This window comes from Solirubrobacter phytolaccae (assembly GCF_027587195.1).
Taxonomy (GTDB): Bacteria; Actinomycetota; Thermoleophilia; order Solirubrobacterales; family Solirubrobacteraceae; genus Solirubrobacter; species Solirubrobacter phytolaccae.
The window spans coordinates 1-43,233 of record NZ_JAPDDP010000070.1; the positions used below are offsets into that span (position 1 = coordinate 1).

The 43,233-nt window shown below is 72.2% G+C and carries 44 protein-coding genes; 28 read left to right on the forward strand and 16 right to left on the reverse strand.

Going from position 1 to position 43,233, the window contains the following annotated elements; all coding sequences use genetic code 11:
* Nucleotides 1-301 (forward strand): RNA polymerase sigma factor (locus OJ997_RS27925; protein ID WP_270028596.1); only part of this gene is annotated, 301 nt, incomplete at its 5' end.
* On the forward strand, nucleotides 294-1,199 hold the full coding sequence (locus tag OJ997_RS27930; RefSeq protein WP_270028597.1) for a hypothetical protein: 906 nt from the start codon (nucleotides 294-296) through the stop codon (nucleotides 1,197-1,199). The genes OJ997_RS27925 and OJ997_RS27930, both read left to right, overlap by 8 nt.
* On the opposite strand, the gene OJ997_RS27935 is transcribed toward OJ997_RS27930, so the two are convergent.
* The gene (locus OJ997_RS27935) at nucleotides 1,196-1,504 is read right to left on the reverse strand and encodes a hypothetical protein (protein ID WP_270028598.1); all 309 of its coding nucleotides are present in this window, start codon (nucleotides 1,502-1,504) and stop codon (nucleotides 1,196-1,198) included. The genes OJ997_RS27930 and OJ997_RS27935 overlap by 4 nt on opposite strands.
* Nucleotides 1,505-1,603: 99 nt before the next feature.
* On the opposite strand from OJ997_RS27935, the gene OJ997_RS27940 reads away from it, so the two are divergent.
* From OJ997_RS27940 to OJ997_RS27960, 5 genes are all read left to right on the forward strand, one after another.
* The gene (locus tag OJ997_RS27940; protein WP_270028599.1) at nucleotides 1,604-2,506 is read left to right on the forward strand and encodes a tyrosine recombinase XerC; all 903 of its coding nucleotides are present in this window, start codon (nucleotides 1,604-1,606) and stop codon (nucleotides 2,504-2,506) included.
* Nucleotides 2,507-2,544: 38 nt separating this feature from the next.
* Nucleotides 2,545-3,309: an RNA polymerase sigma factor WhiG gene (gene whiG, locus OJ997_RS27945; protein WP_270028644.1), complete on the forward strand. Its 765-nt coding sequence runs from the start codon at nucleotides 2,545-2,547 to the stop codon at nucleotides 3,307-3,309.
* Between the two features lie 67 nt (nucleotides 3,310-3,376).
* Nucleotides 3,377-5,440 (forward strand): elongation factor G, encoded by a 2,064-nt coding sequence (gene fusA, locus OJ997_RS27950; protein ID WP_270028600.1) that lies wholly within the window; start codon nucleotides 3,377-3,379, stop codon nucleotides 5,438-5,440.
* Between the two features lie 47 nt (nucleotides 5,441-5,487).
* Nucleotides 5,488-6,225 (forward strand): hypothetical protein, encoded by a 738-nt coding sequence (locus tag OJ997_RS27955; protein WP_270028601.1) that lies wholly within the window; start codon nucleotides 5,488-5,490, stop codon nucleotides 6,223-6,225.
* A gap of 40 nt (nucleotides 6,226-6,265) precedes the next feature.
* The gene (locus OJ997_RS27960; RefSeq protein ID WP_202952450.1) at nucleotides 6,266-6,481 is read left to right on the forward strand and encodes a hypothetical protein; all 216 of its coding nucleotides are present in this window, start codon (nucleotides 6,266-6,268) and stop codon (nucleotides 6,479-6,481) included.
* A 3-nt stretch (nucleotides 6,482-6,484) separates the two neighbouring features.
* Here OJ997_RS27960 and OJ997_RS37880 read toward each other — a convergent pair whose 3' ends face one another.
* Nucleotides 6,485-7,687: a response regulator gene (locus tag OJ997_RS37880; protein WP_270028602.1), complete on the reverse strand. Its 1,203-nt coding sequence runs from the start codon at nucleotides 7,685-7,687 to the stop codon at nucleotides 6,485-6,487.
* Between the two features lie 122 nt (nucleotides 7,688-7,809).
* Between OJ997_RS37880 and OJ997_RS27970 the strand changes: the two genes are divergently transcribed.
* Nucleotides 7,810-10,854, forward strand: coding sequence for a response regulator (locus tag OJ997_RS27970; RefSeq protein ID WP_270028603.1), 3,045 nt, complete (start codon nucleotides 7,810-7,812; stop codon nucleotides 10,852-10,854).
* On the forward strand, nucleotides 10,851-13,514 hold the full coding sequence (locus OJ997_RS27975) for a diguanylate cyclase domain-containing protein (RefSeq protein ID WP_270028604.1): 2,664 nt from the start codon (nucleotides 10,851-10,853) through the stop codon (nucleotides 13,512-13,514). The genes OJ997_RS27970 and OJ997_RS27975 overlap by 4 nt, the downstream gene beginning before the upstream one ends.
* Here the strand turns inward: OJ997_RS27975 and OJ997_RS27980 are convergent.
* Complete coding sequence (locus OJ997_RS27980) at nucleotides 13,500-13,856, reverse strand: response regulator (protein ID WP_270028605.1); 357 nt, start codon at nucleotides 13,854-13,856, stop codon at nucleotides 13,500-13,502. The genes OJ997_RS27975 and OJ997_RS27980 overlap by 15 nt on opposite strands.
* A 21-nt stretch (nucleotides 13,857-13,877) precedes the next feature.
* Between OJ997_RS27980 and OJ997_RS27985 the strand changes: the two genes are divergently transcribed.
* Entirely contained in the window at nucleotides 13,878-14,318 is a 441-nt protein-coding gene (locus OJ997_RS27985; RefSeq protein ID WP_270028606.1) for a nuclear transport factor 2 family protein, read from the forward strand.
* Here OJ997_RS27985 and OJ997_RS27990 read toward each other — a convergent pair.
* Genes OJ997_RS27990 through yczE form a run of 3 tightly spaced genes read right to left on the reverse strand, consistent with a single transcriptional unit; the run spans nucleotide 14,305 to nucleotide 16,414 of the window.
* The gene (locus OJ997_RS27990; RefSeq protein ID WP_270028607.1) at nucleotides 14,305-14,742 is read right to left on the reverse strand and encodes a ParB N-terminal domain-containing protein; all 438 of its coding nucleotides are present in this window, start codon (nucleotides 14,740-14,742) and stop codon (nucleotides 14,305-14,307) included. The two genes, OJ997_RS27985 and OJ997_RS27990, sit on opposite strands and share 14 nt — an antisense overlap.
* A gap of 5 nt (nucleotides 14,743-14,747) precedes the next feature.
* Nucleotides 14,748-15,782, reverse strand: coding sequence for a LacI family DNA-binding transcriptional regulator (locus OJ997_RS27995; RefSeq protein ID WP_270028608.1), 1,035 nt, complete (start codon nucleotides 15,780-15,782; stop codon nucleotides 14,748-14,750).
* A 38-nt stretch (nucleotides 15,783-15,820) separates the two neighbouring features.
* On the reverse strand, nucleotides 15,821-16,414 hold the full coding sequence (yczE, locus tag OJ997_RS28000; protein ID WP_270028609.1) for a membrane protein YczE: 594 nt from the start codon (nucleotides 16,412-16,414) through the stop codon (nucleotides 15,821-15,823).
* A 142-nt stretch (nucleotides 16,415-16,556) separates the two neighbouring features.
* Here yczE and yczR point away from each other — a divergent pair, with 142 nt between their 5' ends.
* The 3 genes from yczR to greA are packed head-to-tail and all read left to right on the forward strand — an operon-like array spanning nucleotide 16,557 to nucleotide 18,768.
* Nucleotides 16,557-17,999: a MocR-like transcription factor YczR gene (gene yczR / locus OJ997_RS28005; protein WP_270028610.1), complete on the forward strand. Its 1,443-nt coding sequence runs from the start codon at nucleotides 16,557-16,559 to the stop codon at nucleotides 17,997-17,999.
* Nucleotides 18,000-18,050: 51 nt separating this feature from the next.
* Nucleotides 18,051-18,290, forward strand: coding sequence for a hypothetical protein (locus OJ997_RS28010; protein ID WP_270028611.1), 240 nt, complete (start codon nucleotides 18,051-18,053; stop codon nucleotides 18,288-18,290).
* Between the two features lie 28 nt (nucleotides 18,291-18,318).
* Complete coding sequence (greA, locus tag OJ997_RS28015) at nucleotides 18,319-18,768, forward strand: transcription elongation factor GreA (protein ID WP_270028612.1); 450 nt, start codon at nucleotides 18,319-18,321, stop codon at nucleotides 18,766-18,768.
* Here greA and OJ997_RS28020 read toward each other — a convergent pair.
* The gene (locus tag OJ997_RS28020; RefSeq protein ID WP_270028613.1) at nucleotides 18,758-19,798 is read right to left on the reverse strand and encodes an epoxide hydrolase family protein; all 1,041 of its coding nucleotides are present in this window, start codon (nucleotides 19,796-19,798) and stop codon (nucleotides 18,758-18,760) included. The genes greA and OJ997_RS28020 overlap by 11 nt on opposite strands.
* Before the next feature lie 10 nt (nucleotides 19,799-19,808).
* Complete coding sequence (locus OJ997_RS28025; RefSeq protein WP_270028614.1) at nucleotides 19,809-20,921, reverse strand: amidohydrolase; 1,113 nt, start codon at nucleotides 20,919-20,921, stop codon at nucleotides 19,809-19,811.
* 67 nt (nucleotides 20,922-20,988) lie between these two features.
* Between OJ997_RS28025 and OJ997_RS28030 the strand changes: the two genes are divergently transcribed.
* Complete coding sequence (locus OJ997_RS28030; RefSeq protein WP_270028615.1) at nucleotides 20,989-21,768, forward strand: hypothetical protein; 780 nt, start codon at nucleotides 20,989-20,991, stop codon at nucleotides 21,766-21,768.
* 15 nt (nucleotides 21,769-21,783) lie between these two features.
* On the forward strand, nucleotides 21,784-22,152 hold the full coding sequence (locus tag OJ997_RS28035) for an FKBP-type peptidyl-prolyl cis-trans isomerase (RefSeq protein ID WP_270028616.1): 369 nt from the start codon (nucleotides 21,784-21,786) through the stop codon (nucleotides 22,150-22,152).
* Between the two features lie 3 nt (nucleotides 22,153-22,155).
* Here the strand turns inward: OJ997_RS28035 and OJ997_RS28040 are convergent, their stop codons facing one another.
* A complete protein-coding gene (locus tag OJ997_RS28040) occupies nucleotides 22,156-22,905 on the reverse strand; it encodes an HAD-IIA family hydrolase (protein WP_272600359.1) in 750 nt (249 codons plus the stop codon).
* Between the two features lie 134 nt (nucleotides 22,906-23,039).
* On the opposite strand from OJ997_RS28040, the gene OJ997_RS28045 reads away from it, so the two are divergent.
* Nucleotides 23,040-23,816 (forward strand): hypothetical protein, encoded by a 777-nt coding sequence (locus OJ997_RS28045; protein ID WP_270028619.1) that lies wholly within the window; start codon nucleotides 23,040-23,042, stop codon nucleotides 23,814-23,816.
* Nucleotides 23,817-23,819: 3 nt separating this feature from the next.
* Here the strand turns inward: OJ997_RS28045 and OJ997_RS28050 are convergent, their stop codons facing one another.
* Nucleotides 23,820-24,455 (reverse strand): type III secretion system effector protein, encoded by a 636-nt coding sequence (locus OJ997_RS28050; protein WP_270028620.1) that lies wholly within the window; start codon nucleotides 24,453-24,455, stop codon nucleotides 23,820-23,822.
* Nucleotides 24,456-24,513: 58 nt separating this feature from the next.
* On the opposite strand from OJ997_RS28050, the gene OJ997_RS28055 reads away from it, so the two are divergent.
* From OJ997_RS28055 to OJ997_RS28065, 3 genes are all read left to right on the forward strand, one after another.
* Nucleotides 24,514-25,776, forward strand: coding sequence for an MFS transporter (locus OJ997_RS28055; RefSeq protein ID WP_270028622.1), 1,263 nt, complete (start codon nucleotides 24,514-24,516; stop codon nucleotides 25,774-25,776).
* Nucleotides 25,773-26,522, forward strand: a complete 750-nt coding sequence (locus OJ997_RS28060; protein WP_270028623.1) for a cyclase family protein — start codon at nucleotides 25,773-25,775, stop codon at nucleotides 26,520-26,522. The genes OJ997_RS28055 and OJ997_RS28060 overlap by 4 nt, the downstream gene beginning before the upstream one ends.
* 96 nt (nucleotides 26,523-26,618) lie before the next feature.
* A complete protein-coding gene (locus OJ997_RS28065) occupies nucleotides 26,619-27,332 on the forward strand; it encodes a DUF559 domain-containing protein (protein ID WP_270028625.1) in 714 nt (237 codons plus the stop codon).
* Here OJ997_RS28065 and OJ997_RS28070 read toward each other — a convergent pair.
* The gene (locus OJ997_RS28070) at nucleotides 27,313-28,065 is read right to left on the reverse strand and encodes a putative hydro-lyase (RefSeq protein WP_270028626.1); all 753 of its coding nucleotides are present in this window, start codon (nucleotides 28,063-28,065) and stop codon (nucleotides 27,313-27,315) included. The genes OJ997_RS28065 and OJ997_RS28070 overlap by 20 nt on opposite strands.
* A 24-nt stretch (nucleotides 28,066-28,089) precedes the next feature.
* Between OJ997_RS28070 and OJ997_RS28075 the strand changes: the two genes are divergently transcribed.
* Together OJ997_RS28075 and OJ997_RS28080 are read left to right on the forward strand one after the other, a co-directional pair.
* Nucleotides 28,090-29,115 (forward strand): MFS transporter, encoded by a 1,026-nt coding sequence (locus OJ997_RS28075; protein WP_270028627.1) that lies wholly within the window; start codon nucleotides 28,090-28,092, stop codon nucleotides 29,113-29,115.
* Between the two features lie 34 nt (nucleotides 29,116-29,149).
* Nucleotides 29,150-29,569: a coiled-coil domain-containing protein gene (locus tag OJ997_RS28080; RefSeq protein ID WP_270028629.1), complete on the forward strand. Its 420-nt coding sequence runs from the start codon at nucleotides 29,150-29,152 to the stop codon at nucleotides 29,567-29,569.
* Here the strand turns inward: OJ997_RS28080 and OJ997_RS28085 are convergent, their stop codons facing one another.
* Nucleotides 29,570-30,280 carry an SDR family NAD(P)-dependent oxidoreductase gene (locus OJ997_RS28085; RefSeq protein WP_270028630.1) on the reverse strand — a complete coding sequence of 237 codons (711 nt, stop codon included), beginning with the start codon at nucleotides 30,278-30,280 and terminating at the stop codon, nucleotides 29,570-29,572.
* Complete coding sequence (locus OJ997_RS28090; protein ID WP_270028631.1) at nucleotides 30,277-31,809, reverse strand: acetolactate synthase large subunit; 1,533 nt, start codon at nucleotides 31,807-31,809, stop codon at nucleotides 30,277-30,279. The genes OJ997_RS28085 and OJ997_RS28090 overlap by 4 nt, the downstream gene beginning before the upstream one ends.
* A gap of 49 nt (nucleotides 31,810-31,858) precedes the next feature.
* Between OJ997_RS28090 and OJ997_RS37885 the strand changes: the two genes are divergently transcribed.
* Entirely contained in the window at nucleotides 31,859-32,488 is a 630-nt protein-coding gene (locus tag OJ997_RS37885) for a DUF1707 SHOCT-like domain-containing protein (protein WP_270028632.1), read from the forward strand.
* Here OJ997_RS37885 and OJ997_RS28100 read toward each other — a convergent pair.
* Entirely contained in the window at nucleotides 32,468-32,797 is a 330-nt protein-coding gene (locus OJ997_RS28100; protein WP_270028633.1) for a hypothetical protein, read from the reverse strand. The two genes, OJ997_RS37885 and OJ997_RS28100, sit on opposite strands and share 21 nt — an antisense overlap.
* A gap of 183 nt (nucleotides 32,798-32,980) precedes the next feature.
* Here OJ997_RS28100 and OJ997_RS28105 point away from each other — a divergent pair, with 183 nt between their 5' ends.
* A complete protein-coding gene (locus tag OJ997_RS28105; RefSeq protein WP_270028634.1) occupies nucleotides 32,981-33,811 on the forward strand; it encodes a DsbA family oxidoreductase in 831 nt (276 codons plus the stop codon).
* Here the strand turns inward: OJ997_RS28105 and OJ997_RS28110 are convergent.
* Entirely contained in the window at nucleotides 33,801-34,559 is a 759-nt protein-coding gene (locus tag OJ997_RS28110; protein WP_270028636.1) for an IclR family transcriptional regulator, read from the reverse strand. The two genes, OJ997_RS28105 and OJ997_RS28110, sit on opposite strands and share 11 nt — an antisense overlap.
* A 230-nt stretch (nucleotides 34,560-34,789) precedes the next feature.
* Here OJ997_RS28110 and hutH point away from each other — a divergent pair, with 230 nt between their 5' ends.
* Genes hutH through hutI form a run of 4 tightly spaced genes read left to right on the forward strand, consistent with a single transcriptional unit; the run spans nucleotide 34,790 to nucleotide 40,225 of the window.
* Nucleotides 34,790-36,304 (forward strand): histidine ammonia-lyase, encoded by a 1,515-nt coding sequence (hutH, locus tag OJ997_RS28115; protein ID WP_270028638.1) that lies wholly within the window; start codon nucleotides 34,790-34,792, stop codon nucleotides 36,302-36,304.
* Nucleotides 36,301-37,917: a urocanate hydratase gene (hutU, locus tag OJ997_RS28120; RefSeq protein ID WP_270028639.1), complete on the forward strand. Its 1,617-nt coding sequence runs from the start codon at nucleotides 36,301-36,303 to the stop codon at nucleotides 37,915-37,917. Before hutH ends, hutU begins: the two co-directional genes overlap by 4 nt.
* Nucleotides 37,914-39,068 (forward strand): formimidoylglutamate deiminase, encoded by a 1,155-nt coding sequence (locus OJ997_RS28125; RefSeq protein ID WP_270028640.1) that lies wholly within the window; start codon nucleotides 37,914-37,916, stop codon nucleotides 39,066-39,068. Before hutU ends, OJ997_RS28125 begins: the two co-directional genes overlap by 4 nt.
* On the forward strand, nucleotides 39,062-40,225 hold the full coding sequence (hutI, locus tag OJ997_RS28130) for an imidazolonepropionase (RefSeq protein WP_270028641.1): 1,164 nt from the start codon (nucleotides 39,062-39,064) through the stop codon (nucleotides 40,223-40,225). Before OJ997_RS28125 ends, hutI begins: the two co-directional genes overlap by 7 nt.
* On the opposite strand, the gene OJ997_RS28135 is transcribed toward hutI, so the two are convergent.
* Complete coding sequence (locus OJ997_RS28135; protein WP_270028642.1) at nucleotides 40,182-40,712, reverse strand: hypothetical protein; 531 nt, start codon at nucleotides 40,710-40,712, stop codon at nucleotides 40,182-40,184. The two genes, hutI and OJ997_RS28135, sit on opposite strands and share 44 nt — an antisense overlap.
* An 86-nt stretch (nucleotides 40,713-40,798) precedes the next feature.
* On the opposite strand from OJ997_RS28135, the gene OJ997_RS37890 reads away from it, so the two are divergent.
* Nucleotides 40,799-43,144 carry a LuxR C-terminal-related transcriptional regulator gene (locus tag OJ997_RS37890; RefSeq protein ID WP_505011403.1) on the forward strand — a complete coding sequence of 782 codons (2,346 nt, stop codon included), beginning with the start codon at nucleotides 40,799-40,801 and terminating at the stop codon, nucleotides 43,142-43,144.
* Nucleotides 43,145-43,233: the final 89 nt, after the last annotated feature.

Sequence of the window (43,233 nt, forward strand, 5' to 3'; positions counted from 1 at the left end):
CGCCGACCGCCGCCGCTCCGGCGCCGCCCTCACGGACGCGGCCCGCGACCCCGCGGACCGCCTCGCCGAGCGCGACGCCACGTTGCGGGCGTTCGCCGCCCTCAGCGAGCCCGACCGCGAAGCCCTGCGTCTCGTCGCGTGGGAGCGCCTGAGCCTCGCCGACGCCGCCCGCGCCGCGGGCGTGAGCCGCCCGGCCTTCGCGATGCGCGTCCACCGCGCCCGCCGCCGTCTCGCCGTGCATCTGCGCGAGCAGGGCGCCGCGCTCGACCTCGACTTCCCCTTGGAGCCTCTCGATGCCTGATCCCGTTCTCGAGCTGCGCGAGTCCGATCCCGCCGCCCACGCGCGCGTCTCCCCGCCGCCGGACGACGTCCTGCGCGCGATCCTCGCCACGCCGCCCGAGCAGCATCGACGCCGTACCCGGCGCGCGCCCCGCGTCGCGCTTGCCGTGACGGCCCTGGCCGCGGCCGCCGTGGTCGCGCTCGCCGCGCTGCCCGGCGCCGACCACGCTCCAGGGCCGATCCGGGCGAGCCTCGCCGAGCGCGCGTTCGCCGCCACCGCGCCCCGGGACCTCATCACGTACACCGAGACGACCAGCGTCCAGACCGGCCTGCCGACCCTGGAGAGCTACGACAAGCTGCGCCAGTGGCAGTACCGGGACCGCATGCACAACGTCATGGAGACCCGGCAGCCGCGCGGCGAGTGGCGCTATGAGCACGACCAGGACGGCGGCACGTTCCGCACGCTGATGCACAACGACAAGGGCGGCCACGAGGTCCAGGTGACCAAGAAGACCGACCCGGGCTGGGACCCCGAGGAGCTCGAGCAGGGCTTCAAGGTCGGCGTCACGACGCTGGTCGACCGGTTCCGCGAGGAGATCCGCGGCGCGGAGGACCTGGGGGAGACGACGTTCAACGGCAAGCCCGCCCACGCGTACCGCGCGGGGCCCAGCGAGCGGCGGATGCCGCCCGGCACGACGGTCTACTACGTCGACCCGGAGACCGCGAAGCCGCTCGGCAGCAGGACGACGATCACCGGCTACGAGCCGAAGATCGTCGACGGCAAGCCCGAGCAGGGCAAGCCGCTCGGCACCACGACGATCACGACCACCGTCGACCGCTACGAGCAGCTGGAGCCGACGCCCGAGAACCTGAAGCTCCTGGACGCGCCGAACATCGACGCGGCGCAGCAGCAGCGTTAGACCGAGAAGGGCCCCGGAGCCACGCCGGCCTCGCCGCCGTCGACCGCTTCCGGGGCAACTTCTTCCCATCCGCCTTCGAGCAGGGAGGCATGATGGTCCGAGTGGCGAATGGCAAGGGTGCCGATGAACACGCCTTTGGTCTGCTTGCGCAACACCGCGTACCACAGCGTGCTGGCGTCCCGGTCTCCGCGGACGGGATGCCAGGGACGCGGCGGCGGATCGCTGCCGTTGGCCACGCCGGTCTGCACGAGCCGGTTCAGGGTGGCGATCTGACCGGATGACGTGTCGATGAAGAACGCGCTCACTCCCACCCAGACTACGAAGGCACGGCCATGACGCAACCCGTGCCCGCGGGATCGCCCTCTGGGCGATCCCGACAGCCAAACGAGCCCGTAGGGCGAGGCTTGGCCGCGATCTCCGAGCCGTGGCGCGCCGCGCTGCGGACCTTCGACGCCGACCTGCAGCTCCGCGGCTCGGCCGAGCGCACCCGCAAGGCGTACGGGACCGACGCCGCCGAGCTGGCCTCCTGGGCGACCGCGAACGGCCTCGGCCCCGCCCAGGTCGACTACAAGGCCCTGCGCCGCTGGGCGGCCCGACTGTCCCAGAAGGGCGCCGCCCCGCGCACGATGGCGCGCAAGCTCGCATCCACCCGCAGCCTCTTCCGCTCCCTGGTCGAGCACGGCGAGATCGCGTCCAATCCGGCGGACCTGCTGCCCGCGCCCAAGCTCCCCCAGAGCCTGCCGAAGACCCTCAAGCCCGAGGACATCGAGCGGCTGCTGGAGAAGATCCCGGCCTCGACGCCACTAGAGATGCGCGACCGCGCGCTGTTCGAGCTCGCCTACAGCTCCGGCCTGCGCGCCGAGGAGCTCGTGGACCTCGACACGGGCTCTGTCAACTTCGACGAGGAGCAGGTGAGAGTCGAGGGCAAGGGCTCCAAGACCCGCTTCGTGCCCGTGGGGGAGCCCGCGCTGCGCACGATCGCCGCCTACCTCGAGCGCGCCCGTCCCGCCTTGCAATCCGCCGACCAGGATCCGGCGCTTTTCCTCTCCAAGAGCGGAAAGCGGCTGTCCACGAGCGATGTCCGGCGCCGCCTGCGGGTGTGGGCGAAGCACGCTGCGACGCAGACGGGCGTGCATCCGCACGCCCTTCGCCACTCGTTCGCGACGCATCTGCTGGACGGCGGCGCGGACCTGCGCGCGATCCAGACGATGCTCGGACACGCGAGTATCTCGACGACCCAGGTCTACACTCGGGTAGAGTCCGCTCGGCTGCGGGCGGCGTATGCGAAGAGTCACCCGCGGGCGTAAGGAACTAAGGGGCCGTCCTGGAGACCAACGTAAAAGCGATCGAGCTGAAGGAGCTGTGGACCGTCTACAAGACGGACGGCTCCGATCGTGCACGTGAACAGCTCGTCGTCGCTTATTCACCACTTGTGAAGTACGTCGCCGGCCGCATGTCCTCGGGACTGCCGGCGCACGTCGAAGAGGCCGACCTGATCTCGTACGGCCTGCTCGGGCTGATCAACGCGATCGAGCGGTTCGACCTCTCACGCGACATCAAGTTCGAGACCTACGCGATCACGCGCATCAAGGGCGCGATCATCGACGAGCTGCGCGCCCTGGACTGGGTGCCGCGGTCCGTCCGTGCCCGCGCCCGTGAGATCGAGAAGGTCCACGCCAAGCTCGAGCACCAGCTGCACCGCACGCCGACCGACGAGGAGATGGCGAAGGCGCTGGACCTCACGGTCGAGGAGTTCCAGGAGTCGCTGGTCAAGATCTCCACGTCGACGGTCGTCGCGCTGGACGAGCTGTGGGCCGTTTCTGATTCGTCGGGTGACAGCGTGTCGCTGCTGGACACGCTGCAGGACCCGGACGCGCCCGACCCGGAGGCGCTGCTCGCGCAGTCCGAGCTCAAGGACCGCCTGGCGGACGCGATCGCCGCGCTGCCGGAGCGCGAGAAGCTCGTGATCGCCCTCTACTACTACGAGAACCTGACGCTCCGAGAGATCGGCGAGGTCCTCGGCGTCACCGAGTCACGCATCTCCCAGCTGCACACGAAGGCCGTGCTGCGGCTGAAGTCTCGGCTCCAGGCCGAGAACCTTCGCGACTAACGTCACAAGCGTCAAAAGCCCTGTAGCGTTCCTCTCGGCCATTTCTTGGGAGAGAGGAGCGCCAGGCATGTCGTACGCCGCAGATAGGATTCGCAACGTGGCCCTAGTGGGCCACCGAGGGAGCGGGAAGACGTCGTTGCACGAGGCCTTGATGTTCGAGGCCGGCGCGACGACGAGGCTCGGCTCGGTGGCTGACGGCACCACGGTCTCAGACGCCGACGAGGACGAGAAGTCCCGCGGCATGTCGATCTCCGCGTCACTCGCCTCGTTCGAGTGGCGCGACGTGAAGGTCAACCTGATCGATACCCCCGGCGAGCCCAGCTTCATCGCCGACGCGCTGGGAGCCCTGCGCGTCTGCGAGTCGGCCGTGTTCGTCGTCAACGGCGTGATGGGCGTCGAGGTCTCCACGCGCCGCCTGTGGGAACGGGCGCAGGAGCTGCACGTGGCCCGTCTCGTCTTCGTCAACATGCTCGATCGCGAGCGAGCGGACTTCTTCCGTGCGCTGGACTCGCTGAAGGAGGCCTTCGGGCCGCACGTCGTCGCGACCGAGATCCCGATCGGCGTCGAGCATGACCTCAACGGCCTCGTCGACCTGGTCGACATGAAGGCCTACCAGTACGACGCCGAGGGCAACTGCACCGAGATCCCGATCCCGGAGGAGCTGCAGGCCCAGGCGGAGGAGTACCGCGAGAAGTTGATGGACGAGGTCGCGGAGAACCATGAGTCGCTGATGGAGCGCTACCTCGAGGGCGAGGAGATCTCCCACGACGAGATCGTCCAGGCGCTCGAGGAGGGCACGGACACGGGGCACATCTTCCCGGTCACGTGCGGCATCGCCACTACGCGGCTGGGCGCGAACCGGCTGCTCGACGCGATCATCGACGACCTCCCGTCGCCCGCCCAGCACGAGCGGATCACGGTCGAGGAGGGCTTCGAGCTCGAGCCCGACCCCGAGGGCGAGATGTTCGCGTACGTGTTCAAGACGCGCGCCGACCCGTTCGCGGGTCGCATCAACCTGTTCCGCGTCTACCAGGGCACGATGAACCACGACACGCAGGTCATGAACACCCGCACCCATCACAAGGAGCGGGTCGGCCAGCTGCTCGTGCCACGCGGCAAGGACGTCAGCCACGCCGACGAGTTCGGGCCCGGCGACATCGGCGCGGTGGCCAAGCTCAAAGAGACCCACGCGGGCGACTGGCTCGCGGCGCGCGACCAGCCGATCCACATGCCGCGGATCAAACTGCCGGCGCCGGTCATGGCCTTCGCGATGGAGCCCAAGAACAAGGGCGACGAGGACAAGGTCCACACCGCGCTGCGCCGCCTGCAGGAGGAAGATCCGACGATCGACCTGCACCGCGACGAGCAGACGGGCGAGCAGATCGTCGCCGGCCTCTCGCAGATCCACGTCGAGGTGATCATCGACCGGATGCGCTCGCGCTTCGGGGCCGAGGTCACGCTCAAGCCGCCGCGCGTGCCCTACCGGGAGACGATCCGCGGGACCGCGAAGGCCCACGGGCGCCACAAGAAGCAGACGGGCGGCCGCGGCCAGTTCGGCGACTGCCACATCGAGGTCGAGCCGCTGCCCGAGGGCGACTTCGAGTTCGTCAGCGCGATCAAGGGCGGCGCGATCCCGAACGGCTTCATCCCGGCCGTCGAGAAGGGCGTCCGCGAGGCGATGATGAGCGGCGCCGTCGCGGGCTTCCCGGTCAAGGGCGTCAGGGTGACCCTGTTCGACGGCTCCTACCACACGGTGGACTCGTCGGAGATGGCGTTCAAGATGGCCGGCAGCATCGCGATGCGTGACGCGATGTCCCAGTGCACGCCGGTGCTGCTGGAGCCGATCATGCTCATCAGCTGCTCCGTGCCGGACGACTCGGTCGGCGACGTGATGGGCGATCTCAGCTCCCGCCGCGGGCGTCCGCTGGGCACCGAGCCCGCCGGCGGCATGACCGAGGTCAAGGCCGAGGTGCCGATGAGCGAAGTCCTCAGCTACGCGCCGGATCTGCGCGCCGTGACGGGCGGCCAGGGCGAGTACACGCTCGAGTTCCTGCGCTACGAGGAGATCCCCGCGCACCTCGCCCAGAAGGTCGCCGAGAAGGCGAAGGAAGAGGCCGAAGCGGTCGCATAAACGGTTGCGGAGGGGGTGGGGGAGCGTTGCTAGCCTCACCCTCTCCGATGGCCCGTACCCGCGACATCCGCACGAACCAGCTCGACGTCGCGTGCGACATCTGCGGGCGGACGCTGCTGCGCGGTGAGCATCCCGAGCACTACCTCGCGGGCGGCGAGCGCCGGACGGTGTGCGACCTGTGCATCACGCGCGCCCAGCACGAGGGCTGGATCCGCGAGTCGGGCGCCGACGACCTCGAGCTGCGCCACCCGCGCAGCGAGGGCCGCGGGCTGATCGACCGCTTCCGCGCCGGCCGGCGAGACCGCGCGGCGTCGCGCCAGGAACCGGGCGAGCCCGAGTACGACGAGCTGCCCGCGGCGCCGCCGTCGCGGCTGGAGCCCCCGCCGCCGGTTCGCGCCCCGCGTCCGGAGCCGGCACCGGCACCGCCGCCGCGGTCCGCCTCGCGCAACATCCGCGCCGTGCCCACCAACGCGGACCTGAAGATGCAGCGCGCGCTGGACGTCTTCAACACGTCCGACCACACTCGCACGGTCGGCGGCGTCGCCCGCTCGCTCGGGCCGCCCGCGGTCTGCGTGCGCCCCCGTCCGGACCGTCCGGCGGTCGTCGCGATCACCGTCATGTGGGAGCTGTCCTGGTACCGCTTCGAGGTCGACCTGTCCGACGAGGCGGGCGGCGTGCGGCGCGACGCGCAGGGTGACGAGCTGTCCGAGTTGATCCCGGAAGAGCAAGTGCCGAACGCCGCTGCGGATGAACGCGGCGCTCTGCACCTCCAAATCAACACATGACCGATCTCTTTCCGCGGGCCGAGTCACTAGGATCGGCGCCGTGATCTACTGCGTCGTACCCGAGCCCCTTGCCGACGAGCTCTATCCGAAGCTCGCGGGCTACTACGAAGACGATCCCAACGTGACGGTCATCGTCGACCGCCGCAAGAAGGAACGCCGCCTCCCCGGTTCAACCGGCGGCGGCCAGCGCGAAGTTCGTGATCGGCGCCGCGCGCGCATCACGGGCGACTTCGCGCCCCTCACTGCCGGCGACTGACGACTACCAACGCGCTGAGGACCGAATAACGCGAAGGATCTCGTCGTCCGACGAGCCCTTCGTGAGGAAGCCGACGGCTCCGGCTCGCATCATGTCGTACTGAGAGTTCGGTGAGTCGTCGGCGCTGATCGCGACGATCTTCACGTCCGGCAGCCCTTCGCGGATCTCCACGGCGGCCCGCGCGCCGCCGCCCCCGGGCATGTTGACGTCCAGCAGGACCACGTCCGGCCGTCGGCGCAGCGCGAGCTCGACCGCCTGGTTGGCGTCCTCGGCCTCGCCGACGACCTCGAAGCCGGGTTCCCGCTTGAGGATCGCGCCGAGCATCAGGCGCGAGACGGGATCGTCGTCGGCCAGCAGCAGCCGGATCGCCTGCCCCTCGGCGGCGCCCTGCCCCGCGACACCGCCCGCGGACTGCGCGGCCTCGACCAGCGCCGCCTCCGCCGACGCCAGCAGCGGCCCCGGCTCGGGCTCCGAGCCCGTCATGACGATCCCGACGCTCACGCTCGTGCCCTCCGGCACGGCGAGCTCCGTCGCGTCGCGCAGCCGGTTCGCGGCCAGGCTCGCGGTCTCCAGCCCCTGTTCGGGCAGCAGCACGACGAACTGCGCCGGCCCGTAGCGGTAGAGCACGTCACCTGAGCGGATCTGGTGCGCGAGCGCCGCGCCCGCGCGCCGGACCGCGTCTTCGCCGCCCGGCTGCACGCCGATCATCGCGACGCAGTACGCGTGCCCGTAGCGCACGACCCGCGCGCACAGCGCCACGAGGTCCTCGTCGAGCCGCAGGCGCGAGCCCGCGCCGGTCAGCGGGTCGCGACGCGCGTCGCTCGTCATCCGGCGGTGCATCGTCACCAGCCGGTCGGCGGTGATCAGCCCGCGCTCGAGCTCGGCGGGGTCGGGCGGCTTGGCGAGTACGTCGTCGGCGCCGGCGCGCACCGCCTCGCGCGAGGCCTGCTCGTCCACGCGCGCGCTCAGGATCATGATGTACGTGTAGCCGCCGCCCTGGGCCGCGCGCACGCGCGCGGTCAGCTCGGTCCCGTCGAGGCCGGGCATCGCCCAGTCGGTGATGACCACGTCGGGACGCTCAGCCTCGAAGCGCCGCCAGCCGTCGGTGCCGTCCTCGGCTTCGAGCACCTCGTGACCGAGGCGCCGGACCGTGGACGCGACCATGAGCCGTGTTCCAGGCTCGTCATCGACGATGAGAATCTTCACGCGGCAGGCGGACCGGGGCTTGCAAGTCTGGTCGCTGACCGGGCGACCCTCACACCGGCTACGTCTTTCGTCCGTTCCGGCCGATGGATGGTACTGAGATGTCCGTCCGGTCCCTCCACCGTATGCGTCCGCGCAGTCTGCGCGGTCCGATCCTCGCCGCGCTCGGCCTGATCGCGATCGTGGTCGCGGGCATGTTCGCCCTCATGTTCATGTCCGTGCGCGCGCTCGACACCGTGTCGAAGGCGCAGCGCCGCACGACCGCGATGACGCAGGCGACGTTCCAGCTCGAGCGCACGGCCGTGGACCTCGAGACCGGTGTGCGCGGCTACATGCTCACCGACGACGTCAAGTTCTTGGAGCCCTACCAGCACGGGCGCCAGCTGCTCGCGGTCCGGCTCGACGAGCTCGCCCGCCAGAGCGACCCGACCACGGACAAGCGGGTGCGCTCGATCACCGAGCACGTCAACGAGTACGTCAGCGACTACACGGAACCGCTGATCAGCGGCACCCGCGAGACGAGCGCGAGCGAGGCCACCGCCGAGGGCAAGGAGCGCCTGGACGCGCTGCGCGCCGAGTTCGCGGCGCTCAGCAACGCGCAGCAGTCGCTCACGCTCGATCGCCGCGCCCGCTCGCAGGAGCTGCGCGAGCGCATGCTGCTCCTCGGCGCCGCTGGCGCCGGGCTGTCCGTGCTGCTGCTCGTCGGCCTCGCCTACGTCCTCAACCGCCGCGTGCTGGTCCCCGTCCGCCGCGTCCGCCGCGCCGCCGAGCGGCTCGAGCACGGCCAGCTCGACACGCGCGTCGAGGCCAGCGGCGCCGGCGAGATCGGGCAGCTCGCCCAGTCCTTCAACGCGATGGCGCAGGCGCTCTCCGCGCGGGACGAGGCCCTGCGCGTGCAGTCCGACCGCCTGCACGGCATCCTCAACCACACCACGACGACGATCTCGGTCAAGGACCGTGACGGTCGCTACCTGCTCGTCAACGAGCGTTGGCGCGAGACGATGGGGCAGGTCGGGGTGGACGTGATCGGCCGCACCGACGACGAGCTTTTCCCGCCCGACGTCGCCGCCCGGATCCGCGTCACCGACCTCGACGTGCTGCGGACCGGCGAGGCCCACGAGCACGAGCGCGACCTCGACTCCGCGCGGGCCGTCCACCTCGTCAAGTTCCCGCTCATCGCCGAGGACGGCTCGGTCTACGCGACCGGCACGATGGGCACCGACGTCAGCGAGCGCCGCCGCGCCCTGGCCGAGGCCGTCGACGCCTCGCGCTCGAAGTCCGAGTTCCTGGCCAACATGAGCCACGAGATCCGCACGCCGCTCAACGGCGTGATCGGGATGACCGAGCTGCTCCTGGGCACCGAGCTCGCGCCCCAGCAGCGCGAGTACGCGCAGACCGCCGCCAGCTCCGGCGAGGCGCTCCTCGACGTCATCAACGACATCCTCGACTTCTCCAAGATCGAGGCCGGCAAGCTCGAGCTCGACCACCACGACTTCGATCTTCGCGAAGCCGTCGAAGACACCTGCGAGATGCTCGCGCCGCAGGCGCATGGCAAGGGCCTCGAGCTGCTGACCTGGATCGACGACGACGTCTCCGCGATGGTCAACGGCGACCGCGGCCGCCTGCGCCAGGTGCTCACCAACCTGCTCTCGAACGCGATCAAGTTCACGGAGACCGGCGAGGTCACCGTGCGGGTCACGCGCCAACGCGGCCGGGTGCGCTTCGACGTCACCGACACCGGCATCGGCATCTCGCGCAAGGCGATCGGCAAGCTCTTCGACTCGTTCGCGCAGGCGGACACGTCGACCACGCGCCGCTACGGCGGCACCGGCCTCGGCCTGGCCATCTCACGCCAGCTGGCGGAGCTGATGGGCGGCGCGATCGACGTCACCTCGGTCCCCGGCTCCGGCTCGACGTTCACCTTCACGGCCGTCCTGGCCGAGCCGACCATGCCGCGCCCGGCGATCCGGGTGCGCAACCTGCCCGACACCTTCAAGGTCCTCGTCGTCGACGACAACGCCACCAACCGCCAGATCCTCGAGGCGTACCTCGCCCGCCCGGGCGTCGAGTGCCACAGCGTGGACGCCGGCACCGCGGCGCTGCAGGCGATGCACGAGGCGGCGCGCGCCGGCGAGCCGTTCGAGGTCGTCGTGCTCGACGGCCAGATGCCCGGGATGGACGGGATCGAGCTCGCCAAGGCGATCCAGCTCGCGCCGTCGCTGCGTGACAGCGGCCTGGTCATGCTCACCTCCACGACCGATCGTCGCCGCGACGCGCGCGAGGCCGGGATCGCCGCCTACCTGCAGAAGCCGGTCCGCCGCGAGCGCCTGCTGGAAGCCGTCGCCGAGGCGCTCGGCGCCGTGCCCGAGCACATCGCCGCCCCGGCCACCGCGCTCTCGCCGAGCGCGGGCGGCGAGGCGATCCTCGTGGTCGAGGACAACGCCGTCAACCAGCGCGTCATCCAGGCGATGCTCGCCAAGCGCGGCTACGAGGTCGAGTGCGCGGGCAACGGCCGCGAGGCGCTGACGATGCTCTCCGTGCGTCCGTACGCGCTCGTGTTCATGGACTGCCAGATGCCGGAGATGGACGGCTACGCCGCCACGGCCGCGATCCGCAGCCGTGAGGCCGGCACGCGCCGCCTGCCGATCGTCGCCATGACCGCGCACGCCATGAAGGGCGACCGCGAGCGCTGCCTCGCCGCCGGCATGGACGACTACCTCTCCAAGCCGCTGCGCCCGGAGGAGCTCGACGCCGCGCTCGAGCGGGTGTTCGGCACGGGGCCGGGCACGGTCGCCGAGGCCGACGCCGCGGGGGTGCCCGTCGCCGCCGATCCGTTCGACGCGCTCGTCGACGACGCCCGGATGCGCGTCTTCCGTGACGACTACCCCGAGATCGTCGACCAGCTGATCGAGCTGTTCGTGGACAGCACGCCGCCGCTGCTCGCCGAGCTGCGCGCGGGCGCGACCGCCGGTGACGGCGAGGCCGTGCGCCAGAGCGCGCACAAGCTCAAGGGCTCCTGCCAGAACATCGGTGCCGCCTTCATGGCCCAGCTCGCCCACGACGTCGAGCGGGCGGGCGTCGCGGCGCCGGCCGAGCTCGACGCGCTCGACCGCGTGTTCGCCGACACGCGCGACGCGCTGCGTGCGGCCCTCCTGGAAGAGGCGTCATGATCGGCGTCGCGCTCGCGACGCTCGTCGCCCTGGCCGCGCTGGCGTTCGCGTGGCGCGCGACCCGGGCCCGCGACACCGCGCTCGCGGCCGAGCGCCGCATGCGCCGGCTCGCCGTGCACGACCAGAACATCGCGCTCACGCTGATCGACCGCGACCTGCGGGTCGTCGAGCTCGAGGGCGAAGCGCTCGAGCGCTCGGGCTGGTCGCGCGACGAGTTCCTCGGCAACCGGCTGCCCGACGTGCTCGACGCGGAGCGCTCGGCGACCCTGTTCGCGCTGATCGACGAGGCGCTGAAAGGCCACCCCGGCACGTTCGAGACCGCGAGCTCGCGCAACGGGCGCGACTATCGGATGGACGTGCTGCCGTTCGCCGAGGGGCGCGAGATCACGCACGCCGCGATCGTCCTACGGGACATCACCGACGAGGTCGCCCTGCGCCGCTCCCTCGAGGAGCGCGAGATCTTCCTGCGCGCCGTGCTCAACGAGCTCGGCGACCGGGTCCGCGTCGTCGACGCCGGCGGGCGCCTGCACGCCTTCGACGGCTCCGCGGTCGACGACGACCTGCACCCGCTCGAATGGGCGGAGCACTTCGGCCTGCGCCACCTCGACGGCCGCCCGCTCGGCCCGCACGAGTCGCCGCTGCTGCGCGCGCTGCGCGGCGAGCGCCTGACCAACGTGGAGGTCACGCTGGACTCCGACGAGGGCCGGCGCACCGTGCTCGCCAGCGGCGGTCCGGTGCTCGGACCGACGGGCGACAAGCTCGGCGCGGTCATGGTCAGCCTCGACCTGACCGACTACCGCGACGCGGAGATGCGCCTGCGCCGCAGCGAGGAGCGTCACCGCCGCGTCATCGACAGCGTCAGCGACTGCGTGTTCGAGACCGACGCGCAGGGCCGCTGGACGCACCTCACCGGCACCTGGACGATCGCCACCGGCTTCAGCGTCGAGGAGTCGCTCGGCAAGCCCGTGTGGGCGTTCGTGCACCCCGACGACCGGCCGGACCACGCGCGCGCCTTCGCTCCGCTGATGAGCGGCGAGTGCGCCGCGCTGCGCCACTCGCACCGCTACCTGACCGCCGCCGGCGCCGAGCGCTGGGGCGAGGTGCAGGTGCGGGCGATCAGCGGCTGGGACGGGCTCCCGACCGGCTTCGTGGGCGTCATGCGCGACACGACCGACGAGCGCCGCGCGCAGCAGCACGTCGCCGCCGAGCAGGCCGTGATGCGCCGCCTGACGTCGATGGAGAGCCTCGAGGACGCCGGCCCGGCGCTGCTGGAGATCCTCGGCCACGAGCTGGGCTGGGACGGCGCCGAACTGTGGCGGATGGGCGACGACGAGCGCCTGAGCCGCTTCTCCTCCTGGACCGCCCCCGGGACGAGCCTCGACCGCTTCATCCGCGCCGGCGACTGGCTCTCCCACGAGGTCGGCGACGGCTTCCCGGGCATGGCCTGGATGTCGCGCGTGCCGCTGTGGATCGGCGACATCACCAGCGATCCGATGTCGACCCGCCGTGAGGAGGCGGTCGCCGAGGGCATCTACTCCCTGGTGGCCCTGCCGCTGCGCGCGCACGGTGCGCCGGTCGGCGTGATCACGCTCATCTCGCGTACGCCGCGGGAGCCCGAGAGCGGCCTCACGCGCCTGCTCGAGGCGATCGGCGGCCAGGTCACCTCGTTCCTGCAGCGCCGGGACGCCGAGGCCCGCGTGGCCGCGCAGGCCGAGGACCTGAAGACCCTGTCGAACGTCGCGCACCAGCTCGCGGCCGAGAACGACCTGTTCGCGGCGCGCAACACGCTCTGCCGCGCGACCCGCGACGTCACGAGCGCCGCGTCCGTCGTGCTGCTCGAGCCGTCGGGCGCCAACGCGCTCGCGGTCTCCGCGGCCGCCGGCGCCGCCGTGCTCGGCATGTCGGTCGAGCTCGACGCGCTCGCGATCACGGCCGAGGCGTACCTCACGGGCGAGCTCGTCCACGTCGCCGACGTGCTCGACGACGTGCGCGCCGCGAGCTGCCAGGCCGTCGCGGGCTCCACCTCCGCCGCCTGGGTGCCGGTGCTGCGCGACGGGCGCTCCGTGGGCGTGCTGGCCGTCGGCTGGCTCGAGCGCCGCGCGGAGCTGTCGGCGCGGGACGCCGAGCTGCTGCGCCTGCTCGCCGCCGAGGCCGCGATCACCATCCACCGCACCGACCTGCTGGCCCGCCTGCAGTCGACGGCGCGGACGGACCCCTTGACCGAGCTCCCGAACCGCCGCGTGTGGGACGAGGACGTCGCGCGCGAGCTCGAGCGCGCGCGCCGCCACGGCGGGTCGCTGTGCCTCGCGATGCTCGACCTGGACCGCTTCAAGGCCTACAACGACCAGTACGGGCACCAGGCCGGCGATGAGCTGCTCGCCGCGGCCGCCGACGCGTGGCGCCCGGAGCTGCGCGCGACGGACACACTCGCCCGCTACGGCGGCGAGGAGTTCGCGGTCCTGCTCCCGCACTCGGACGAGGAGGGCGCGCGGATCGTGGTCGAGCGCCTGCTCGCGGTCGTCCCGTTCGGGCAGACCGCTTCGGCCGGCATCGCCATCTGGAACGGCTCCGAGAGCGAGGACGAGCTGCTCGCCCGCGCCGACGCCGCGCTGTACGACGCCAAGCACGCCGGGCGTGCCCGGGCGCTAGTCGCCGCGTAGAGCGCGTGCGATCTCAGCCGGCGGCGTGCCTTTGATCACGTAGCCGTCGGCGCCCGCGGCTTCCATCGCGTCACGCTGCTCGCCGCCTTCGTGGGCGCTCAGGGCGAGGACTCGCGTTGTGGGCGCGGCCGCCTTGATCTCCCGCGCGGCGTGCGGTCCGCCGCCGCCCGGCATCTCCACGTCGAGCAGGACGACGTCGGGCGCGTGCTCCCGCGAGAGCGCGATCGCCTCCGTCGCGTCCTCGGCGGCGGCCACCAGCTCGAGCTCCGGGTCGCTCTTGACGACGGCGCTCAGCAGCATCCGCATGACGGGGTCGTCGTCGGCGATCAGCACGCGCGGCATCCGTCCGTCACGATAACCGCCATGGACGTCATCGCTCGCCTGTACGACGCGTTCGCCCGCCGCGACGGGGACGAGATGGCGTCGCTGTACGCGCCGGACGCGCACTTCCGCGACCCGGCGTTCGGCGACCTGACCGGCGTCGAGGCGGGGGAGATGTGGCGCATGCTCACGGCGCGGGCGGAGGACCTGTCGCTCGAGCTGGTCTCGCACGACGAGTCCTCCGCGCACTGGATCGCGACGTACACGTTCACGCAGACCGGGCGCAAGGTCGTCAACGACGTGCACGCGACGTTCGTGGTGCGCGACGGGCTCATCGTCGATCACGTGGACGCGTTCAGCTTCTGGCGCTGGTCGCGTCAGGCGCTCGGGCCGGCCGGGCTCGTGCTGGGCTGGACACCGCTGCTGCGGGGCAAGGTGCGCAAGCAGGCCCGGGCCGGCCTGGATCAGTTCATGCGGCGCTGACGACCGCGTCGATCGTGATCGCGCCGCGCGACTTGGCGACCGACACGCGGTGGTGGCCGTCGACGACGGCGTAGCCCGCGTGGGTGCGGACGACGTTGATCGGCGGGATCATCTCGCCGCGCTGCTCGGCCATCCACAGCCGCTCCCAGCGGGCGCGGGTGCGCTTGGCCGCCGGGCGGAAGTCGCTGTCGAACTGGCGCGCGCGGGCGGGCTCGACGGTCGCCGAGATCTGCTCGAGCGGGATCTCCTTGACGCCGCTGGTGTGGCGCGGGGCGGTGCGGTAGCTCGTGCTGTGGACCTGCAGGCGCACGCAGTCCTGGCACTGACGGCGCAGCCGGTTGACGATCGCGGCGCGGCGCTGTGCGCGGGCCGCCTTGTCGAAGGCGCGCTGAGCGTCCATGTGGGTGTTGCCGGTGGGGAGCATGTGTGTCAGGGGGAGGGGGCTGTGGATGAGCGGGGAACGAGCTCGGTGGGGAGGAGGACCGAGGCTCGGGGCGTTGCGGTGTCGAGCAGGAGCCGGAGCGCCGCGGCGCCCTTCTCCTGATGAGGCTGGCGGACGGTGGTGAGGCCCGCGCGGGCCGCTTCGGGCGCGTCGTCGAAGCCGGCGACCGAGAGCTGCTGGGGGACGGCGACGCCGCGTTCCTGGGCGGCCTGCAGCACGCCGAGGGCCATCTGGTCGGACTCGCAGACGATCGCGGTGGGGCGGTTCGCGCGGTCCAGGAGCTTGCCGCCGGCGACCCGGCCCGTCGCCTGGTCGAAGCCCGGGGCGGAGGCGAGCGCCACGGTGTCGAAGGGCACGCCGGCGCCCTCGATCGCGTCGCGCCAGCCGCGCAGGCGCTCGCGGTCGACGTGATACTGCATCGCGGCGAGCGCCTCGTCGGCGGTGTTGAAGGTGTTCTCCCAGCCGAGCACGACCCCGAACCGGCGGTGGCCGAGGTCGATCAGGTGCTGCGCCGTGCGGCGCGCGCCCACGCGGTCGTCGATGTTCACGGCCAGGTCGGCGCGGCCGGGCTCGTAGTCGATCATCGCGAACGGCAGCCGGCGCTCGAGGATCGCGTCCATCCGCGCGTCGTCGTCGGCCATGCAGTAGACGACGAAGCCGTCCACGAGCGCCGTGCGGACGAGGTGTGCGTCCCGGTCCTTGATCCGCGGGACGAGCGTGATGCCGAGCTCTTCCTGCTCGCACACCGAAGCGACGCCGTGAAGCATCTGCACCGCCGCCGGGTCCGTGAAGGCGAGCGTGAGCGGCGCGTCGATGATCACGCCGATCGAGCCCGTCTTGCCCTTCGAGAGCGCACGTGCACCCGGGTCCGGGCCGCCGTAGCCCAGCTCCCGCGCCTTCGCGAGCACGCGCTCACGCAGCTCCGGAGAGAGCTGGTCCGGACGGTTGAACGCGTTCGAAACCGTCATGCGGGAGACGCCGACGGCTTCGGCGATCGTGGCGAGTGTGGGTCGAGCTGACATCTGTACCGGTAAATACTTTACCGGTACAGACGAGAAAGTCAAGCGGGTGCGGGTGCGGGCGTCGGCACTTTGAACGTCGGGATCATCAGCTGCAGCAGCGGGCCGATGGACAGCGCGTAGACGATGGTGCCAAGCCCGACCGTGCCGCCCAGCACGAAGCCGATGGCCATGATCGTCAGCTCGAGCCCGGTTCGAACCTTGCCGACCGAGATGCCCGTCTTGCGCACGAGGCCGGTCATCAGGCCGTCGCGCGCGCCAGGCCCGAAGTTCGCGCCGAGGTACGCCGCGCCCGCGACGGCGTTCAGGCCGACGCCGGCGGCGAGCATCAGCAGCTGGACGGGGAGCGTCCCGCCCTCGGGGATGAAGGAGAGCCCGAAGTCCGCGGCGATGCCGACCACGAACACGTTGCTGATCGTGCCTAGGCCTGGCTTCTGCTTGAGCGGGATCCACAGCAGCAGCACGCCGACGCTGGCCACGACCACGACCGTGCCGAAGCTCAGCCCGGTGTGCTCGGCGACGCCCTCGTGGAAGACGTCCCACGGCCCGAGGCCGAGCATCGCGTGCACCTGCAGCGCCATGCTGAGCCCGTAGAGGACGAGGCCGGCGTAGAGCTGCAGGAGTCGACGGGTCATGGCCTGCATCATCGACGCGAGTGGCATTGAATTCCATAGCCAATCGTGAGAAAGTGGACCGCATGACGTCCGACCACAAGCCATCCGGCCTCCACTCGGCGACCGGCTGGCGGCGTACCGCGGCTGTGCGAGGCGCGGCCTCATGACGTCCGATCGCGGCCTCTCCGGTCCCCATCTCGCGCGGCTGCTCGGTGAATGGCGTTCCGGCGGCGCGGCCTATGCGGCGCTCGCGCGGGCCATCCGGCTGCTCGTCCTGGACGGGCGACTGCCGCTGCGCACGCGGCTCCCGGGTGAGCGCGAGCTGGCGGAGGCGCTCGGCGTGAGCCGCACCACCGCGACCGCCGCGTACTCCGCGCTGCGCGAGGAGGGCTTCCTCGCCAGCCGGCGTGGCGCGGGCTCGTGGACGCGGCTGCCCGCCGACCCCGGACTCGCCTCGCTGCCCGCGCCCGCGGGTGAGGACGTGATCGACCTCAGCTGCGCCGCGACCGCCGCGCCGGACGGCGACCTGCACCACGCGCTGGCGGCGGCGACCGCCGAGCTGCCGCGCTACCTGCCCGGCCCGGGCTACGACTCGGCGGGCCTGCCGGTGGCGCGCGAGGCGATCGCGGCCTACCTCACGCGGCTCGGCGCGCCGACGACACCGGACCAGATCCTCGTCACGGCGGGCGCGCTGCACGCGCTCACGCTGCTCCTGCGCGTGCTGTCCGGCCCCGGCGACCGCGTGCTCGTCGAGCACCCGACCTACGCGGCGGCGCTCGACGCCGTGCGCGCCTCGGGCGCCCGGCCCGTACCGGTCCCGATGCTCGACGGCGGTTGGGACCTCGAGATGTTCGCCGCGACGTTCCGCCAGGCCGCGCCCGGCCTCGCGTACGTGATCGCCGACCACCAGAACCCGACCGGCCACTCGATGCCGCAGGCCGACCGTGAGCGGCTCGTCTCCCTCGCGCGCGCGACGCGCACGCCGCTCGTCGTCGACGAGGCGATCGTCGGCCTGCACCTCGACGGCGAGCCCGAGCGCTCGGTCGCCGCGCTCGACGAGTCCGGCGAGACCGTGATCACGATCGGCTCGATGAGCAAGACCTTCTGGGCCGGCCTGCGGATCGGCTGGGTCCGCGCGAACCCGTCCCTGATCCAGCGCCTCGCCGCGGCCCGCGCCGCGCTGGACATCGGCAGCCCGGTGCTCGAGCAGCTCATGGCCGTCGAGCTGCTCGGTCGCGCCGACGCGATCCTCGCCCGTCAGCGCGAGGCGGCGCTCGTCCGCCGTGCGGCGCTCGTCGAGGCCTTGCGGGAGGAGCTCCCGTCGTGGCGGTTCACGGTCCCGGCCGGCGGGCTGTGCCTGTGGATCGAGCTCGACGCGCCGCGCTCGACGGCGCTCGCTGCGCTGGCCGACCGCCACGGCGTCCGGCTCGCCGCCGGTCCGCGCTTCGGCGTCGACGGCGCGTTCGAGCGGTTCATCCGGCTCCCGTACTCCTTGCCCGAGGACGTGCTGCGCGACGTCGTCTCACGCTTGGGGCCGGCGTGGCGCGGCGTGATGGCGGGCGGCACGGCGGTCGGCTCGGGGAGCGCGCCGGCACTTGTCGCGTAGCCGCTAGCGAACGGGTGTTCTGCGAACAGATGTTCGTGTAAGCTGCGGCGCATGGAGCCCGCCGTACACCGCATCTCGGTCATTGCCGAGCAACCGCCCGCGATCTGGGATCGCCTGGAGACCGTCCTCGAAGCGGGCGGAAGTCCGCCGATCGCCATGACCCGCACGCCGTCGACGATCACGTTCACGTGCGACACGGGGGACTTCATGTTGCGGGCGCGGGTGGCGGATGCGTTGATGACCGTCTGCGACCACGGTGAGTGGCGCCGCAGTTTTCAGCCCGAGGACTAGAATGGCGGGCTTGACCGACCGTGTTGTCATGACCGCTGAGGCCCAGAAGGCGCTTCAGGACGAGCTCGAGCAGCTCGAGACGGTGTCGCGGAAGGAGATCGCCGAGCGCATCAAGACCGCGCGCGAGTGGGGCGATCTCAAGGAGAACTCCGAGTACCACGACGCCAAGAACGACCAGGCGCACCTGGAGACGAAGATCCTTCGCATCCGGGAAGCCCTGCTCAACGCGGACGTCCGCGAGGTGCAGACCTCGACGGAGCGGGTCGGGTTCGGCAGCAAGGTCGAGGTCGAGGACTCCAAGTCCGGCAAGACGCTGACCTACACGCTCGTGTCGCCGTCAGAGGCCGTCCCGGGCGAGGGCAAGCTCTCGATGGACTCGCCCGTCGGCAAGGCGCTCGAGGGCGCGAAGGTCGGGCAGACGGTCAAGCTCACGACGCCGCGCGGCACCAAAGAGCTGAAGATCCTGTCTATCGGCTGAAGCGCCGGAGGCTGTCGACGAGCACGTCGGGCACTTCCAACGCCGGGAAGTGCCCGCCGTAGTCCGGCGTCTCCCAGCGCTCGATGTTCGCGAACGCGAGCTCGGCCACCTCGCGCGGCACGTGGATCATCTCGCGCGGGAAGTCCAAGTACGTCATCGGCACCGTGATCTTCTCGCCGGCCGCGACCACCTGGTCGAGCGCGAACCCGCCGTGCAGGCGCGCGTGGTACGGCCAGAACGACGTGCCGATCGACCCGGTGATCCAGTAGATCATCGTGGTGGTCAGCACGTCGTCGCGCGGCACGCCTAGCTCGTCGGTCCACGAGTCGAACTTCTCCGCGATCCAGGTCATCAGGCCCACGGGTGAGTCGAACAGCCCGTAGGTCAGCGTCTGCGGCTTGGTGCCCATGATCTGGATGTAGCCGCCCTCTTCCTGCGACCAGTGGGCGAGCTCCTCGCGCGCCTTGGCGGCGTGCTCCGGGTAGGACTCCGTCTTGCGCAGCGGCATCATGTTCAGGTGCAGCGCGCGCACCGCGTCGGGGAACGCGTACGCCATCCGGCAGCCGATGTGCGCGCCCCAGTCGCCGCCGGCGACCAGGTACTCGCGGTGCCCGAGCGCGCCCATCAGCGCGTGCATCGCGTCGGCCATCTCGGCGGTGCCCGCGCGGCCCAGCCCGACCGACCAGCCGTAGCCCGGCAGTGAAGGCACGACCACGCGGAAGTGCTCGCGCAGGTCGGCGATCACGCGGTTGAACTCCCACACCGTCGACGGCCAGCCGTGCAGCAACAGCAGCGGCGGCCCGTCGCCCTCGACGATGCAGTGCATCCCGTCCACGACGTACTGCTCGAAGCCGTTGAGCACGTCCTCGGCGACGCGCCAGTCGTACTCCTCGCGCCAGTAGGCGGCGAGCTCCATCGCGTCCGTGAGGCCGTATCCGGCCGGCCCGTCGTCGGGCCAGCGGGTCGCGTCCAGCCGGCGCGACAGGTCCAAAAGCACGTCTTCGGCGACGTTGATCGAGAAGCGCTCCACGAGCCGGACCCTACCCGAGCACCTTGTTCGCCACGTCAACGTGCAGCCGCGTCCCGATCGCGAGCGCCCGCTCGTCGATCACGAACCGCGGGTGATGGTGCGGGAACGGGCCGCCCGCGCCGACGAACGCGTAGCACCCGGGCGCCTCGGCCAGGTACGCCGAGAAGTCGTCGCCGCCCATGATCGGGTCCGGCTCGACCAGCTCGTCGCGTACCACGGAGCGCACCAGCTCGGTGGCGACGGGGTCGTTCACGACCGGCTTGTAGCCGTACACGAACCGCAGCTCGAAGGAAGCGCCGTGCGCCGCGCTCACGCCGTGCCCGATCTCCTCGATCAGCTTCGGGATGAGCGACCGCACGTCGGGATCGAACGACCGCGCCGTGCCGGTCAGCCGCGCCTCGCCCGGGATGACGTTCGGCGCGTCGCCGGCGTGGATGGAGCCGATCGTGACCACGGCGGGCTGCAGCGGGTCGATCCGGCGCGCGACGATGTGCTGGAGCGAGCCCACGAGCTCCGCCGCGCACGCGACCGTGTCGACCGCGGTGTGGGGGAGCCCGGCGTGACCACCGCGCCCGGTGATCGTGATCTCGAAGAAGTCCGCCGCGGCCATCCAGTCGCCCGGCACGGCCGCGACCTTCCCGTACTCGAGCGGCGTCCACAGGTGGCAGCCGTAGACGAAGTCCACGCCCTCCATCACGCCCGCCGCGATCATGTCGCGCGCGCCGCCCGGGGCGAGCTCCTCGCCGTGCTGGAAGATGAAGCGCACCTCGCCGCGCGGCACGCCGTCGGCGGCGAGGGTCTTGGCGGCCCCGAGGAGCATCGCGGTGTGCCCGTCATGCCCGCACGCGTGCATCGCGCCCGGCCGCTCGGACGCGAAGTCGACGCCGCTCTCCTCCTGGATCGGCAGCGCGTCGATGTCCGCGCGGAGCGCCACGACCGGGCCGTCGCCGTCCCCGCGCAGGCGCCCGAGCACGCTCGTCTCGGTCGGTCGCGAGACCTCCACGCCGAGCTCCGCCAACGTCTGCGCGACGAACGCCGACGTCTCGTGCTCCTCGAAGCTCACCTCGGGGTGGCGGTGCAGATGCCGCCGCCACGCCACCACGTCTTCCTCGACCCCGGCCATCCGCGCATGCTTGCACGGTCGGCGGGGTACTCGCACCGCCGTGAAACTCAAGTTTGCGGTAGTGATGATGGCCGCCTTCGCTGTGAGCGCTTCCGACGCGCTCGCGCAGACGCAGTACGCCGGCTCCGCGACGGTCTCCAAGGGCCGGATCGCGGTTCCGCTGATCTCGCTGACGGTGCAGCCGGACGGCAACGTCGTCGGGCGCCTCGCCTACAACGTCCGCTGTCGCAAGACCAACTTCCCGACGATGACCACGCGCCTGACCGGCCGCGTGAACGGCGCGACCTTCACCGTGACCGGCCGCAGCCGCCTGGGCAGCGGGCTCGGGACGCTGCGCTTCACGCTCACCGGCACGCTCGCACCCGACTCCGCGACCGGCCAGGTCCGCCTACGCGGCTGCCACAAGTACACGCGCACGTTCGCGCTGCGGACGCCCAGCGCGCCCGCCGGTGCCCCCGCGTTGCCGGCGCCCAGCGTGCCCGTGTTCGGCTTCACGAGCCAGTCGGCGGGCGGCGTGTCGCTGCCGCTCGCGCTGCGCGTGGCCGCCAACGGTCGCTTCTACGGCTCGTGGGCGTCGACGATGCGCTGCGGCAACCGCACGCTGGCCTGGAACAACGCCACGCCCGTCACCTCCGTGCGCGCGGACGGCTCGTTCGTCCGCAACGAGCGGTTCACGGTCCGCTACGACGACGGCTCCAGCGAGCGCTACCGCGTGAACTTCAGCGGCCGCTTCCTCGCGGACGGCGTCTCGGGGACGCTTCGGGTGCGGATGCGCTACCGCGAAGGACGGAACACCAACTTCGAGCCCTGCGACAGCGGCGTCGTGACGTGGGCGGCGCGCCCCTGACGGTACGGTGCGGTCATGAGCAAGCCCGAAGTGACGATTCCGGAGGGAGCGCCCTCCTACCAGCTCGAGCTCGAGGACCTGACGGTCGGCGAGGGCGATGAGGCCACCGCCGGCAGCATCGTCGAGGTCCACTACGTCGGCGTGTCGTGGAAGACCGGCAAGCAGTTCGACGCGTCCTGGGACCGCGGCGACACGTTCAAGTTCGGCCTCGGCAAGGGCCAGGTCATCCGCGGCTGGGACGAGGGCGTGGCGGGCATGAAGGTCGGCGGCCGCCGCAAGATCACGATCCCGCCGGACCTCGCCTACGGCAAGCGCGGCGCGGGCGGCGCGATCGGGCCGGACGAGACGCTCGTGTTCGTCGTCGACCTGATCGGCGTGCGGTAGCGCCTACTCGAGCAGGGCGGCGAGGTCGGCCACGGAGTCGACGATCCGGGACGGTCGGTACGGGTAGCGCTCGGCCGACTCGACCGTGCTGATCCCGGTCAGCACGAGGATCGTCTCCAGGCCGGCCTCGAGCCCCGACACGATGTCGGTGTCCATCCGGTCGCCGATCATCGCGGTCGTCTCGGAGTGGGCGTCGATCGCGTTCAGCGCGCTGCGCATCATCAGCGGGTTCGGCTTGCCGACGTAGTAGGGCTCGACGCCGGTCGCGCGGGTGATGAGCGCGGCGACGGACCCCGTGGCCGGCAGCGGGCCGTCCGGCGACGGGCCGGTCGGGTCGGGGTTGGTGGCGATGAAGCGCGCGCCGTTGACGATCAGCCGGATCGCGAGCGCGATCCGCTCGAACGAGTACGTGCGCGTCTCACCCAGGACCACGTAGTCGGGGTCGCGCTCGGTGAGCGTGTAGCCCGCGTCGTGCAGCGCGGTCGTGAGGCCGGCCTCGCCGATCACGAACGCCGAGCCGTTCGGGCGCTGGCTCTCCAGGAAGCTGGACGTCGCCAGCGCCGAGGTCCAGATCGCGGACTCCGGGACTTCGAGCCCGCTCGCCTTCAGCCGCGCCGCGAGGTCCCGGGGCGTGTAGATGGAGTTGTTGGTCAGGACGAGGAACGGCGCGTCGCGCTTGCGCAGGTTGGCGAGGAAGCGGTCGGCACCAGGAATGGCGTGCTCTTCGTGCACGAGCACGCCATCCATGTCCATCAGCCACGAGTGGATCTCTCGACGGGTCACGGTCTCGCAGGTTACGCACTACCCTGCCGCTCCGATTGCGTCATCGGCGGGTTCTTGCGTGGTAGGTCTGGTGGCGTGACGCGAGTGAAGCGAGGGTCTGAGGAGTGCAGTTGAAGCGCACAGCAGTGGTGTCGGCGGGCGTCTTGGTGGTCGGAGCGGCCGTGCTCGCGCAGTCGGGAACCGCGCAGAACTCGCGGATCGCCGCCGATGAGGGTGGCCTCGCGGTCTCCCCGTTCGGGGTCGATCACGCGGCGACGATCGGGTCCACCGACTCGATGACCGTCACCAACCGCAGCAAGCAGGCGCTGGACATCGCGGTCGCGCCGCGGCCGTGGACGCAGTCGTCCTCCGGCGCCGTGAGCCCGAACCGGCGCTCGACGCTCGGCGCGGTCAAGGTCAGCGCGACCGACTTCACGCTCGCCCCGGGCGAGAGCCGCAAGGTCGACGTGACGCTCGGCGCCACGGCCTCGGGCGGGTCGCTGTTCGGTGCGCTCGAGGTGGTCGGGCTGCCGACGGACATCGCTTCGCGCAAGGGCGTCGTGACGGGCTACCGGCTCGTCGGCGCGCTGCGCTACCACGCGGCGGCGAAGACCTACAAGCTGGTCGCCGGCACGCCGAAGGTCGCGTCCGACAAGACGATCGTCCTCCCGCTCCGCAGCCAGGGCAACACGAACGAGGCCGTGAGCGGCACGGTGCGCGTCAAGGGCGCTCTGGGCACCAAGAACGGCTCCGTGAAGGCGACCCGGATCCTCCCGGGCAAGCAGGTCAACATCGCGCTCGCGTCCGGCAAGACCCTGAAGGCCGGGTCCTACACCGCCACCGTCACGCTCAAGCAGGGCACCCTGCGCACGACGGTGACGAAGAAGCTGCGCGTCAAGTAGGGCTCAGTGCGCGGCCTTGCGGGCCGCGACCTCGAGCTCGATCGCCAGTCCGGCGAGTGGCGTTCCCCAGCTCTCCAGGGAGGTCGGGGACGCCACCGAGTAGCCGGACCCGACCGCGGAGACGGCGCCGCGGAGCGCCCACTTCGCGAACGTGTCGGCGAAGCGCTCGATCGGTGACGTGCAGTCGCCGGTGTCGGTCGTGAGGCAGGCGCCGCTGTGGGGGAGCTCGGCGGCCAGCTGGTCACGCAGGTCGGTCGGGACGACCGCCTGGTCGACCACGTGCCCGAGCTCGTGCAGGACGACGGTGGGACGGTCGATCTTGCGCTCCCCGTTGAGGTAGGCGAGGTTGAAGACGACCTGGTAGTCGCCGTCGGGGCGCGGCCGCATCATCCCGACGTGCGGGGCGCCCGGCTCCGCGTAGGTGCCGATGATGACCTTGCCGTCGACCTCGTCGATCAGCTGACGCGCCTCGGGCCGGGCCTGGTCGATCGCCTCGATGATCCACTGCTTGTCCTGCTCGCGGACGGTCGTGTCCCAGCGGAACGTGGCGGCGCGGACGGCCGGGTCGACCGCCGGCCCGTCGCTCCCGCAACCGGCGGCGAGGGCGAGCACGGAGAGTCCAAGCGCAAGACGCTTCATCGTGCTCGATACATCGGCTTTGGCGTGCATGCCTTGAGCGCCGGGTACGTAGGCGCACATGAGCTCCATGCCGGCGGGCAGGGCCGCGGTACGAGTGCAGGAAGGCTGGTTCGCCGCGCTCGGCGTGAAGGGGCGCCGTGCCTTCCGGGCCGCGTACGCGGGGTACATGCTGGACGCGTTCGACCTGATCGTGTTGACGCTGTCCTTGACCGCGATCGGGGCGACGTTCAGCGTCGGCACGGGCGCGACGGGCGCGTTGTCGACGGTCACGCTGTCGGCGTCGGCGATCGGTGGCGTGCTCGGCGGGGTGCTCGCCGATCGGATCGGGCGGGCGCGGACGCTGATGCTCTCGGTCGCCGTCTATTCGTTGTTCACGTTCTTGAGCGGGTTGGCGACCTCGTACGAGATGCTGCTGGTGTTCCGGGTCTTCCAGGGCATCGGGTTCGGCGCCGAGTGGGGCGTGGGGGCGGTGCTGGTGGCGGAGCTCGTGCGGCCCGAGTCGCGCGGGCGGGCGCTGGGCGTGGTCCAGAGCGCGTGGGCGGCGGGCTGGGCGCTGGCCGTGGTCGCGTACCTGATCGCGTTCGAGGTGTTCGCCGAGGGCACGGCCTGGCGCGTGCTGATGTGCCTGGGCATCCTGCCGGCGCTGCTGATCCTCTACGTGCGGTCGCGGGTGGAGGACCCGGAGGTGTTCCGCTCGGCGGAGAAGCAGGAGACCGGCGCGCCGCTGCGTGAGATTCTGAGCGGGCCGCTGCTTCGGACCACGCTGGCGGCCTCGGTGCTGGCGACCGGCATCCAGGGCGGCTACTACGCGATGTTCACGTGGATTCCGACGTACCTGAAGGACGAGCGCGACCTCACCGTGGTCGGCACGTCGGGCTATCTGTTCGTGGTCATCGCGGGCGCGTTCCTCGGCTACCTGACCGCCGGCTTCGTGCACGACCGGCTCGGCCGGCGGCGGACCTTCGCGTTGTTCGCGGCGTTGGCGGGCTGCGCGCTGGTCCTGTACTTCCTGGTGCCCGAGGGGGCGAACACGGCGCTGTTGATCGTCGGCTTCCCGCTGGGCTTCTTCGCCTCGGGGTGCTTCAGCGGCTTCGGCTCCTATCTGGCCGAGCTGTTCCCGACCCACGCCCGCGCGACCGGTGGTGGCTTTTGTTACAACGTCGGCCGCGGCGTGGGCGCGCTGTTCCCGGGCATCATCGGGTTCCTCGCGGCCGCGATCGGGCTGGGCGGCGCGATCGCCTTCGGCGTGTTCGGCTACGTGCTCGCCATCTGCGCCCTGGCCGTGCTGCCGGAGACCGCGGGAAGGGACATCGCGTCGTGAACCTGTCGGAGCTGCTTTCGGCTCGGGTGTACGACCTCGAGCAACCCCGCCACGCCGGCCTGCCGATCCACCCGGCCCACGAGCCCGGCGTGTCCCTCACCTTGCACCGTCGCCACGAGCACGGCGGGGCGGAGCGCCGCACCGGCGCCTCGGCGCTGCTGGTCATGGCCGAGCACACCGGCACGCACATCGACGCCCTGTGCCACCAGGCGTATGACGGCGAGCTCCATGGCGGCGTGCCGGTCACGCCGCAGATCCAGACGCCGACGGGCTTCACCGAGCTGGGCATCGACACGGTCGCGCCGATCGTGCGCCGTGGCGTCCTGTTCGATTGCGCGCCGTGTGAAGCCGTGGGGCCGGCGGAGCTGGAAGCCTGCGGGGTGGAGGTGCGGGAGGGCGACGTGGCCCTGGTCCGCCTGGGCTCGGGCGCGCTGTTCGGCGACCCGGAGGCCTACCTGTCGGCCGGCGGCGTGACCGCCGCGGGCTCGCGCTGGCTGGCCGAGCGCCGCCCCTTCGCGGTCGGCGCGGACAACTGCGCGTGGGACACGATCGACGGCCACGACCCCGACCTCGGCTCGATCCCGGGCCACACGATCCTGATCGTCCAGTCGGGCATCCACATCATCGAGTCGCTGTACCTCGAGGAGCTGGCGGCCGACGGCGTGACGGAGTTCGGTTTCGTGTGCCTGCCTTTGAAGCTCCGGGGCGGCACGGGGTGCCCCGTGCGTCCGATTGCGCTGGTTTGACGCAAACGCGTCTAGATCCGTAACACCATCATCGAGAAAGTGAGGGGGGTGCGGTCGGAAAGCTTCCTCTCAGGCAGTTTTCCGACCGCACCCTCGGTGGACCTGGCGATCGCGAGGCTCGCCGAGAGCCAACACGGCCTCGTCACGACCGCGCAGCTCGCGCGGCCGCTCTTGAGCCACTGGGCCGCGGCTGAGCTCCACGGGCTCATCAGCTGGCGCGCCTCCCTTATCGATGTCGTTGTCCCACGTAAACGTCAGGCACCGCCAGGCGCGAGGTTCCGCGAGGCGAACCGCATCCACTGGCGCGACCGCACCGACCGGGACGACATCCCCGTCACCTCCGTCGCCCGCCTCCTCGTCGACCTCACGGACGTCGTCCGCGTCCCGCACGAGATCACCGCCGTGATCCGCCAAGCGGCCTACAACGGCGCCTACTCGCTTCTCGCCACCCAGGACGCCCGAGCAAGAGCCAACGGCAGACGCAACATCAAGCTCCTGGACGAGGCGATCGAGCTCTACGAGGCCGGAAGTGCCGGCACCCGTTCCCGCGGCGAGATCCGCGCGCTCATCCTTCTCGACGCCCAAGGCCTGCCGCGCCCGATCGTCAACACCACGTTCCTCGGCGAGGAGGTCGACTTCCACTGGCCGGAGCGGAAGCTCATCGTCGAGCTCGACGGCCCGGCACACACGCGCCCGCCGAGCCGCCGCAGCGACGCCGAGCGCGACGAGTTGTTCCGCAACGCCGGCTACGAGCTCATCCGCGTCCGTGAGCCCTGGGACGTCGTGGAGGTCATTCGGCGAGGTCGGTGACGAACATGTGCCCGGGGGCGTGGGTGATCATCAACTCCGGCCGACTGGCGGCCGCGACCGCCTGCGGGGTCACGCCGCACGCCCAGAACACGGGGACCTCGCCGTCGCGGAGCTCGACGGCGTCGCCGTACTCGGGCGCGTCGAGGGCGGCGATCCCCAGCGCTGACGGGTCGCCGACGTGCAAGGGCGCGCCGTGTGCGGACGAGAATCGCGACGTGATCTCCGCGGCGCGCTTGGCCTGGTCGGGCGTCATCGGCCGCATCGAGACCACCAACGGCCCGGAGAAGCGCCCCGCCGGGCGGCACGGCACCGACGTGCGGTACATCGGCACGTTCACGCCCTGCTCGATGTGGCGGACGGGCAGGCCGGCGGCCAGCAGCGCGCGTTCGAAGGTGAACGAGCACCCGATCAGGAACGCGACGAGGTCCTCGCGCCACTCGACGCGATCCGGCTCGTCGACGAGCTCGCCGCGCCGGAACACGCGGTAACGGGGGAGGTCGACGCGCAGGTCGGCGCCCGGCGCGGTCGCGACCGGCTCCACCGACCCGGGCTCGAGCACCTCGAGCACCGGGCAGGGCCGGGGGTTGGCGACGCAGAAGCGCAGGAAGTCGAACGCGTCCGCCTCTGGGAGCACGACGAGGTTCGCCTGCGAGAAGCCGGGGGCGAGCGCCGCGGTGGGCCCGTCGAGCTCGCCGCGGCGGATGGCGGCGCGGACCTCGGCGGGGGTGCTCATCAGGGCTTTGTATCGTCCCGCCGCGTGCTCACGCGCTGGGGCCTCGTCGCCGCTTACGCCGCGGCGGCTGGTGCGAACCAGCTGCTGTGGCTGACGTACGCCCCGATCACGACGCGCACGGCGGAGCACTACGGCGTCTCGGAGTCGGCGGTCGGGTGGCTCAGCCAGGTCTTCCCGCTGCTGTACGTCGTCCTGGCGATCCCGGCGGCGATCGCCCTCCGGCGCGCGTTCCGCCCCGCCTTGCTCGCGGGCGCCTGGCTGACGGCGCTCGGCGGCGCGGTCCGGCTGGGGGACACGTTCACGGCGGCGCTCATCGGCCAGATCCTGGTCGCGATCGCCCAGCCGCTGCTGCTCAACGCGGTCACCTACGTCGCGACCACCGCGCCGGACGAGCCCAAGGGCGTGGCGATCGGCTCGGCGGGGATCTTCGCGGGGACGGCGTTGGCGCTGCCGCTCGCGCCGGCGTTGTCCATACCGACGCTCTTGGTCGTGGACGCGATCGTGGCCGTCGTGGTCGCCATCGCGCTCACCGCGGTGATTCGACCGGCCCACGCCGTGTCGGCAGCGCCACTGCCGCGCCGAGCACGACCGGCGCTGGTGGCCTTCCTCGGTTTCGGCGTGTTCGTCGCCCTGATGACGTGGCTGCAAGCCCTCCTGGAACCCTCGGGGACGAGCGAAGAGACGACGGGCTTGCTCCTTTTCTCGATGGTGCTTTCCGGTGTCGCCAGCTCGGCGTTGCTGTCGCCACTCGTGATCGCGCGGGGCAAGGAGCGCACGTTCCTCCGCACCGCGGCGGTGATCGCCGCCGCGTCCTGCCTCGTCCTCGCCCTCGCGCCCGGAGCCGCGTGGCTGGTCGTCGTCCCGCTCGGCGCCGTGCTGCTCGGCGCGCTGCCCGTGCTGCTCAGCCGCGCCGATCCCGCCCTCATCTGGCTCGCGGGCAACACCGGCGGGATCGTCGTGGCCGTGCTCGTGCAGGCCGTCAACAGCCGCCCGGGCCTCGCGTTCTCGCTCCTGGCGGCGATCGCCGCAAGCGTGCTTGCGGTGGCCTGAAGGAACCCGGCCGGTCGCCGCGAATGGCACGGGCATGAGCGAGACGGATCACCGCAACGAGCCGCACGTCTCTCCCGGAGAGCTGCGCGCCGCCCTCATCCCGCGCGGGGAGGTACGCCGCAACCCGGTGCTCGTCAACGAGCACGAGGAGATGGCGGAGGAGGAGATCCGGCAGCTGCGGGAAGCGCTCGAGACCGCCCACGCCGACGGCAGCGAGCTGCGCGTGGAGCTCGACGCGATCCGCCGCAGCATCGACGCCTCCCGCGCCGATCAGATCGAGCTGCGCGCTGCGCTCGACGCCGCCCGTGGGGACGCCGCCGAGCTACGCGCGGAGCTCGCCACGACCAAGGCCGAGTCGCGCGAGCGCCGCAACGCCCTTGAAAAGCTCGCCAACGCCGGCCTCTTCAAGCGCCGCCGGGTCATCTCCGACCTGACCGGCCGCGGCATCCTCTAGTTACTGGGGGCGCAGCCGCAGCCCCTGCATCCCGCCGTCGACGTGGAGCACCGTGCCTGTCGTGGCGGTTGACGTCGCAAGGTAGACGATCGCCTCCGCCACCTCCTCGGCGGAGACGAGCCGTCCCATCGGCTGGCGCGCGTTCAGGGCGGCGCGCTCGGCGTCGGGATCCTCGGCGGCGTCCAGCAGCCGGCCGATCCACGGCGTGTCCGCGGTGCCCGGCGCCACGCAGTTCACGCGGATGCCCTCGCGCACGTGGTCGGCGGCCATCGCGAGCGTGAGCGACAGCACGGCGCCCTTGGTCGCGCTGTAGAGCGCGCGCTGCGGCAGGCCCGCCGTGGCCGCGACCGAGCACGTGTTGACGATCGCGGCGCTCGACGACTCACGCAGGAACGGCAGCGCCGCGCGGCTCACGCGCACCATGCCGACGACGTTGATGTCGAAGACGCGGTGCCACTCCTCGTCGCTGTTGTCGGCGACCGTGCCCGCCGCGCCGACGCCCGCGTTGTTGACCACGACGTCGATCCCGCCCAGGCGCTCCGCGGCCTCCTGCACGGCCGCGTCGACGGCCGCCGCGTCGGTCACGTCGACGACGACGCCGTCGGACGCGTCGCGGTCGAGCACCACGACGTCGAACCCGCGCTCGCGGAGCTGGGATACGACCGCGGCGCCGATCCCCGACGCCCCGCCGGTGACGATCGCGCGACTCATACCAGCGCCTCGATCAGGTGCGGGCCGGGCTCGGCGATCGCTTCCTGCAGCGCGTCGATCAGCCCCGGAACGTCATCCACGCGCCGCCCGGGTACGCCCTGGGCACGCGCCAGCCCCGCGAAGTCCAGCTCTGGTCGGCCGATGTCCATCAGGGCGCGCGCGGCGGCCCCGTCCCCTTCGGCGCCCACGCGCGAGAACTCGAACTCGAGAATCGCGTATGAGCGGTTGGCGACGACGATCGTGGTCACGTCGAGCTCCTCCCGGGCCTGCGTCCACAGGGCCTGGATCGTGTACATGGCGGACCCGTCCGCCTCGAAGTTGAAGACGGGACGCCCCGGCGCGCCCACGGCGGCGCCGGTCGCGGCGGGCAGGCCCCAGCCGATCGCGCCGCCGGTCAGGAACAGGTAGTCGTGCTCGCCGGCGCCGCCCGTCTGCTCCTGGAAGAGCGCGGAGGCCGTCACCGCCTCGTCGACGACGACCGCGTCGTCGGGCAGCAGGGCGCCCACCGCGGCCGTCAGCGTCATCAGGTCCAGCGCGCCGCCCGTCGGCAGCTCCGGCCGGGCGAGCGGCTCCACCGGCTCCGGCTCGGCGCCGACCAGGTCCGCGACCGCCTCCAGCGCGGTCAGCGCGTCCTCCTCGGCGGTCGCGAGCACGGTCACGGCGGAGTCGGGAGACCACAGCAGGCTCGGCTTGCCGGGGTACGCGAAGAACCCGACCGGCGGCCGCGTGCCGACGACGATCAGCTGCTCGAACCCGGCCAGCGCGTCGACGGCCAGCTCGGTGAGGTAGGGGAGGAGCCGCGCGCGCGGCCGGGACCCGCCGCGCGACAGGACGGGCGTGAACGTGTCGTGGACGACCGCCGCACCCGTCCCGGCGGCGATCCGCGCGGCGGCCGCGAGCCCGCGCTCACGCGTGGTCGAGCCGCCGAGGAGCAGCGCGGCCTTGCCGGACCGCAACGCGCGCGCAGCCGCCTCGACCGCCTCCTCGGGCACGGTCGGCAACCCGCCGACGGAGAGCGGCGCGGCCGGGCCGAGGCTCTCGTCCCACCCCGCGTCCGCGGGGAGCACCAGCGTCGCGACCGCTCCGCTGCGCGCGACCGCCACCGCCTCCGCGGCCAGCACGGCGGCCTCGCGGGCGTCGCGCGCGCTGCGCAGCCAGTGCGAGGCCGGCCCGGCGATCGCCTCGACGTCACTCGTCAGCGGCGCGCCGAGCGGCCGATGCAGCACGGCGTGGTCGCCGACGAGGTTGACCATCGGCGTGCGGCCCTTGTAGGCGTTGTGCACGTTCGCGAACGCGTTCCCGAAGCCCGGGCCGAGGTGCAGGAGGGTCGCCGCGGGCTTGCCCGCCAGCCGCGCGTAGCCGTCCGCCGCGGCCGAGGCGACGCCTTCGAACAGCGTCAGGATCCCGCGCACCTCGGGCACGCGGTCCATCGCCGCGACGAGGTGCATCTCCGACGTGCCCGGGTTGGCGAAGCAGACCTCGACGCCGGACGCGGCCAGCGTCCGCAGCACGCTCTCGGCACCATTCATGGCCGGGAGGCTAATCCCAGGCGACGCGAGATGTCCGTAGGCTGAAGTGGTGACCGACGACGCGCTCCCCGAGCTCCGCGCCTCCGACGCAGACCGCGAGCACACGGCCGACCTGCTCCGCCACGCGATGGGCGAGGGACGACTCACCATGGAGGAGCTCGACGAACGGCTCGACGTCGCCTACGCGGCTCGAACCCAGCGCGAGCTCGACAAGCTGACCGCGGACGTCGTCGTCCCCGGTGACGCGCACCGCGTGAACCAGCGGATGCCCGTCAAGTCCGGCGGCGGGTCCGAGTGGGTCGTGTCGGTCATGAGCGGGCACGACCGCAAGGGCCGCTGGCGCGTCGGGCGGCACCTGAAGATCGTCAGCATCATGGGCGGCTCGAGCGTGGACCTCAACGACGCCGAGCTGACCGACCGCGAGACCACGATCACCGTCTTCTCGCTGATGGGCGGCTCCGAGGTGCGCGTGCCGGACAACGTGAACGTCGTCATCTCCGACTTCGCGTTCATGGGCGGCAACGACGCGAAGGTCGGCGAGATGCTCCCCGACCCGGGCGGCCCGACCATTCACATCAAGATGATCTCGATCATGGGCGGCTCGGACGTCCAGCGCGGCCGGAAGCTCACCCGCGAGGAGCGCAAGCTCAAGAAGCACCTAGAGCGAGGCGGGCACTAGCTCCAGGCCGCGCGGGACGAGCAGCGCCGTGATCGAGCCGATGGCGAAGCGCTCTGTCGTGCCGGGTGGGAGGTCGCCGCGGGCCATGCGGTCGGTGCGCTCCGGCGCCTTCAGGCCGAACAGGCGATGGCCGTGCTCGGCGGCGTAGAGCCGCAGCGCGCGGCCCGCGTCCGGGCGGGACAGCCGCCAGCCGGCGGCGATCAGGTTCGCTCCGTGCCACAGCTCCCAGCGCCAGCGGCGGAACGGGAACCGTCCCGGCGGAAGCGCGTAGAGGCTGTAGCTGAACTCGAGGCCGTGAACAGTCGGCACGTTGACCGTCAAACCTAGCGGCAATCTTCGCGCAAGGAATGGGCAACGTCGCCAACGCAAGCTGGCGGCATGAACTTGACCAAGACCGCCCAGCTCGTCGCCTTCGCCGTCATCGCCGTCTCGAGCGTCGCGCTGGGCGCCACCGCGGAGCGTCGCGACTAACGTTTCGTAAGATCGCGGTCCATGACCGCGGTCAAGATCATCGAGTACACCGATCCGGGGTGCCCCTTCGCCTTCAGCGCCGAGCCGTTCCGGTGGCGGCTGAACTGGCTCTACGGCGACCAGCTGGAGTGGCACCTGCGCCTGGTGGTGCTGGCCGAGTCTCCGGAGGAGTACGTCGAGAAGGGCTTCACCGTCGAGATGCAGGCGGCCGGCGCCAAGTGGCTCGCCGGTGAGCACGGAATGCCGATGGACACGCGGGTGCGGTCACGGATGGCCGCCACCGAGCCCGCGTGTCGCGCGGTCGTCGCCACCCGCGAGCACGCGCCGGAGCTCGAGTGGCCGCTGCTGCGGCGCTTGCGGATCCGCAACTTCGAAGGCGCCTTCCTCGACGACACCGCGACGCTCGCCGACGCCGCCGTCGACGTCGGCCTCGATCCCGCGCAGCTCAGCGCGTGGATGGAGACCACCGACCTCGGCGAGGACAAGGCCACGGCGCGCAACCCGTCGCCCGCCGCGCTCGCCCAGTCGCACAAGCTCGCCAAGTGGGAGGGCGGCATGCGCTACACGTGCCCGTCCTACGAGATCAGCGGCCCTGCCGGCACGATCGCCGTGCCGGGTTTCCAGCCCTGGGCGGCCTACGAGGTCGCGCTCGCCAACGTCGCGCCCGACCTGCTGCGCCGCGAAGCGCCGGCGGACGTGAGCGAGCTGCTGAGCTGGGCGGGGTCGCCGCTCGCGTCCAAGGAGGTCGCGGTCGTGATGGACACGGACGTCCCGACCGCCCGCGAGGCGCTCGGCCGCGTCGCCGCCGAGCACCACGTCGGCGCCGACGGCTTCTGGACGCTCACGGACTGACGCCGCGGATGCGGGTGGCGATCTGCTTCGCCGCCCGCATCGTGTGCTCCGCCAGCTCTGCGCGCTCGCCCGTCTCGGCCGGGAACGTGAGCGCGACCGCCGCGATCGGGTGCTGCGCGTGGTCGAGCACCGCGGTCGCGACGCTCGCCAGGCCCGGCGTGACGTAGCCGTCCTCCTCGGCGTAGCCGCTGGCGCGCGCGGTCGTGAGCGCCGCCTTCAGCTGCGTGAGCGAGGCCGGGCCCGCCTCGTGGCGGCGCGTGAGCACCCGCCGGCTGGGGAACAGCGCGTCGAGCTGCGGCTGCGGCAGCGCGGCGAGCATCGCGAGGCCGCTCGCGGTCAGGTGCGCGGGCAGGCGCACGCCGACGTCCGTGACGAGGTCCGGCCGGTTCGGCGCGCGCTCCTCGATCACGTACAGGACGTCGCGGCCGTGCAGCACCGCGAGGTGCGCGTTGTGCGTGGTCGCGCTGACCAGCCGCGTGAGGACGGTCTGCGCGATCCAGCGCAGCGGCTCCTGACGCAGGTACGCGGAGCCGATCTCGTACGCGGCGACGCCGAGGCCGTACCGCCGCTGCTCGGGCAGGTGGACGACGAAGCCCTCGTCGGCGAGGACCTTCAGCAGGTGGTAGGTGGACGAGCGGGGGAGCTGCAAGTCCCGTGCGATTGCCGAGGCGGGAAGGGGTTGCGCGTGCCGGGCCAGCAGGCGCAGGACCTTCAGGGCGTGGGTGGCGGCTGGGGCGTTCTTTGGCATGGAGTCCAGCGCGGAGTGTCTCAGGTATGAGACAGGGCGCTGCCAACACCAGCTTCCCAGTGCGTCGTTCTCGTTACGGATTCCGTAACAAACTCGACGCGCTCGATGCGCAACCCGCGCGGCTGGCACTCACCCCCCTCGGTGCCCACCGTCGAGCACCGTCTCAGATACGAGACGGAACGAGCTGCAATCCGTGGCGCAACACGAACCCCGCTGGTCCAATCGACCGCGTGTTCAAGCCGCACCCGGTCACCGTCGGCATCGGCGCCCCGACCTTCCAAGACGTCGTCAACGTCGCACGCCACGACGCGCCCGTCGAGCTCTCCACCGAGGCGTTCGCCGAAATCGCCAAGACGCGGCGAACGATCGACGCCCTCGCCGCCGACAGCACGCCGCACTACGGCGTCTCGACCGGGTTCGGCGCGCTCGCGACGCTGCACATCCCGCACGAGAAGCGCGTCCAGCTCCAGCGCAGCCTGATCCGGAGCCACGCCGCCGGCTCCGGTCCCGAAGTGGAGCGCGAGGTCGTGCGCGCGCTGATGTTCCTGCGCCTGTCCACCCTCGCGACGGGCCGGACCGGCGTGCGCCCCGAGACCGCAGCGGCCTACGCGCGGCTCATCAGCGACGGCCTCACGCCGATCGTGCACGAGTACGGCTCGCTCGGCTGCAGCGGTGATCTCGCGCCGCTGTCGCATTGCGCGCTCGCGCTGATCGGCGACGGCCCGGTGCGTGATGCCGACGGCACCGTCACCACGTTCCCGGACCCGATCACGCTGCACGAGAAGGAAGGGCTCGCGCTGATCAACGGCACGGACGGGATGCTCGGCATGCTCGTCCTGGCCATCCACGACCTGCGCAACCTGCTCACGACGGCGGACATCACGGCCGCGATGAGCGTCGAGGGGCTGCTCGGCACCGACCGCGTCTTCGCGCAGGAGCTGCACGCCCTTCGTCCCCAGCACGGCCAGCAGCACAGCGCCGCGAACCTCCGCCGCCTCCTCAAAGACAGCGCGATCGTCGCCAGCCACCGCGGCCCGGAGGACACGCGCGTGCAGGACGCGTACAGCCTCCGCTGCGCGCCGCAGGTCGCCGGCGCGGCGCGCGACACGCTCGACCACGCGGAGCACGTTGCGCGGCGGGAGCTGGAGTCCGCGATCGACAACCCGGTCGTGACCGAGGACGGGCGGATCGAGTCCAACGGCAACTTCCACGGCGCGCCGGTCGGCTACGTGCTCGACTTCCTGGCGATCGCGGCGGCCGACGTCGCGAGCATGGCGGAGAGAAGAACCGACCGGTTCCTCGACGTGTCGCGCAGCCACGGCCTGCCGGCGTTCCTGGCCGACGATCCCGGCGTGGACTCGGGCTACATGATCGCCCAGTACACGCAGGCGGCGCTCGTCAGCGAGATGAAGCGCCTGGCGGTTCCGGCCTCCGTCGACTCCATCCCCAGCAGCGCGATGCAGGAGGACCACGTCTCGATGGGCTGGTCCGCCGCGCGCAAGCTGCGCCGCTCGCTCGACGCGCTCACCCAGGTGCTGGCGATCGAGCTCCTCACTGCCGCGCGCGGCATCCAGCTGCGGGCGCCCCTGACCCCGGCGCCCGCGACCGCCGCCGTCATCGACGCCCTCGGCACCGAACCCGGCCCTGACCGCTTCCTCGCGCCCGAGATCGCGGCGGCCACCGACTTCGTCAAAGCGGGCGGCCCGCGCAGGGCCGCCGAAGCGATCACCGGAGAGCTCGCATGAAGACCACCGTCCGCGCCGCCCGGGGCACCGAGCTCAGCTGCCTGAATTGGCCGCAGGAAGCCGCCCTGCGGATGCTCCACAACAACCTCGACCCGGATGTGGCCGAGCACCCCGAGGAGCTCGTCGTCTACGGCGGCACCGGCAAGGCCGCCCGCGACTGGAACAGCTTCCACGCGATCTCCCGCACACTGCAGACCCTCAAGGACGACGAGACGCTGCTCGTGCAGTCCGGCAAGCCGGTCGGCGTGATGCAGACGCACGAGTGGGCGCCGCGCGTGCTGATCGCGAACTCCAACCTCGTCGGCGACTGGGCCAACTGGGACGAGTTCCGGCGCCTGGAGTCGCTCGGGCTGACGATGTACGGCCAGATGACCGCGGGGTCGTGGATCTACATCGGCACCCAGGGCATCCTCCAGGGCACGTACGAGACGTTCGCGGCGGTCGCCGACAAGCGCCACGACGGCAGCCTCGAAGGCACGATCACGCTGACCGGCGGCCTGGGCGGGATGGGCGGCGCGCAGCCGCTCGCGGTCACGATGGCCGGCGGCGTGTCGATCTGCGTCGAGGTCGACGGGACCCGCATCCAGCGCCGACTGGAGACCGGGTACCTGGACGTCCAGGCCGACAGCATCGACCACGCGCTCCAGCTCGCGACGACGGCGACCGGGCCTTTGAGCATCGGCCTGCTCGGCAACTGCGCCGACGTCTTCCCGGAGCTGCTCAAGCGCGCCGCGCCGATCGACATCGTCACCGACCAGACGAGCGCGCACGACCCGCTCGCCTACGTCCCGAGCGGTTTCGCGCCCGGCGACACGTGGACGGCGGAACAGGCGCGCGAGTCGATGGCCCGCCACGTGGAGGCCATGGTCGGCTTCCAGGACGCCGGCGCCGAGGTCTTCGACTACGGCAACTCGCTCCGTGCCGAGGCCCAGCTCGGCGGCTACGAGCGCGCCTTCGACTACCCCGGCTTCGTCCCGGCCTACATCCGCCCGCTGTTCTGCGAGGGCCGCGGCCCGTTCCGCTGGGCCGCGCTGTCCGGCGAGCCCAACGACATCGCGGTCACCGACAAGGCCGTGCTCGACCTGTTCCCGGAGCACGAGACGCTCACCCGCTGGATGAAGATGGCGGCCGAGAAGGTCCAGTTCCAGGGCCTGCCCGCGCGCATCTGCTGGCTCGGGCAGGGCGAGCGCCACCTCGCGGGCTTGAAGTTCAACGAGCTCGTCGAGAGCGGCGCCGTGGCCGCGCCGATCGTCATCGGCCGCGACCACCTGGACACCGGCAGCGTGGCTTCCCCGTACCGCGAGACCGAAGGCATGCTCGACGGCTCCGACGCCATCGCCGACTGGCCGCTGCTGAACGCGATGGTCAACGTCGCGAGCGGCGCGTCCTGGGTGTCGATCCACCACGGCGGCGGCGTCGGCATCGGGCGGTCGATCCACGCCGGCCAGGTCAGCGTCGCCGACGGCACCGAGCTCGCCGCCCAGAAGCTCGAGCGCGTGCTCACCAACGACCCCGGCATGGGCGTCATCCGGCACGTCGACGCGGGCTACGAGCGCGCGGAGGAGGTCGCCGCGGAGCGGGGCGTGCGCGTGCCGATGGCGGAGAGCGCGTGACGCAGACCTACTTCGCCGACTACGCGTGGCTGGGCGGCGACGCCGTGAGCCGCGACGTCGCGATCGACGTCACCGACGGGCGCATCGTCGCGGTGCGCCCGGGCGCGGAGCGCGCGGGCACCCACTTGCGCGGCGTGACCCTGCCCGGCCTCGCCAACGCGCACTCGCACGCCTTCCAGCGGGCGCTGCGCGGCCGGACCCAACGCGGCGGCGGCAGCTTCTGGACGTGGCGCGAGGACATGTACGCGCTGGCGACCACGATGACGTCGGACCGTTGCTTCGAGCTGGCCAAGGGGGCGTACGCGGAGATGCTGCAGGCCGGCATCACGACCGTCGGCGAGTTCGACTACCTGCACTTCTCGGATGCGCTGATCGCCGCGGCGCGTGAGGTCGGCATCCGGCTCACGCTGCTGGACGCGTGCTACCTCGCGGGCGGCTTCGACGAGCCGCCGAACGCGGCCCAGCGCGGGTTCAGCGATGGCGACGCGGCGAAGTGGGCCGAGCGCGTCTCCGCCATCAAGGGCGCGAAGGTCGGTGCCGCGATCCACTCCGTCCGCGCGGTCCCGCGCGACCAGCTCGACACGGTCGTCGAGTTCGCCCGCGGCAAGCCCTTGCACTTCCACGTCTCCGAGCAGCGCGCGGAGAACGATGCGTGTCTGGCCGCCCACGGCCTCACACCCGTGCAGCTCCTGGCCGAGCACGGTGCGCTCGGCCAGGGCTCCACGGCCGTCCACGCGACCCACCTGCACGACGGCGACGACCTGGGCGAGACCACGACCTGCATGTGCCCGACGACCGAGCGCGACCTCGCCGACGGCATCGGCGACGCGGGTCCGCGGCTCGCCCTCGGCAGCGACAGCCACGCGGTCATCGACCTGTTCGAGGAGGCTCGGGCGGTGGAGCTCAACCTGCGGCTGAAGACCGAGCGGCGCGGCCACTTCACGGCGGCGGCGCTCCTGCGCGGCGCGACCAACCACGGCTGTCTGGGCTGGGAGGACGCGGGCCGGATCGAAGTCGGCGCCCGCGCGGACCTCGTCACGCTCGACCTGACCTCGCCCCGCCTGGAAATGGCCGAGGAGGCCACCATGCTCGAGTCGATCGTCTTCGCCGCCACCGCCGCCGACGTGAGCAACGTGATCGTCGGATGCTGATCACCAACCTCGGCACGCTGGTCACCAACGACCCCGAGCTGGGCACGTTGCACGACGCCGCGATCCTGTTCGAGGCCGGCAAGGTGGCCTGGGTCGGGACCGAGATCCCGGAGGGCGCGGGGGAGACCCGGCTCGACGCGGAGGGCCGCGCGCTGATCCCCGGCTTCGTCGACTCCCACGGCCACCTGCTGTTCGCGGGCGACCGCGCGGAGGAGTTCGCCGCGCGCATGGAGGGCCGCCCGTATTCGGCCGGCGGGATCAAGACCACGGTCGCGGCGACGAGAGCCGCGTCCAACGAGCAGCTCCAGGCGAACCTCGACCGGCTGGTGGACGAAGCGCTGCGCTCCGGCACCACGACCGTCGAGACCAAGTCCGGCTACGGCCTGACCGTGCCCGACGAGGAGCGCGCGCTCCGCCTCGCCGACGGCCTGGAGCGCACGTTCCTCGGCGCCCACGTCGTCCCGCCCGAAGCGAGCGCCGACGCCTACACGGACCTCGTCAAGGGCGCGATGCTCGACGCCTGCGCGCCGCACGCGACCTGGATCGACGTCTTCTGCGAGGACGGCGCCTTCGACGGCGATCAGACGCGGGCGATCCTCGAGGCCGGCCGCGCGAAGGGCCTCACCCCGCGCGTGCACGCCAACCAGCTCCAGCACGGGCCGGGCGTGCAGATCGCGGTCGAGCTCGGCGCCGCCTCCGCCGACCACTGCACGCACGTCACGGACGCCGACATCGACGCGCTCGCCAACTCAGGCACTGTCGCGACCCTGCTGCCCGGCGCCGAGTTCTCCACGCGCGCCGTCTATCCCAACGCGCGGCGGCTGCTCGACGCGGGCGTCACCGTCGCCCTCGCCGCCGACTGCAACCCGGGCTCGAGCTACACGACGAACATCCCGTTCTGCATCGCGATTGCCGTACGCGAGATGTTCATGACGCCCGACGAGGCCGTCCGCGCCGCGACCCTGGGCGGCGCGAAGGCGCTCCGGCGGGACGACATCGGCCACCTCGCCCCGGGGGCGAGAGCCGACGCCGTCCTGCTCGAAGCGCCTTCACATCTGCATCTGGCCTACCGGCCGGGCGTGCCGCTGGTCGCGGAGGTGTGGAAGGACGGGGTCAGCCGTGGATCTGGACGTCCATCGTCTTGTCGTCGTGCGTGAACGTCGTGGCGCCGTTGCCGACGCGCTGCTCGATCGACACGACGTGGTTGCCCGGCGGGACGCGCTTGACCCACTCGAACGCGTGCCCGTCGCCACTCGCATCCTCTGAGTCGATGGCCTGGAAGTTCGCGCCGTCCGGGTCCATCGGCACGCCGTCGACGAGCGCGCGGACGTAGCAGTAGTCGTTGGGCGCGCCGGCGAAGCCCGTGCACGACGTCTCGGCCGTGAGCAGCACCTTGATGCAGCGCTCGCCGCCCAGCTCGATCGGGACCTGAAGGGTGGGGATGGGCGCCCACGGGACCGAGCTCGTCGAGCCGTGCCCGCTGACGGTGCGGACGGTGCTCGCGAGCGCCGGGCCGCAGTCGGTGGTCTTGGCGACGCCGGCCACGGGCCCGCGGTCGTGGTCGTCGTTGAGCACCTGAGCGGTGGCGACGGTGGCGGTGGCCGCCAGGGCGGCGAGGGTGAGGGGGAGGATGCGTTTGCGCATGGGGACGACCCTGCACCGCGACCGAACTGTGAACCATCCGGGAATCCCCTTGAGGTGAAGCACTCAAGGGGTTTAGTGTCGGCAACATCCTCGGACGAACGCCAGAGCTGAGAGCGATCACGGCGGCCGTGCGTGAGCTTGCCTCCGCCGCGTTCATCACGGTGCACGGCGAGCCGGGGATCGGCAAGACGCGGCTGCTGCGCGAGCTCGCCGACGTCGCCCGGGCGCACGGCGTGCCGGTCGACGAGGGGCTCGACCTCCCGCGTCCGCCGGTGGTCGTGATCGCCGACGACCTCGACGAGGCCGACGCCGACGAGCTGGAGACGTTCGCCCGGCTGCTGCGCACACCGCCGCGTGGGGGCGTGCTGATCGCGCTCGCCTACCGCCGTCTGCCCGCTGCCCTGTCAACGGCGCTGGACGGCGCGACCCGCCGCGGCCTCGTCACCGACCTACCGCTCGCCCCGCTCGCCGCCGAGGACACCGCCGCCTACGGGCCGGCGCTGCAGCGCCTGAGCGGCGGGAACCCGTTCTACCTGCTCGAGCTCGCGCAGCACGCGGGCGGCGTGCCGCCGGCGATCGGCGCTTCGGTCGCGGGGGAGCTCGCGCGCCTGAGCGAGCCGGCCAAGGCGCTGGTGCGGGGTGCCGCGGTCGGGCGTGAGAGCCTGGAGCTCGCCGTCGCGGCGTCGGGCGAGCCGGAGGACCTCGCGGCGCTCGACGAGGCCGTGGACGCCGGCCTGCTTGTCGCGACCGGTGTGCCGCGCCACTACCGCTTCCGCCATCCGATCGTGCGGATGGCGGTCTACGACGCCACCTCGCCGGGCTGGCGGCTCGCAGCGCACGCTCGTGTCGCCGACGCCCTGCGCGACGGGCCAGCCAAGGCCCGGGCGCACCATCTAGAGCGTTGCGCGAAGGCGGGGGACGAGGAGGCGGTCGCGGTGCTCGCCGAGGCCGCGGCGGGCGCGCCGCCCGAGACCGCCGCGCGCTGGTACGCGGCCGCGCAGCGGCTCAAGCGCGACCGCCGCCGCTCGCTGCTCGTCCCGCTCGCGCATGCGCTGGCCACCACCGGGCAGCTCGAGAAGTCGCTGCAGGCCCTGCGTGAGGCGCTCGCGCTCGTCCCCGGCGACGCGCGCCTGATCGCCGCCGTCGCGACCTGCGAGCACCTGCTCGGCCGTTACGCGACCGCGCACGCGCGGCTCAGCACGCTGCCCGAGCACGACGTCGCGCTGCTCGTCGACGCGGTCTACGAGCCGGACTACGTGGCGCTCAAGTCGCGCGCGAAGCGGGCCGTGGTGGCGGAGCCGGAGAGCGGCACGGCGTGGGCGCTGCTCGCGCTCGCCCACGGGACGCTCGGCGAGCTGACGACCGCCGAGGAGGCGCTGCAGGAGGCGGCCGCGATCGTCGACGCGACGCCCGACGAGCAGCTCTCCGACAGCGCGTACTACCTCGGGTTCGCGGAGTACATGTGCGAGCGCGACCTCGACGCGATCCGCCACTTCCGCCGCCCCGCGCAGGGACCCTTCCGGCTACCGATGCTCGTCGGGCTGGCGCACGCGCTGGAGCGCCAGGGGCGATTGCCCGAGGCGCTGGAGGTCGCCGAGCGCGCGGTCGACCTCGCCCGTCACGACCAGCTGCTGTCGTGGGCGCGCGCCGAGGAGGCGTACATCGCGGCGGTGATGGGCGAGCGCGAGCGCGCGGTCGAGGCCGCCGACGAGGCCGTCGCGCTGGCGAGCCGGCTTGACGCGAGCTTCCTCACGATCGCCACGCACGCGTTGACCGCCGCGACGTTCCTCGAAGCCGGGCGGCCCGAGCGCAGCCTCGAGCAGGTGCGGCTGGCGGGGGAGAAGCTCGATCCGGGACGGCGCGCGCTGCTGCTGGTCGTGCAGGGCTTCGCCGAGGGCGCGCTCGGCCGGCCGGCGGCGGCCGTCGAGTGCGTCGAGCGCGCGCGGGCCCTGGTGGACGGCCTGCCGCTGCGCGTTCCGCAGGCGATGGTGCGCAACGCCCGCGCCCGCCTCGCCCTGCTGGCCGGCGACCGGGAGAGCGCGGCCGCGCTGGCCGCGACCGACTCGCCGTTCCCGCTCTCGGCCGCCGAAGGCCACCTGATCCGCGGCCTCGCGCTCGGCACGACGGAGGACCTCGTGGCCGCGCAGGCCGTGCCCGGCGCCCGGCGACTGCACGACGAGGCCGCCCGCGAGCTCCGCCGCCTCGGCCACACGGCGCCCGGCCGGCAGCGCCGGTTCGCCCGCGGGGAGCTCTCCGGCCGCGAGCGCGAGATCGCCGAGCTGGTCGCGCAGGGCCGCAGCAACCGCGAGATCGGCGCCGCGCTCTACCTGGCCGAGAAGACCGTCGAGGGCCACCTCACGAACATCTTCGGCAAGCTGGGAGTGCGCTCCCGCGCCGAGGTCGCGGCCTACATGGGCCGCGCCTACGCCTGAGCGCGCGCGGCGAGGGCGTCACGTTGCCGGTCGCGGGCGCGCCGCGCCGACCCGTGCCGCCGGCCGCGCCGTGCCGGCCGTGCCGCGCC

Bases quoted from the DNA above. Each gene is read 5' to 3' on its own strand.
- OJ997_RS27980 (WP_270028605.1), bottom strand. From the start codon at position 13,856: ATGCCGCGCGTGCTGATCGCCGACGACGACCCCGTCATGCGGATGCTG.
- OJ997_RS28135 (WP_270028642.1), bottom strand. From the start codon at position 40,712: ATGCGCAAACGCATCCTCCCCCTCACCCTCGCCGCCCTGGCGGCCACC.
- yczR (WP_270028610.1), top strand. From the start codon at position 16,557: ATGACGTCCGATCGCGGCCTCTCCGGTCCCCATCTCGCGCGGCTGCTC.
- yczE (WP_270028609.1), bottom strand. From the start codon at position 16,414: ATGACCCGTCGACTCCTGCAGCTCTACGCCGGCCTCGTCCTCTACGGG.
- OJ997_RS28040 (WP_272600359.1), bottom strand. From the start codon at position 22,905: ATGGACATGGATGGCGTGCTCGTGCACGAAGAGCACGCCATTCCTGGT.
- OJ997_RS28080 (WP_270028629.1), top strand. From the start codon at position 29,150: ATGAGCGAGACGGATCACCGCAACGAGCCGCACGTCTCTCCCGGAGAG.
- OJ997_RS27995 (WP_270028608.1), bottom strand. From the start codon at position 15,782: ATGTCAGCTCGACCCACACTCGCCACGATCGCCGAAGCCGTCGGCGTC.
- greA (WP_270028612.1), top strand. From the start codon at position 18,319: ATGACCGCTGAGGCCCAGAAGGCGCTTCAGGACGAGCTCGAGCAGCTC.
- OJ997_RS28110 (WP_270028636.1), bottom strand. From the start codon at position 34,559: ATGCCAAAGAACGCCCCAGCCGCCACCCACGCCCTGAAGGTCCTGCGC.
- OJ997_RS28035 (WP_270028616.1), top strand. From the start codon at position 21,784: ATGAGCAAGCCCGAAGTGACGATTCCGGAGGGAGCGCCCTCCTACCAG.
- OJ997_RS27990 (WP_270028607.1), bottom strand. From the start codon at position 14,742: ATGCTCCCCACCGGCAACACCCACATGGACGCTCAGCGCGCCTTCGAC.
- OJ997_RS27930 (WP_270028597.1), top strand. From the start codon at position 294: ATGCCTGATCCCGTTCTCGAGCTGCGCGAGTCCGATCCCGCCGCCCAC.
- OJ997_RS28010 (WP_270028611.1), top strand. From the start codon at position 18,051: ATGGAGCCCGCCGTACACCGCATCTCGGTCATTGCCGAGCAACCGCCC.
- OJ997_RS28030 (WP_270028615.1), top strand. From the start codon at position 20,989: ATGGCCGCCTTCGCTGTGAGCGCTTCCGACGCGCTCGCGCAGACGCAG.
- OJ997_RS27970 (WP_270028603.1), top strand. From the start codon at position 7,810: ATGCGTCCGCGCAGTCTGCGCGGTCCGATCCTCGCCGCGCTCGGCCTG.
- OJ997_RS27975 (WP_270028604.1), top strand. From the start codon at position 10,851: ATGATCGGCGTCGCGCTCGCGACGCTCGTCGCCCTGGCCGCGCTGGCG.
- OJ997_RS27955 (WP_270028601.1), top strand. From the start codon at position 5,488: ATGGCCCGTACCCGCGACATCCGCACGAACCAGCTCGACGTCGCGTGC.
- OJ997_RS27985 (WP_270028606.1), top strand. From the start codon at position 13,878: ATGGACGTCATCGCTCGCCTGTACGACGCGTTCGCCCGCCGCGACGGG.
- OJ997_RS28105 (WP_270028634.1), top strand. From the start codon at position 32,981: ATGACCGCGGTCAAGATCATCGAGTACACCGATCCGGGGTGCCCCTTC.
- OJ997_RS28025 (WP_270028614.1), bottom strand. From the start codon at position 20,921: ATGGCCGGGGTCGAGGAAGACGTGGTGGCGTGGCGGCGGCATCTGCAC.
- hutI (WP_270028641.1), top strand. From the start codon at position 39,062: ATGCTGATCACCAACCTCGGCACGCTGGTCACCAACGACCCCGAGCTG.
- hutU (WP_270028639.1), top strand. From the start codon at position 36,301: ATGAAGACCACCGTCCGCGCCGCCCGGGGCACCGAGCTCAGCTGCCTG.
- OJ997_RS28085 (WP_270028630.1), bottom strand. From the start codon at position 30,280: ATGAGTCGCGCGATCGTCACCGGCGGGGCGTCGGGGATCGGCGCCGCG.
- OJ997_RS28090 (WP_270028631.1), bottom strand. From the start codon at position 31,809: ATGAATGGTGCCGAGAGCGTGCTGCGGACGCTGGCCGCGTCCGGCGTC.
- fusA (WP_270028600.1), top strand. From the start codon at position 3,377: ATGTCGTACGCCGCAGATAGGATTCGCAACGTGGCCCTAGTGGGCCAC.
- OJ997_RS28050 (WP_270028620.1), bottom strand. From the start codon at position 24,455: ATGAAGCGTCTTGCGCTTGGACTCTCCGTGCTCGCCCTCGCCGCCGGT.
- OJ997_RS28070 (WP_270028626.1), bottom strand. From the start codon at position 28,065: ATGAGCACCCCCGCCGAGGTCCGCGCCGCCATCCGCCGCGGCGAGCTC.
- OJ997_RS28055 (WP_270028622.1), top strand. From the start codon at position 24,514: ATGAGCTCCATGCCGGCGGGCAGGGCCGCGGTACGAGTGCAGGAAGGC.